This is a genomic window from Candidatus Methanoperedens nitratireducens, from assembly GCF_000685155.1.
In the GTDB taxonomy this organism is placed as follows: domain Archaea; phylum Halobacteriota; class Methanosarcinia; order Methanosarcinales; family Methanoperedenaceae; genus Methanoperedens; species Methanoperedens nitratireducens.
The window spans coordinates 500,432-542,301 of the sequence record NZ_JMIY01000001.1 but is presented as its reverse complement, the minus strand read 5'-3'; the positions used below and the strand labels follow the sequence as shown (position 1 = coordinate 542,301).

Genomic DNA, 41,870 nt, shown 5'->3' with positions numbered 1-41,870 from the left:
AGTCCATTTTCTAAATACTGATTCGGGAGGGAGTTGTATTAAAATGTGCGGAAAATGGGTTATAACTCAGGTTATGATACCTGGACTCTGTGCTTGATGAAGTATATAAATGATTAAGGCTTAATCGGTAGTTAGAAGCACTATAGATATTAAAATAACATTAAAGAGTTAAATATGGAAGAAAGGATTATCGAGCCAACTGCACTGAGTGATGAGAAAGAAGATGTTTCAATCCGACCGACAAGACTTGATGAATTTATAGGACAGGAAGCACTTAAGGAATCCCTGATAATATTTATCGAGGCTTCAAGAAAAAGGGATGAGCCCCTTGATCATATCCTCTTCTCAGGACCTCCAGGTCTTGGGAAAACCACACTTGCGCATATTATCGCACATGAGATGGGCACTGATATCAAATCAACCTCAGGACCTATAATTGAACGTCCGGGCGATCTGGCTGCAATGCTTACCGCGCTTAAGAGAGGGGATGTACTCTTTATAGATGAGATTCACCGCTTAAGTCACGTTATTGAGGAGATACTGTACCCGGCAATGGAGGATTTTGAGATCGATGTCATGCTTGGGGAAGGACCAAGCGCCAGATCGCTCAAGCTAGATCTTGAGCCTTTCACCCTCATCGGCGCAACGACGAAAGTGGGCCTGCTGGGTTCACCTTTCCGGGACAGGTTCGGTTTTATATCACGGCTTAACCTGTACACAGTAGAGGAGCTTGTGCAGGTTGTAGAGAGAAGTGCCTCTATCCTGGCTATTCCTGTAACCCGGGATGGAGCACTTGAGATCGCAAAACGAAGCCGCGGGACGCCCAGGATCGCTAATCGTCTACTCCGGCGCGCAAGGGATTTTGCAATTGTCAGGGCAGAGGGAGAGATAACGCAGGAGGCTGCTGATAATGCTCTGACCATGCTGGGTATTGACAGGCTTGGCCTGGATGATTTTGATCGGCGTGTTCTTTCTGTGATTGTAAATGATTTTGGAGGCGGGCCTGTAGGTATCAAGACCATTGCGATCTCGGTGGGCGAAGAGATCAGGACTATTGAAGAGGTCTGTGAACCATACCTTATCCAGATAGGATTTATCAAACGAACATCGCATGGAAGGGAAGCGACAGCAGCGGCAAAGAAACATATAGCAGGGCGTAACAAGCAGCTTTAGCCATCCAGTAACTCCAACTTTTTATTGGATGGTTCGTGTGGTCCATAACATCAGGTTCTGGATATTTTTAGCATCGATATCTTTTATATACTCGAAAAACACTTTAGCATCTAGAAGATTATGTCCTGTTGTTCTTTCAGATGAGTTCTTTTGAACCCTGATGTGCATCTCAAAATCTTCGATATGGTACTGGTTTTTGCTTGCTTTTTCCAGAAAGCAGATGCCGAGGTAGCCAAGCGGCCTACGGCGCCGGTCTTGAAAACCGGTGGCGCTTTGCGCCACGGGAGTTCAAATCTCCCCCTCGGCGTTACGATTTCTAATTTTAGAATAAATTCTCAGATACTCTGCATAGCAACCAATCTATACATGCGTAATTTTCTGGCTACAAATAAGTATAAATACTGTGAGTTACAGAAATAGACTTGTCGAAAAATAGTCACGTTTAACCAAAAATAGCAAGGTTGAAGGCTGGAAGTTTGGGGAATAAACAGAGTAAAAAGATGTGGGACGAATGAGTGAGAGTATATGTCCAATTTGGGGGTTGGGTATTGCCCAAAGACAAACGGGAGTGGGACCTTATGGAGGAGGACAAATGCTCCTCCTCTTCCAATATTAGCCGCCTGTAGTTTCTCCAGGATCTAATTTTCTGTTTAAACTATGCTCCTGCTCCCAATTTTGCTTCTCTTATTTTCTTAAATTTATCTCTCTTAAAAGCTCCTCTTTTGATGTCCTTCCCACGAATACGACCTCTCCATCGATAGCAACCACTGGAACAGACATTATATTTAACTCAGAGGCCCGGCGCTGCCCTTCAGGATAGGATATGTTGATCTCCTTAAACTTCATGCTTTTAGGGAGAATCTCCATTAAAATGGCTCTTAGCTGATGGCAGTCACGGCATGTGTCTGAATAATAAAGTTCTATAGTTGTCATTATTCTTCACCTGTAGTATCTATTAGCATTAATGAGTTACTTATGAGGCAAGAGTTGCAGAATTCATTTCCCCATCACTTCCCGCATCATCTTTATCGAGCACAGCTCCCCGCACATGCTGCATGTCTCAACATTCCTGCTCCTGGCATGAATCGCTCTTGCTCTCTCGCTATCAATCGCAAGCCCGAACTGCTTATTCCAGTCCAGGTTTTTGCGCGCCAGTGCCATCTCCCGGTCAGCGGCACGCGCCCTCTCTCGAACACCTTCCTTTGTCAGGTCAGCAGCATGGGCTGCTATCCGTGTAACTACTGCCCCCTCTCTGATATCCTCAATATCAGGAAGAGCAAGATGCTCAGAGGGTGTCGTCATGCACAGGAAGTCAGCGCCGTACATACCTGCCACTGCACCGCCAATCGCTGCTGTGATATGGTCATAGCCAGGTGCGATATCAGTAACAAGCGGTCCAAGGAGGTACACTGGCGCATCATCTGTGAGATGCTTCATTGCCGTTACAGACAATCCAATCTCATCTATTGGAACATGCCCCGGTCCCTCAACTAATGTCTGGACTCCTGCTGTCCTTGCTCTTTTCACAAGTTCACCAAGAATGATAAACTCCTCGAATTTTGCCCTGTCTGAAGCATCATTGATACACCCCGGGCGCATGCCGTCACCAAGGCTCAGGGTGAGTTCATACTCCCTTGCAATCTCAAGCAGGTAATCATACTCTGAATAAAAGGGATTCTCCTTATCATTGTGCCTCATCCATGATATTGTAAATGCACCTCCCCGGCTCACGACATCAAGTATCCTGTTGCTGTTCTTGAGGCGCTCAAAAGAACTCCGGGTCACACCTGCATGGATAGTGACAAAATCAATACCGTCCTCTGCATGTTTCCTTACAGCATTGAACATATCATCAGATGTCATGTTCTCTATACCGCGATTTGCTGCCTGATAGATGGGAACAGAGCCTACAGATACACTCACAGCATCTATAATCCGTCTGCGTATCAGGTCAAGGTCGCCCCCTGTGGAGAGATCCATGATGGTATCTGCACCGTATTTCTGTGCTGTTTTAGCCTTTTCAACCTCAGCACCTACATCAATGTAATCCCTCGAGGTACCTATGTTGGCGTTAATCTTGGTACGCATTAATTTGCCTATACCTGTGGGTTCAGAACTGCTGTTAGCGCTCCTTGGAATTACAATATATCCTCTTTCAAGGAGCTTTCTGACCCGCTCAACATCGACCCCCTCTTTTGCTGCTACGCACCTCATCTCCTCTGTAACTAATCCATCATGCGCCATTTCCATTAATGTAGTCATTTCTTCCTCGAACCGAACATCTTGGTATAAAGGCTCACCTCATGTTTTGCTTTCGGTTTCTTTTGCATCGGTTTCTCATTTTCAGTTTGATCATCTTGAAATTCTATTATATGTTCCCTGGCCTGTTCTATATGTTCCTTGGTCTGTTCTATATGTTTTCTGATTTGATCTGTATGTTCCCCCTCTTGTTCTGTGACCTGGACAGGCAGGATTTTTCTCAAAATAGAACGCGAGGATATGGATATTGCCGTTTGTTCCTTGCTCTGCCCTGATAGAAGCTTTTCTATCTTCTCTATGGCAGGTGTTTTAATATCAGTGATAGGCGCTTTGACAACCGGTACACTTGCCCCTCCATGCTTGCTCTTTCTTATCCTGACATCCACAAGCACGGGTCGTTCGATATAATTGCTCACAATCATCGCCACACCAGGAGATAGGCTCTTGATATCCTCCTCTACTCCAGAGCTGATACCCTCAAGTCCTTTGCTGATGGCCTTCAGGTCATTGGGATTTGTCACCTTCATTATTATCTGGGTATTGCACTGTGAGAGAATATTCTTATCCACACGGGCCGGGCGCTGTGAGACAACCATAAGTCCAAGACCGAATTTCCTGCCTTCTGAGGCGATCGTGCGCAGGATATCAGTACTCACTGTCCCTCCAAACCCCTTTTCAGGACAGAAGTTATGCGCCTCCTCAATCACCAGCATGCACGGGGGCACTGTATTGAGTTTTCGTGCCTCAAAAATGTCATTGCATAACTTTGCGACTATCATTGCCTGAAGATCAGGATTTACGCCCTTCATATCAATTATAGATGCCCTGCCCTCCTGGATAAGATCATTAACCGTCGTGGCATTATCAGATAATATCCCCGTATCACGTAATGCCTCAAGCCTGTTGATAACATTCCATTTTGCCTTGCTCTTATTCTGGCCGACCTCAGAGATAATATCATCAATAGTATAGGTCTGTTTCTCAGTCTTGAGCTTTGAGATAGCCTCGAACAGAATGCCTGTCTGGTTCTGTGAGTGCTCATCAGAAAAGAATTGCATAAAATCCTTTATTCCGAGATTTACTCCGTTTAACCGGAAAAGCTCATCTGCCCCCGGGTTGAGCACCATATTGGCAGGTGTATATACTGTTATCTGGGCAGCATAATCCTTTGGCGCTATTCCATATCGCTCAAAAGATGCAGGTTTTTCTTCGTTGGGAAATTTCAATGTCCCGTACTCGCCGTGCGGGTCGATGATCAGAAGCGGGACGCTCTTATCGAGGAGTTCTTCCAGGATCACCCCGCTTGTATAGGATTTCCCCGCACCTGTCTTGGCAAGTATGCTGCAGTGCTTCTGGACAAGATTATTCGCATCGAGATTGACCCTGATGTTCTGTCCTTCAAGCAGGCCGATATAAATATCCCCGCGCATCAGGCCAAGGGTCTGTTTTGTTAGCAACTCATCTGCTTTAAAGACCTTATCTCCGGGACTGAAAGGGGATTTAGGCACGCGCAGGATTCCTTCCTTATCCCTTGAGCCTATCACAGTAGCCTGTGCAATAATCTGCTCGTTCATGTCTCCGACTTTGGATGAGCCTTCAGCAACATCGACAGCTTTTTCTATAGAGAAATCTTCACTTGAGCGGGTAATAGAGGATACCTGGGCAAGGGTCCAGCCGTCTGATTCGTGCCAGATCTTAAGATAATCTGATTTTTTGATAGCTGTACTATCAGAGACAGCAAACATGAAACTTAAAGATTCGGTTTTTCCGAATATAACGCCAACTGAGTCCTTCACCATTGTATCTATTAGAATTATTCCATTGATTATTATACTTTCTCCCTGGAGAAGGTATTTAGCAATTAAAGATAATTAGAATTAAGGAGGTAAAATTCATGGGGCTAATTGATAGAATGAGCACGGTAGTAAAAGCCAAGGTAAACAAGATTCTAAATAGATTTGAAGATCCAAGGGAGACTCTTGATTATTCTTATGAAAAGCAGATTGAACTGCTGCAGAATGTAAAGCGCGGCGTGGCTGATGTTACGACGGCCAAGAAGCGTCTTGAGCTGCAGAAGGTAAAGCTTGAACAGAATGTAGAGAGGCTGGATGGGCAGGCGCGAGAGGCTGTTAAAGCTGGAAGGGAAGATCTGGCCAGGATTGCGCTTGAGCGGAGAAGCACAACACAGGCAGAGATCGAGAGCTTAAACCAGCAGGTAGCTGATGTTGCTAAACAGCAGGAAAAACTGGTGGCAACAGAGAGGCGCCTCTCCACCAAGGTAGAATCATTCCGTTCCACTAAGGAGACGATCAAAGCCCAGTACAGTGCGGCTGAGGCCCAGGTAAAGATCACAGAATCGGTAAGCGGCATCAGTGAGGAGATGAGCGATGTAGGGCTGGCTGTTCAGCGAGCACATGATAAGACAGAGGATATGAAAGCACGCGCTTCGGCTCTGGATGAGCTTGTTGAGGCAGGCACGCTTGAGGATGTGACAGGGGGAACAAAGGATGATATCGAGCGGGAACTTGCAAAGATAAAATCAAAGAGCGAGGTAGATGCGCAGCTTGAGGCGATGAAGAAGGAGATGGGAAAATGATCGTCAGGCTTATGGGAGAAGGACAGTACGAGCTTGATAGCAAGTATCTGGATGAGATGAATAGAATCGATAATAATATCGTGGAAATCGTAACAAAAGGGGATGAGAAAACCTTCAAAACCGAGTTCATGAAGCTTACAGAGTGTGTGCGCAGGAACGGGAAAAAGGTGGCAGATGAGATTATTGAGCCAAGCGATATAATCATACCGCCTGATGACCTGACGCTTGAGGAGGCGCGTGAGATCTTCACCGGGCACGGGCTGATTCCGGATTAGAAATGATGGGAAAAAGTTATTTATTCCCAAACCATTAAATACAGCACTGTATTATTAAGCCTACTGCGCTCCGATAGTGTAGCAGGCCAATCATTCTGGCCTTTCAAGTTTTAAGCGTGCGAAGGCGCTAAAATAAAGATAGCCAGGGACTCGGGTTCAAATCCCGATCGGAGCATTTTAAATTTTTTATACTTCTCTCTCATCGCGTCGTTTTTACTGTTTGCAGCCAGGGGTACGATTGACACAGCTATGGGGTTACTTCTAACCATTATCCTGACTTTTTCCAAGATCAAATGTCTGAAGAACTTCGTTGGTGAAAAGTAAAATATCATCAGATACATTGATATAAAAATATTAATCTAGTAGTAGCAATTTGTTTAGGACATAGTATGAAAATAAAGTGCTATACATGACATAGTATGAGGGTATTGGAGAAAATTTGAATAATGGAAGGTATTAATGAAAGATATTGAACAGCAATTTTTAAATGAACTCGACGCCCAGCTCTGGAAAGCCGCCGATAAACTGCGCTCTCACCTGGATGCTGCCAACTACAAACACGTGGTGTTAGGGCTTATTTTCCTTAAATACGTGTCTGATGCCTTCGAAGAGCGCCAGCAAGAACTCATCGAGCTGTTTCAAAAAGACGATGACGATAACATCTATCATATGCCCCGCGACGATTACGACAGCGACGAAGACTACAAGCAAGCCATAGAAGCCGAGCTGGAAATTAACGACTACTACACAGAAAAGAATGTCTTTTGGGTGCCAAAAATCGCCCGCTGGAACACCCTTAAAGAAAAAATCATCCTTCCAACCAATAGCGTGATTGGGGAAAATGAGCAAGGCGAAGATGTAAAAATGCGCTCTGCATCATGGTTAATTGATAATGCTTTCGATGAAATCGAAAAAGCCAACCCAAAACTCAAAGGCATTTTAAACCGCATCAGCCAATACCAGTTGGATACCGACAAACTCATCGGTCTGGTCAATGAATTTAGCACCACCAAATTTCATGATCCAGAGTATAAAGGCGAAAAACTCAACCTAAAATCCAAAGACATTCTCGGCCATGTGTATGAATACTTTTTAGGTGAATTTGCTCTCGCCGAAGGTAAGCAGGGCGGACAGTATTACACGCCCAAATCCATTGTTACCTTGATAGTGGAAATGCTGGAGCCATACAAAGGCCGCGTGTACGATCCTGCCATGGGTAGCGGTGGTTTTTTTGTTTCCAGTGACAAATTCATTGAAGAACACGCCAAGATTAAACACTACGATGCAGCCGAGCAGAAAAAACAAATCTCTGTGTACGGGCAAGAATCAAACCCAACCACATGGAAGCTTGCTGCCATGAACATGGCCATCCGCGGTATTGATTTTAATTTTGGCAAAAAGAATGCTGATAGTTTCTTAGACGATCAGCATCCCGACCTGCGCGCCGATTTTGTGATGGCAAACCCGCCTTTTAATATGAAAGATTGGTGGCATGAAAAGCTGGCTGACGATGTGCGCTGGACGATTAACACCAACGGCGAAAAACGCATACTTACCCCACCGGCGGGTAACGCCAACTTTGCGTGGATGTTGCACATGCTGTACCATCTTGCACCCACCGGCAGCATGGCGCTGTTATTGGCCAACGGCTCCATGAGCAGTAACACCAATAACGAAGGTGAGATTCGCAGAACACTGGTCGAGCAAGATCTGGTAGAATGTATGGTGGCGCTACCGGGGCAACTGTTCACCAATACCCAGATACCCGCATGTATCTGGTTTTTAACCAAAGATAAGAGTGCGCGAAATGGCAAAAGAGATAGACGTGGTGAAGTGCTGTTTATCGACGCGCGCAATTTAGGTTATATGAAAGACCGTGTACTGAGGGATTTCAAAGAAGAAGATACCAGGCAAATTACCAATACTTTCCATAAATGGCAACGAGAGTGGTCAGAGGAGAATAACCAGGCTGGCTTCTGTTTTTCAGCTAATTTCGCCACAATACAAAAACACGACTTTGTGCTAACCCCAGGCCGCTATGTGGGCGCAGAAGCGGAGGAAGACGACGGCGTGCCTTTCGCGGAAAAAATGGCCGCACTCACCAGCCAGTTGAAAGCGCAGTTTGAAGAGAGTGATAAGCTGGAAGCGCAGATCAAGCAGAATTTGGCGGGATTGGGATTTAATGTTTGATTCAAATAGGGTCGTTTAAGAAGGAGTAATTCGGATTATGGATCGTAAGGAACTGTTTGACAGGTTGGAAGAACTTGAGTGGGAAGATTTTGAGGTGAAAGAGGCGAAGACTTCCATTCCCAAAAGCAGTTTTGAAACTGTTAGTGCATTTTCGAATACGAATGGTGGCTGGCTTGTTTTTGGAGTGAGTCAGGTTGACAAGACCTTCAAGATCAGTGGTGTTGATAATGCCGAGAAGATCGAGCAGGATTTCACAATGCCAAGAAACCCTATTGTTACAAAAATATTCAGGGTCATTAAACTGGCTGAGAACGCAGGTTCAGGTTTTGACAAAATGTTCAATGGCTGGAAGGCTTATTATAAAGACGAACCAGTGGTTTCAGGTGGCATTGATTTCTATAAGATTACATTCCCGTTAGTTAAGATCACTAAAGCTTCGGAGAAAACTTCGGAGAAAACTTCGGAGAAAATAATTCTGCTTATAAGAGAAAATCCAGCTATCAGCGCAAAAGAGATTGCAGAAAAGATCGGCGTATCATCACGGGCAATTGAGATGCAAATTGCGAATTTAAAGCAGAACAAAATCATTAAACGAATCGGGCCTGACAAAGGTGGAATGTGGGAAGTGATGGAAAAATGAAGGAGCAGATAGATTATTTTGCTGATCATGTATTTAAGTATGGGATGAACAGGCTGGAAGCGCAGATTAAGCGGAATTTGGCGGGGTTGGGTTATGGAATCTGAAACCAACTCACTAGAGGATATGTGTGAACTGATTGTAGATTGTCCCCACTTTACGCCAAAGTGGACAGACAAAGGCTTAATTGTGCTTCGCAATCAGAATATTAAAGATGGAATTTTGGATCTTAGCAATCCAAGCTATACCAGTGAAGAGGATTTCCAAAAACGAATAAAGCGAGCTGCACCACAATTCGGAGATATTGTAATTACTCGCGAAGCACCTATGGGAGAGGTTTGTCTTATTCCAAAAGGTCTTAAATGTTGTTTAGGACAAAGACAAGTTTTGCTACGACCGAAGAAGGGAGTGAATGGCAAATATTTATTTTGGGCGCTTCAGTCACCTTTTGTTCGACAACAAATCTTGTGGAATGAAGGTACAGGATCAACAGTCAGTAATATAAGAATCCCAGTACTTAAAAATCTGAAAATCCCTCGCCATAAAGGTAATGAAGATCAAATTGCAGATATATTATCTTCAATTGCCGACAAAATCGAACTCAACCGCCAGATCAACCAAACCCTCGAAGCCATGGCGCAGGCTTTATTCAAAAGCTGGTTTGTGGATTTTGAGCCTGTCAAAGCAAAAATTACCACCATTGAAGCAGGAGAGGATGCCGAAGGCGTAACCCGCGCCGCCATGCGCGCCATCTCAGGCAAGACTGATGAAGAATTATACCAACTCCAGGCCGAAAAGCCAGAACATTACACTCAACTCAAAACCACCGCCGAACTGTTCCCTGCCGCCATGCAGGATTCGGAATTGGGGGAAGTGCCGGAGGGGTGGAGGGTTGGGACCGTCGCAGATTTGTGTGTTTCTATAACCAATGGTGGAACGCCAAAGCGCATGGAAAATCGATATTGGAAAGATGGAACTATTCCATGGTATAAGACCGGTGAACTTTTTGATGAGCCATTGCTTGATTCCGAAGAGCACATAACCGAAGAGGGGCTCAAAGAATCGTCTTGCCATTTATGGGAACCTGATACTATATTGATAGCGTTGTATGCTTCACCAACAGTTGGTCGATTAGGGTTATTGAAGACTCGCGGTACTGCAAATCAAGCTTGCAGTGGATTGGTGGCAAAATCTGAGGTAGGATATCCGTTTCTGTTTTTCATACTTCTCTCTAAGCGCGACGATTTTAATATGGTTGCAGTAGGTTCTGCTCAACAGAATATTAGTCAACAGATTGTAAAGGATAAAAAAATTGTTATTCCACCTTCGGGTATTGCTTCGGATTTTAAGAAGACATTGGAACCTTTCTTTGATCATATTACGTCAAATATTGCGGAATTCCGCAACCTTGTCGCTATCCGCGACACCCTCCTCCCCAAACTCCTCTCAGGTAAGCTCGAAATAAACACTGTTAATAAAGCGGAGAGTTAAAAATGGATTTTCTAAAAGGAAAATTTAATGAAGAACTTCTCGCTGAGATTGAAGATAATGGTAATGTGAAGATAGCAGGCTCTTCATTTACACCAGATTCTATATTGAAGGAAATGGATTCTGACGGTTATAATGAAGCATTTTCTGACTGGCTAGATCAGAGAAAAAAAAGGCTTCTAATAAAAGCAGACGAAATTCTTAGATTATATGATAATCAGGGCCGTTTTAATCGACTGAGAGATTCCTATAAAAGAGGGGCTGTCATTCCGTTTATTGGTGCTGGTATGTCAATACCAAGTGGTTATCCGGGTTGGACTAAGTTTCTTTGTCAACTTCGTAATGAAACACGAGTATCTGAAGATGATTTAAACAATTTACTTTCTCAGGGGAAATACGAAGAAGCAGTACAAGCGCTAGCTGACGATATGCCTGCAGGTAGTTTCGATGAGGCCATAGAGAATGCCTTTGGGCACGATGAAGATTTGGCAGGCACGATACAAATGTTGCCATATATATTTAATACCAGCATTATTACTACTAACTTTGACGATGTTATAAAACGCTGCTATGAAGCTGCAAATTTATCCTTTTTGGAGATTTTATTGGGAGCAAATGCTCGCGAACTCCCAAGGTACTTGGGGGAAGGAAGTAAAGTGCTGATCAAATTACACGGCAAAGCCAATTCCAGGCATTCTCGGGTACTGACCTATACAGAATATCAGAGACACTATAGAGAGGGAAACTGTCTTCTAAATGTAATTGAAGCAATTAGTACTAAAACGCTACTTTTTATTGGTTGCAGTTTGGTCGTTGATCGCACAATTCAGGTACTGACCCAGCTAGTGGAGACAAAAGGGCACGATGTTGCGATTCGTCATTATGCTCTTCTCAGTATTGGCGAAGATGAAGATCGGTTAGCTCGGCGAGATCATCTAGCAATGGCCAATATTTTCCCAATTTGGTATCCTGCCGATGAGGATCATGACGAATGCATTGAAGCTTTGTTGTGGAAATTGATTGGGGGAGGGTAATAAAATGAACGAAGATCAACTCGAACAACTCTGTCTCAACTGGTTCCAGGATAACAGATGGGAAGTAGTTTATGGCCCTGATATTGCCCCGGATTCAAACAACTCTGAACGCAGCGATTACCAGGAGGTTGTGTTAAAACGGTATCTGCAAGAAGGGTTGAAACGTATTAATCCGCACCTGCCCGAAAGTGCTATTGAGCAAGCCATGGCTCTTGTTTTAAAGCCTGAAGGTCTGGATTTAAAAACCAATAACCGCGCCTTTCATCGCTTGTTATTGGATGGTGTGCCGGTTGAATATCGAAAAGATGACAGGACAATACACGACCGCGCCTTTTTAATAGACTTTGAAAATCTCACCAACAATCGTTTTTTAGTGGTCAACCAGTTCACCGTACAGGGAACAAAACAGCCGCGCCGAGCGGATGTGGTCTGTTTTATTAATGGCCTGCCCATCGCGGTATTGGAGCTTAAAAGCCCGAACGATGAGAATGCCGATATCTGGGATGCCTTTAATCAGCTCCAAACCTACAAAGATGAAATCAGCGACCTGTTTGTGTTTAACGAAGCATTGGTGGTGAGTGATGGTTATACTGCCCGTATTGGCTCATTAACTGCGAACCAGGAACGATTTGCACCCTGGCGCACCATCAAGCATGAAGATGATAAACCGCTGCTGGAATGGCAACTGGAAACCCTGGTGCGGGGATTTTTCAACCGCGAATTGCTGCTGGATTACATCCGCTTTTTTGTGCTGTTTGAAACCGATGGTGAATTAATCACTAAGAAAATAGCCGGTTATCACCAGTTCCATGCAGTGCGCGAAGCGGTAAACGCAACCCTGATAGCCTCAAAGATACCGGATGAATACAAGTCATTCGAAGCCCGTGCAACCTATGGCAAAGAAGTAGTTCCCGGCAGCAAAAAAGCCGGAGTATTCTGGCATACCCAGGGTTCAGGCAAGAGTATCTCCATGTGTTGTTATGCCGGTAAGTTGTTACAGCAACCGGCAATGAATAATCCAACTCTGGTAGTAGTGACCGATCGCAACGACCTGGACGGTCAACTGTTCCAGACATTCTCCAATGCCCAGGAGTTGTTCAAGCAAACACCGGTTCAGGCTAACAGCCGTGATGAGTTGCGCCAGATGCTCTCTGAGCGGGAATCGGGCGGCATCATTTTTACAACAGTACAAAAGTTTTCACCCTTCGGGGATGAAGATGGGCACCCAATCCTAAACGAGCGCCATAATATTGTAGTAATCTCCGATGAGGCACACAGAAGCCAGTATGGTCAAAAAGGCCGCTACATAGATGTGAAAGATGAAAACGGCAATGTGATTGATAAAAAACTGGTATTCGGATATTCCAAATACATGCGTGATGCCCTGCCCCATGCTTCATTTATTGGATTCACGGGTACACCTATTGCCCTTGAAGACAAAGACACCCGCGCAGTCTTTGGTGATTATGTTTCCATTTACGACATTCAGGACGCTGTGGACGATGGCGCGACTGTGCCCATTTATTACGAATCGCGTCTGTCAAAACTCGACCTGAATCATGCCGAAATTGAAGCACTATCTAATCAAGTTGAAGATGTGGTGGAAGATGAAGAAGATATATCCAACCGTGAAAGAACCAAAGGTGAATGGAGCCGCTTAGAAAAGCTGGTAGGGGCCAAACCGCGCATCCGGCAGGTGACTGCTGATCTGGTGGAACACTTTGAAGAGCGCACCAGATCGATTGAAGGCAAAGGCATGATTGTGGCTATGAGCCGCGAGATTTGTGTGCACTTATACAATGCAATTGTGGAGTTGCGCCCGGATTGGCATGATCCCGATCCTGACAAAGGTGCGATTAAAATTGTGATGACCGGCTCGGCATCTGATCGTGAGTTGTTACAGCCACACGTCTATAACAAGCAAACTAAGAAACAAATAGAAAAACGCTTTAAAGATATCAGTGACCCGCTCAAATTGGTGATTGTGCGTGATATGTGGCTCACTGGCTTCGATGTGCCATGTTGTCATACCATGTATATCGACAAACCCATGAAAGGCCACAACCTGATGCAGGCCATAGCACGGGTAAACCGGGTATTTAAGGATAAACCTGGTGGCTTAGTAGTAGATTACATCGGCATTGCCAGCGAATTAAAACAAGCACTGAAAAACTACACCGATGCCAAAGGTAAAGGTGAACCCACCCTGCGCGCCGAAGAGGCGTTTTCGGTGTTACTGGAAAAAATAGATCTTGTACGCGGGCTATTCCATGGTTTTGATTACAGCAACTTTGAGAACAACGCCTACAAACTGCTGGTACCGGCAGCAAACCATATCCTGGGGCTTGATGATGGTAAAAAACGCTTTCTAGATGCCATACTGGCGATCAACAAAGCCAATTCATTATGCAGCACCCTGGATGAAGCCAAAGAGCTACATGCTGAAATAGCATTTTTTTCGGCCATTAAAGCAGCCATTAGTAAATTCACATCTGTCGATAAAAAGCGCACCCAGGAAGAGAAAAATTCGATTCTCAAGCAGATTCTTGATAATGCCGTGATTGCAGAAGGTGTTACCGATGTGTTCGAGCTTGCCGGGTTAGATAAACCTGATATTGGCCTTCTGTCGGAGGAGTTTTTGGAAGATGTTCGGCAGATGCCTTACCGTAACCTGGCAGTAGAGCTATTGGAAAAACTACTAAAAGATGCAATAAAATCGAAATCCCGCAATAACGTTGTGCAGGAGATGAAATACAGCGACCGCTTAAAGGAAACACTACGCAAGTACAACAACCGTGCCATTGAAACCGCCCAGGTGATTGAAGAACTGATTCAAATGGCTAAGGAGTTTCAAGGGGTACTGAAACGCGATGCTGAGCTTGGTCTGAATCCGGATGAGGTGGCTTTTTATGACGCCCTGGCAAATAACGAAAGCGCCGTGCGGGAATTAGGTGATGAAACTCTCAAAAAGATCGCTGTAGAAATTACAGAGAAACTGCGTAGATCCACTACAGTGGATTGGCAAGTGCGCGATAGTGTAAGAGCTAAATTACGCATTCTTGTCCGCCGTACATTGCAGCGTTACAAGTACCCGCCGGATAAGGCAGAGGATGCCGTTGAATTAGTACTGAAACAAGCTGAAGTGCTTTCAAATGCGTGGACACATTAGTGGATATTGAGAATTGTAGTAATTGATTTTTTAGTGTATTCAATTGGGTGTGAACGTTATAGTTATATTATCTAACTTCCAGCTCTCCTGAACACAATCTCATTATTCTCTACATCCACCTCTATTGAGTCCCCTTCACCGAACTCTTTGTTGAGTATCTTCATTGACAGGGGATCAAGGATCTTATGCTGTATTGTCCGCTTCAGGGGCCGTGCGCCGTATGAAGGGTCATAGCCCGTTCTTGCTATGAAATCCTTTGCTTTCTCCGTGAGGCTGATGCTTATCTTTCTCTCATCAAGGCGCTTGCTCAATATTCCTGACTGGATATCCACTATCTTCATGATCTCTGGTAGTTTTAGGGAATGGAATATGATGATCTCATCAAGCCTGTTTAAGAACTCAGGCTTGAACTGGCTGTGCACGACTTCCATCACCCTCTCCCTCATCTCATTCTCCCTGTCCAGGAGCTCGAATATCCACTGGCTTCCGATGTTGGATGTCATTATAATTACAGTATTCTTGAAATCCACAGTTCTGCCGTGTCCGTCTGTGAGCCTGCCGTCATCCAGTATCTGAAGAAGCAGGTTGAAGACATCGGGGTGTGCCTTCTCTATCTCATCAAACAGTATGACCGAATAGGGACGCCGTCTCACTGCTTCTGTAAGCTGGCCTCCTTCCTCATATCCCACGTAACCCGGAGGTGCGCCGATGAGCCTTGCAACTGTGTGTTTTTCCATATACTCGCTCATATCAAGCCTTATCATGGCAGCCTCGTCATCGAACATGAACTCGGCAAGCGCCCGCCCAAGCTCGGTCTTACCCACGCCTGTCGGGCCAAGGAACATGAACGAGCCTGTGGGACGCCTGGGGTCTGATAGCCCGGCGCGGCCCCTTCTTATCGCATTTGAGACAGCAATCACGGCTTCATCCTGCCCCACAACACGCAGGCGCAGGCGGTCTTCCATATGCACGAGCTTCTGCATCTCGCTCTCAAGCATTTTACTCACAGGGATATGCGTCCAATTTGATACTACCTCTGCTATATCCTCATCATCAACCTCTTCCTTGAGCATCTTCTGATCTTCCTGAAGCTCTGCCAGTTTCCTGTTCTCGGCTTCAAGCTGTTTTTGCAGGTTGATCAATACGCCGTACCTGAGCTCAGATGCCCGCTCAAGATTGCCCTCAAGTTCTGCTTTCTCAGATGCCATCCTTGTTTTCTCGATATCCTCTTTTATCTTCCGTATATTCTTGATCGAATCTTTCTCAAGCTGCCAGTGGGCTTTCATTGAGCTGCTTCTCTCCCTCAGATCTGAGAGTTCTTTTTCTATCTTAAGAAGGCGCTCCTTTGAGTATGGATCTTTTTCTTTTTTAACGGCCTGCCGCTCGATCTCAAGCTGCCTTATCTTCCTCTCTATATCATCAAGCTCTGATGGCATGCTGTCGATCTCGATCCTGAGTTTTGATGCCGCTTCGTCTATCAGGTCGATCGCTTTATCTGGCAGGAACCTGTCTGTTATGTAGCGGTGGGAGAGCATCGCTGCTGCGATGAGCGCTGAATCTTTAATCCGCACGCCGTGATGGATCTCGTATCTTTCTTTTAAGCCCCTGAGTATTGATATGGTCTCTTCAACGGTTGGCTCTCCTATAAGCACAGGCTGGAACCTCCTCTCAAGTGCCGGGTCTTTTTCTATGTGTTTCCTGTACTCGTTCAGTGTTGTAGCCCCGATGCACCTGAGTTCTCCCCTGGCAAGGGCGGGTTTGAGCAGGTTCGATGCATCCATAGCGCCCTCAGCAGCGCCGGCGCCCACTACGGTATGAAGCTCATCGATGAACAGGATTATCTTCCCTTCTGAGTCCCCTATCTCTTTTATCACAGCCTTTAATCGTTCCTCGAACTCACCCCTGAATTTGGTCCCTGCCACGAGCGCCCCCATATCAAGCGCAACCACTTTCTTATCCTTTATGGTCTCGGGCACATCCCCGGCAAATATCCGAAGCGCCAGTCCCTCTGCTATTGCGGTCTTACCAACACCCGGCTCGCCTATCAGGACAGGGTTGTTCTTTGTCCTTCTTGAGAGCACCTGGAGAACCCTGCGTATCTCGTTATCCCTTCCTATAACAGGGTCAAGCTTTCCGCGCTCTGCAAGTTCTGTAAGGTCGCGGCTGTATTTTTTCAGTGCCTGGTACTTGTCCTCTGGTGTCTGGTCAGTCACCCTTGAAGAGCCGCGGATCTCCCGCAGTGCTTTCATGATATCGTCCTTTGATGCACCATTCTCCCTCATGATCCTGGCAGAAATGCCATTTTTCTCATCTGATATGGCAAGCAGGAGATGTTCTGTGCTCAGGTATTCATCCCTGAGGTTCGCCATCTCCTTGAAAGCAGCCTCAACCACGCTGTTCAGCCTCGGTGTGATGTAAGTCTGCCCCGCCCCTGCGCCTTCCACGCGCGGGAGCCTGTCGATCTCTTCTTCAAGCCTTGATACTATCCCTGCAACGTTTGCGCCGAGTTTATGCAGTATCTGAAGGGTCAAACCTTCCTTCTGGTTGATCAGCGCAAGAAGAAGGTGTTCTACCTCAAGCTGCTGCTGGTTTCTATCAAGGACAATACTCTGCGCATCTGCTAATGCTTCCTGGGCTTTGATGGTGAATCTATCGAATCGCATGGGGGGTCTCTCGTTAATTGGTGTTCTGAAGATTAAAAATTTCGGATACCTGCAGGAACATTATCAAGTAAGCAAGGCTATTTGCCAGAATAAAACAATATGTTATGTATCAATTAAGAGTCTATCCGAAAAGTTAATCAGAAATATACTATTGATTTATTTTTCGGATAGGATCTAATATCATAAGAGTGGTTAGACAGAAGAAAGGTGGGGGAAGAGAAATGGGGAGAAACTGGATCAGGTTCCTGATCGTTCTCATAATATTATTTTTAGCATGGTATAATTATCAGCCGATAGAGGTAGTATTTAATCCTGTTATCGATTACTATGACACAGATTATACCTCTTATAATTCTTACAGACTAAAGGAACCTGCAAATGAAATTGTAAAAGGAACAACAACTAATCAGTCTGAGATTAATATCAGCTTATTAGAGAACAGGATACACGAATTAATCAATGAAAAAAGACAACAGAATGGGTTATCCACTTTAGAGTATGATCCTGATATTGCAAATATAGCACGAAACAATAGTCAGGATATGGCAGATAATGACTATTTTGATCACATTAATCCTGATGGAGAAAATCCCACTGACAGAGGGATAAAATCAGGATATCGGTGCTTTAAATATTATGGTTCTTATTATACATACGGCCTTGCTGAAAATCTTTATAAAGGTTATTTATACAGTTCAATAATATATTATAAAGATTTTACGTCTTATAACTGGAATACCCCTGAAGAAATAGCACAGTCAGCTGTAAATGGCTGGATGGACAGTCCCGGGCACAGGAAAAATATTCTAAAGCCAACTTATGATAGAGAAGGCATAGGTGTGGCAATAGCCTCTGATATGAGAGTATTAGTAACACAGAACTTTTGCTGATTACATAAATCAATATCTGGCTATCGTGATAAAACCGGTATGTCCGACTCTTGCAGTTGCAGGACGTGTCCCCCGCTCAGTAAAAGAGATCTCGCGCTCCAGAGTCTCAATTGTCCTCACTTCAGTAAAATCGGTTTTTCCAAGGGCATCCCGTATCTCTTTTGTCTGCTCAAAAAAGGGCGAATATACAGCGAGAAAACCCCCTGAATAGATAACCCGCGGGATATGGGGTATTACCGCTGGTGCATCGCCTGTATCCAGGGTTATCACATCGAATCTCTCATCCAGTTTCTGGATCTCCGCAACTATATCCCCGTGGCGTAGTTCAACATTAGACAGACCCGCAAGATCCATATTCTGCTGTGCAATCCCGATAAATTCATCCCTTATCTCATACGAGATCACCTTTTTTGCGATCCCTCCGAGATAGATAGCCAGTATCCCTGAGCCTGTTCCTGCATCCAGTACATAATCAGAAGAACACAACCCTGTGTTTGATATAATTACCCCGATATCCTTTGGCATCATAGGGGCTCCGCTGCGTTTTGCATGAGCAAAAAGATCAGGGGCTCTGGGTTTCTGTATTACGAACTCAATACCGAGATGAGATGTTATCCTATCGCCAAACGATTTTGTCCTTAATTCTTCAAGTTTTATTACTCCAAGGTCGGTATGCAGCTCTCCTTCAGGCATGGCAAAATACTCTTTAACTTTTCCTTTATAATATGTCTTTAAGATTACCGGTGTATCCATTATTTCTCCGTCTTGCTAATATAGGAGCTGATAGATTAAGACTATAGACATGAATCACATAAATATCAATGGTAAAAAATATTCCTTGAATACCCTGAAACTTTTAACAGGCCAGAAGGAACTGGATATTGAAAAAATCCCTGATAATATCCTTGTTATAGCGCAGGCCATAGACGACCCTGATGAGTTGCCCTATCTCATAGAGACCATAAAATCGTTAGAGATCGATAATAAAGAGAAGTTCAGGTTTGCACTGTTCCGTGTTCAAATCGATGCTCAACTGCACATGGATGAGGACCTGATGAGGTACCAGAAGTGCCTTTTTGTATCACAGGTGATTGAAATGCTGCTCTATGAGGAGCTGTATTTTGAAACGGTTAAAAAGGAGGAGGATGAAGAGGAGGAATAAACTGAGGAGCAAAATAACCATAAGGAACCTATCAAACCTTCCCGTTAACTTTGATTACCAGTACGGCCTTGCCTCGATGCTCTATTTCAAACTTGCAGATGCAGATGTAAGGCTGGCAAATGAGATCCATGCCCATCAGGGATTCAAGTTCTACACATTCTCCAATCTTGTGCTGATGAATAGAAAAGCCTGCAAGTCGGGCCTTTGTTTTGAGAGGGCATATTTTATCCTGTCCTCGCCTGATGACAGGTTTATCAGGAGCTTTACAGAAGGTCTTCTCCAGCAGCCCGAGTTCTATCTGGATGGGCCCCGCGGCAGGATTGATCTTGTTATCGAGCGCATCGAGATCCTGAAAGAACCCTCTTTTGGTGATGAGTGCTTGTTCAGAACCCTCTCACCCATATATATCAAGACCATAAGAAAGGAGAATGAATGCCTGCGGGAGATAGATCTTTACCCCACAGAGCCGAAGTTCTATGAGAACCTGCATCGGAACCTGACCGAGCGCTTCAGTGAATTCTATGGCAAAGAACCTGTGGATCATTTCGATGTAGTTCAGACCGCGGATATCAATCCCAGGCGCATCAAGATCGCGGACAGCTACAGGCGGTGCAGCCTCATGAGCCTGAGAATCCAGGCAAGCCCTGAACTGCTAAAGTTCGCCTATGATGCAGGTCTGGGGGAGAAGAACGCGATGGGGTTCGGATGCGTGGACGTGGTGCAGGGGAGCAAACCCATACAATAATTAGACGGGATAACAGGTTAAGAAATCCTGATTGTAACCTCTGTGTTCTGGTATGAAAAAGTTCAACTATATCGCATCTTAGATTCCGATGTGGTTCAGCTAATATAAAACAACGAACTGGTACGAACTCGATACGAACTCGGACTTATGAGTTCGTTTAAGTTCGTTTTGAGTTCGTTGTTAATCGTCTTTTCCATTATACCCTATTTTGAGAGATGGTATAAAACTAATGATCCTTTGAAAAGTTAGAATTATTGGATGGGCTCCAAGGTAGCAACAGAGATAAATAGTTTAACTGATGTTAGAATCTACCATATTATGATCAGCATAATGATCTGATAGAACTGAAGGAGGATGAACGGTATATGATGGTGGCCTGCTCTAACTATGGTGTACAGAGGGATTGCACCAGAGCGATGCTGTATCTTGCTTCTCGTGATTTTTTGCCTGGCACGGGCAGGGCGCCGCCGTTCCTGGATGATATGGAGGAGACGATAAGGGAGGGGAGGAAGTGAAAATGGATGAGATAAAAGTAAGTATTGAGCAAATTGGGTATTTCAGGTCTAAAATATTTAATGAACTAATTAATGATTATAACGAGCTGGTACTCAGCGAATTAATGAAAAATTACATTCTTGTAAGTGCCAAAGGAACTTCCAGATTCAAAGATTTGCCCGATGTTCCATATTACATTCATATACTCAACGGCTTATACCCTGCAAGTTTGTTACTAGAAGAGTACCTTTTGAAAGAATATGGTAATTTAGAAGAAAATGAAGAACTAAAGAAATTTATTAAATCTTTTTTTATAGGTTATACATTGCATGATATTAACAAATTATGTGATGTTATCGATTTAAGAGATGCTGTTGATAACAATTTAAAGATTGTATGCAATAAACTTAATTTTAATAGGTTTTTTCCAGAATGGGAGAACTATATAGAAGAAATAAAATTTATTATTTTAAAAACAGAAGAGAGGACAAAAAATTATGCCATTACACTCAATGTCAAAAATAGAAATCTTTTAACTGAACTTGTTGAATATTCCCAGTTCGCTGATAAAATAGCCAGTCAAAAGGTTGATGATACCCATACCTTTTTTAATAAAATAAATAATATCCCATTTAAAATTGATAAAAAATTAAGTGATTTTTGGAAGATATCTTATGTATGTGTTGATAAAAACATTCACACAATTTTATCTCAAAAATTGATTACAGTTGTAAAACAATTTTTGAATGATGAAAAGAAATACAGGTTATTGTTTCATTTAAAAGATGGGGTGGTCTATTTTGGTGATCCTTTAGGGTCTCAAGATATCGATACCATTAATAAAAGATTTGGAAATCCTCTGGAATCTGAAATTGATTTTATAGCGACAACTAAAATTGACTCGCAAAAAGTAGATTTTGGGTTTTTGGACTTTTTACCATTGAATGAAAACATCATCAAAGAAATCGTAATAAAAAACATTTCTAAACTTATATATTTTAAGAGGGAATTAATTAAAGAAAAAAAAGGATTTTTTAATGCTATTATCGATTATTATGAGCTACCTTTAGAGATCGTTCAGCGAAAAGATGGAGTAAATTTTGTTACTTTTCATAAAGAATGGAACGATTTAAATAATGCTGATAAGAATATTATTCTCAATATCGGGTTATCTAAAATCATATTTTTGAAAGGAAAAGACGAATGGAAAAAAGAGATGGAGACTTTTCAAAAAAATGAATCCAATATTATTAAAAATTTTTCATCAAATAATATAAATACAATTTTTACAAATGATGATCGAACAAATAAAACACTCCTCTCAATCTTATATGTTTGCGAGAATGAAGATCCCGAAAAGTTGTATGCATTACTTGTTTCTAAAGTTTTGAGTAAATTCAATAATAACAAAAGTATATCGAGTTCTTCACAAGTAGATTATAGCGATTTTATAACCACATATTTAAATGGAAGTTTCATTAAGAAATTAGATAGTTTCGATCATATCTTAAACGAGCCTACAATTAAAAAAAATATGTGCACCGTCTGCGGTGATAAAGGTGAAGTTATAGTTAAAGAATCAAAAGTTTTTGGCTTCACTGCTAGAGGGTTTAGTAACAAATGTTTAAACAAATTGAACAACAATTTAAGTTACCTTTGCCCACTTTGCGCCACAGAATCGCTTTTGAGGATCGCAAAATTCCCTAAATTTACAAAAAGTAACTTATGTATTTACATTGATGTTGGGGACTATTTTATTAATATGGATAAAAAAGCGTTAGCTGAGACACTACAAAAGTTATTTGCAAAAAAAATTTCAATCAATCAACAATCAAAACAGTTAGAATTAACCATTCAAAAAATCTCATTTAATTTTGACTATAATACAATTATCTATTATAATATGGGTCGAGACGTTGAATCCAATTATTGGACACTAAATAACCTTTTGAATCTGATTAATTATACTGGATTTAAAATATATACTACTAATATAATCACCCCTCACACACATCACAATGAAATGTTCGTAATCGAAGAATGTATGCCCTTCATAAAACAATGTGGATGGGATAAAGTACGAATTGATAAGATTCCTGATATACTGAACGAACATTATTTATTGAGATCTTTAGCTGGTAATCAAATTGTTTCTTTACTTCTTGATTATGCATCTGATAAAAAATGCGTCTTTTCTTATTTTTATAGATTAGATGATTCAAATAAAAATAAAATAAAGGCTAGTATGTATGAATTCTTATTAAAACATAAGGAGGTTTTTGAAATGAACATAATGGAACAAATTGTTGATTTCGCTTTAAAAATTCAATGGGGCAAAATCGGTAGTACTTCACAGGAAACCTGGATGTTCCGGGATAGCATCGAGATATTAAAGAGCAATATCAAAGAGGGAACCGATAAGACTACAACAGTACAACAAATTGCAGGTATGTTATATAAAACATTGAAATCTGAACCATCTAATACTGAACAAGAAAAATTAACGGCTTTTGCTGAAAGCATTTGGAATTTATACGAGGTACAATGGAAAAAACAGATTCCACATCAAAATCGATTGAATAATTGGATCTATCAATTTGGATTTTTATATAGTCAAAAATCGCTTGAAGAAATGAGAAAAGCTACAGTATCCAGAATAATTAAAGATTTTAATCCCAATAGTGAAAAGGAATTTGTTGAAAAATTGAAAGAATATAAAAAAGCAAAGGAGAAAGATATTTCCAAGAGTGCTCTTGAAGCTCATATCAAGTTGTTCAATGAACTGAGAAGATAAAAGGTGGTTATATGCCAGAAATTAAATCAATTGAAGAATTTAGAAAAAAATTATATGAATTTATTCCAAAGAAATATTTTGTGGATAATTTGGATGAAAACAGAATTGGTGTTATCAAAATTGCATTGCTAAGAAAAACAATAAATCCCTTTATAGATAGGAGCACTGATTCAGAAGAGACAATAACATTCAAAATGGATGATAAAAGAGAAGTAATCGAAGTTCCTGCGAGAAAATTTAAAAGCAAAGAAAAATTATTAGGGTTAAAAATCAGCAGGGAGTTTGGAGTTGTTGATGTATCTGTAAGATATAATATGATAGATGATAAATCTCATTTGAGTAATCCCAATTCTATTGTCTTTGGAGATAGTGTGACAAAAGCCGGCGCTGCAGAATCTGTGGGATTACCAAGTAGGGCAATTTATGATTGGGGATATTCAATCCGTGATTTTGAAGAGATTACTCAAAAATTACAACACAATGCATTAAGCGAAGAAGGAACTATGTACGAAGGTAAAACAGGAGAATTAAGACAAAGTTTGTTTAGAACAAGGTACGTTTTACCAAATACTTTTATTCCCTTCTTTATTTCTGTAGATAATCTAACGCCAGAGTTGTTTGTCCATCTGCTGTTTACGATAATGTATGAGAAACGTTATGGTGCACAAACTACTACCGATGGAGCAAACTTCAACAATGATATCATCGCGATAGGTTTTGGAGACTTTGAGCAACCAATAAATAGTTTCATCATTTCTAAGGAATGGGATTTCGATATAGGCGTAACGGAACAAGCTGTCAAGAATGCCATTAGCCTTAAGATGAGCGCGTTATATCCAGAATCTCTCATTAATGATAGCGATGAAGATAAAAAGATTACAGGTTTGATAACCTTTATTAATCAGACTTGGACTAATAAAGAGCTACTTAAGGAATTATATAAAAAAGCATCAGAAGATATCAAAATTTATTTGCAGCAAATGAAAATTTTAAGTAAATAAGGTTGTCGTATGAAGCTGATACCACTAAAAATTACTTTTCTTTCACCTTTTTTCTATTTTTCTAAAATAACTAGTGGTGGTTCTATTACAGATGAATTCGTTGGTGACATAGCATTAAATTATGCTCTGAATTCTGTGCTTAAATTAAAGAATTTTAATACAGAGTATAAGGAAAAACCTCAATATAGCGAGTTAAGGAACTTACCTTTTTCTTTCACAATCGGTAAACCCATACAAGTCACAAGAACTCCAATTTATATAAGAAATACATTATTTATGGATGGTGGACCACATGCTGATACAATCGAACAATCTGGGCGAAATTTATTTAAGAACTATTTTCTTGTTCAAGGTTTAAAGCCGTGTAGTGAGTTTAAAACATATTTAATTTCTAAAGATGATTTTAATATCAAATTTCCTTTATGTATTCGAATCGGAACAGGAAAAGAATGTTTAGCTAAATTGGAAAAAATCAATTCTAAACCAAACGATGATATATGGTTAAATTATTACACTTTAAAGAAAATTTTTAACTTAGAAATTCCTCTCTATCCTGGATTCAATGTAGAATATAAGATGAATAATTATTTAATATTGAGGAATGTAAATGAAGGCATATTAAATAAAATTTTCAGTGGTGTTTTTTAAATGGATAGAGGTAAGATATTAACAATTTCACCTCAATTTATCGAATATTCCAATATAGAATTTAATGGTCTTTTTTTGCATAAGATTCAAAAGGAATTTTTGAATTATCCAAATTTTTCTAACATAAATATTGTTATTGCACCAACTGGAACTGGAAAAACTCATAGTTTTGCTCTTCCCATCATTAATAATCATAGAGAGAATAAATTATCGCCCATAAAAGAATCAAGGAGAGGAATTATAGTTTCTCCTACAAATGCACTGATCAATGACATGGTATACAACTTAAAGCAAAATTTCAAAGAAGTTTCTATTGACGTATTAAATAGCTCAAAATTGAAGGAAAAAGGACCCGAAAGATGGAAAGAAATATTATCAATACTTTATGAAAATGAATTAATTATCACCAATCCTGATTTATTAAATTTTATTATTACTGGAAAATATTTGTATAAAATAAAAGGGGAAAGACAATGGACCGAATTTTTTGAACATATTGATTATTTTATTTTTGATGAATATCATTTGTATGATGAGGAGCAAATAGCCAATATATTATCATTTATTTTATTGAAAGATGCTCTTTTCCCGTATAAAGAAATTAAATTTATTTTTACGTCAGCAACTCCTGAGAGGGGATTGGAAGAATTTTTTAGAGATGGTAATATTGATTATAAACTTTTCGAAGAAGTAATTTTTAATAGGGAAGAAAATAGTAGAGCAATTCATGGAAAAATAGAACTGAACTTCATTAAATCGGAAATTTCAAACTACATTTTATCCAATAAAAAAGCAATTTATGATTTTAAAGCTAAGAATAAAAAAATTCTAATAATTTTTGATAAATTGCGAGATGCACATCTTTTTTTAGAAAGAGCAAACAGCGAATTTGTTGGTTTAAGAATAGAAGAAGAAACTGGTTGGCTTACTAAATCTAATTTAAAATCCAATTTGGTGGAATGTGATATCATTGTTGGCACAAATAAAGTAGAGGTTGGTGTAAATTATGATGTTGATGTATGTTTCATGGATCAGGGTAAGTATTTTAGAAATTTTCTTCAAAGACTCGGTCGGGTAGCGAGAGGAAATCGCGAGGGTCATATATTTATATTTGTGGACAAAATACGAAAAATAGAGACAGTTTTTGATAAAACAGACTATACTTATTATGAGTTTATTGAAAAGTACAAGGAGATTCAAGTTGATAAAAAAATCTATGTAGAAAAAATTCCCAAATTCATAGGATGTTTTTTATTTGCTGTCAGGCAAGGTATTACCGATGCCACTCTTAGAAAAATGTTTTTTGAAAATGTTAAAATGAACGTTGAGACTAAGCAGTATTTTAATTTGATGTATAGAATCGACAAAAAAATAAATAATTTTTCAGATATCGATAAAAACAGAGGATTTTTTGTAATAATAAAAAAATGGCAAAATTGGTGGAATATCTTTTTAGATACTTTTTGCTACTTTAGAATGAAAGATTTGAAATGTAAAGTAATCGATAGAGACAGAAATGATTTAATAACTGAATATAATATTGAATGGGTATTACAAAATAAAAATATAATAGGAAAGAATGATGAATATTATGTCGTCAAAGGTATGGCTGAAGAATCTAAGGAATTTCTATATTTAGTTGATTCATTTCCGATAGGAGAGGATGCGTTTAGCAAAAATGAATGTTACTTCAATGTAAAAGAAACTTTTTTGAATAAACTAAAAAATTTAGACGAAAGTGTTCGATATTATGATGAAAATATACGAGAATATAGTATCGATTTAATTAAGACCGTAAGAGCTTTATGCCCAGTTATTACTGAAAAACGAGTAAATATAAAAGAAATTCAAGTGAACGAAAACATAATATAAGTTTTTCACCCCGGCAAAAACTTGTCCTCTTCTCACCATGTCCTTACTTCTGCTCCCTCAGAGGCACGCGCTCCCCTGCCCCGTCTCCACGCCTTCAATCCCCGCTCTGAACACCACAAGCGCAAAGCGCAACTGGATCTTTGCGTACTTTGCGCGCTTTGCGGTGGGGCTTTTGTATTCAAATTTTGACGGCAACGTGCAAAAAAGTCGTGGATCTTTATAAAGGCAATACCAAACCTGACATCCACGATAAAAAGTTTCTTTTTACCAAAGGTTTTTGTGGAATGAGTTCGATTAAGATTTGAGGAAAAAACGATAGTGATTCCTATAAAATTGCTTTGAGAAACACCAGTGAATTAAGTCAAAAATGGGCTCAAAAAAGCTTGGTTAAAATCAGACCTTAGAGGGATTGAAACGGTTAAAAAACATCATGGGCACCAGTACCAGCATGTTCGTTAAAATCAGACCTTAGAGGGATTGAAACTCTGCCGAGACCCTGGGGGCGGCTAAATTAGAGGGGTGTTAAAATCAGACCTTAGAGGGATTGAAACGCCTGTAATCGCGGTATGCCTGAACAGGTGAGGGTGTGTTAAAATCAGACCTTAGAGGGATTGAAACTTCTTTCACAGTAGGAGGTTCAAAACCCCATTTGCGTTAAAATCAGACCTTAGAGGGATTGAAACTGTGCAACACCACCAACAGCAGAAATTACGCCCTGAGGTTAAAATCAGACCTTAGAGGGATTGAAACACGGCTTTGACCTGCTCCTTGCGGAGTATGGGTTTTGTTAAAATCAGACCTTAGAGGGATTGAAACACGGGAATTGTGGCAGCAACGAGTTTCGCCGATGCAGGTTAAAATCAGACCTTAGAGGGATTGAAACAATCAATGTGGCTACACTTGAAAGGGATAGGTGTATAGTTAAAATCAGACCTTAGAGGGATTGAAACCCTAAATATAGAATGCCTGACCCACCACCTAAATATAGTTAAAATCAGACCTTAGAGGGATTGAAACATACCAGGATGTAACATATCTAAAAAAGTTATGGGGGTTAAAATCAGACCTTAGAGGGATTGAAACTAAGGCGTGCTAATACCGTAGTCATCAGCATATACCCGTTAAAATCAGACCTTAGAGGGATTGAAACTGCAAGTATAAATACAACCCATAGTTCAGCAGGGATAGTTAAAATCAGACCTTAGAGGGATTGAAACCTGCGATTAGTAAAACTTATGGTGCGCCTGGCTGCGTGTTAAAATCAGACCTTAGAGGGATTGAAACGTAGAGGATATAATACCCTACATTGATTATATTTGATGTGTTAAAATCAGACCTTAGAGGGATTGAAACCCAGAAGCGACACCACCGCCTTTAACTACACCTACGACTGTTAAAATCAGACCTTAGAGGGATTGAAACAGGACTTCCAGCATGTCGCAGGTACCGAAATGGTAGTTAAAATCAGACCTTAGAGGGATTGAAACTAAAGGGTGTTGGGCGGCATACATGAGGGCATACAGGGTTAAAATCAGACCTTAGAGGGATTGAAACATCTAAGAAGGCAGCAGCCACAATACCAACCAGGGCGGGTTAAAATCAGACCTTAGAGGGATTGAAACGGAGAAGGAACAACAACAATTAGTTCCATAATACTGTTAAAATCAGACCTTAGAGGGATTGAAACAGGAGAGGTCGAAGAGGTTACGTCCAAACTTGGCTACGTTAAAATCAGACCTTAGAGGGATTGAAACGCACCCTCACGCTAAATTGCAGCCTGGCTTAAATTTGTTAAAATCAGACCTTAGAGGGATTGAAACGTAGAATCTGGAGAGATTAAATACTGGCGGGCAGGAGGTTAAAATCAGACCTTAGAGGGATTGAAACCGAAACAATAGGGCGGATTACTTCGCCCCTATAAGCTATAGTTAAAATCAGACCTTAGAGGGATTGAAACGTCTCATCAATCAGACTAGGATCTACCATCTGAATTTGTTAAAATCAGACCTTAGAGGGATTGAAACGCGGATTCATCTTGGTTATCTCTATAACTTTATTCTGGTTAAAATCAGACCTTAGAGGGATTGAAACTAATCTATAGACTGACAGGGGATAAGGATGTACTGAGAGGTTAAAATCAGACCTTAGAGGGATTGAAACGATGCAAGGAGTCTGGTGCTGCGCGGCTTCAATCTTGTTAAAATCAGACCTTAGAGGGATTGAAACACGGTTGATGTGCCAGTTCGAGCCAACAATCGCATCAGCGTTAAAATCAGACCTTAGAGGGATTGAAACACTACACGCGCCAGGTAGCCGTCACAGTGTTTTCGCCGTTAAAATCAGACCTTAGAGGGATTGAAACAAGAACACCAAAAGAATATGTAAAAAGTAGACCTGTCTAGTTAAAATCAGACCTTAGAGGGATTGAAACACAAGAGGTTGGTAAAAAGGTAAAAAAAAAGAGGAAGTTAAAATCAGACCTTAGAGGGATTGAAACGGGATCCAGGATAGGGCTTTTTCTTGTGGTGCGGAAGGTTAAAATCAGACCTTAGAGGGATTGAAACTTTTTAGTGCTGTTGCTATCTTTTTCACACATTTTGAGTTAAAATCAGACCTTAGAGGGATTGAAATGAAGGCGGCAGCATCTTTTGTTTAACCTCCTTCTCTTACATTCTTAGTAATAACCGTCCTTTCCCCTGCATCACATTCCGCTGATCTATCCTCAATCCCCGCCATGAACACCAGAAGCGCAAACCGCAGCCGAATCTTTGCGGACTCTGCGCGCTTTATGGTGAATTCATACAAATTCTTGAAGTAGCAGGAAGCCCAGCTTCTATCAAGGCTTCCAGTTTTTCAAAAAATCAACCCGATCGAAATCTCTGTCGTTTGAAGCGATATGTTTTATTCCATAAATCTCACAGGACGCCGCATGAATAGCATCAGAAAATAAGAGGTTATACTTCTTCGATAGTGTTTTTGCATGTTGCAACACTTCTAAGGTGAGAGGCAAGATAACAATACTGGAATCAAATACATCATCAAGTGCGCCATAAGCAACATAGCACTCAGAGATCACATCCGGACGCTCTTTAATGAACCTGATGATATCGACATCTCCATATTTTAGCTTAACTTCCCAGATAAGTATCGTATGGAATAGCTCATTAACCACAGTTGAAGACGTAAAACCGATAATTTCGCCCTGATTGATTTTTGATAGAAGCGCCTCGCATGTACGTTTATGGCGATGCTTCTTTGCCAGTGCATAAACAAAAATATTGGTATCTACAAAAATCTCTGTATCAGTAAAATCCGCTATGCTCATTCTACCCAAGGGGAGATCTCATCACTAAGCAACTCATCAATTTCTTCTTCAGGAACATCCATTTCAACATGGAAGAAAACCTTCTCTTTTTTCCTCGGAACCGTTATCAGCCTATCACCAACAAGTTTTATATCCTTATGCTTGATGAGTGCCTCAATATCATGCTCGCTTATCGCCATTTTCTCACAAGTGGGTATTATCTATTGCATCGTATATATGCCTTTAGTTTTCAGTACTTAAATCCCTCTTATATGGCGCCGCCCGTGTAGCTGATATGCCTCCTTTTTTGTGAGACCATTGATTGTTCTTAATGCATGCGAGAGTAGTATCTAAATATGTGAAAAAACCATAAGAGACATTAGAGGTGCAAAATGCCCCGGACAAAGACACTGCATGCAATTTTTGACGGAAACGTGCTCAGACCTGAAGAGTCTGTGGACTTAGAGCCAAATGTTCGCTATCTTATAACCATCGAGCGTAAAGAAGAAACAGGTCAGAGCCTCTGGGATATACTCAGCAAGTTCTCAGGAAAAGTCGAGGGACCAGAGGACTGGTCAAAAGAGCATGACCATTACTTATACGGAATTCCCAAGCGAGAAAAAGGACGCACTGAATGAAAGCGAGCAGGTTTTTCCTCGATACAGCTTATGTGCTGGCATTGCTTAACCCAAATGATATATCTATCACAAAGAAGCCAAAAAACTGCTCACCTAATGCATTCCGCACGTGAAGTCTGGATAACAGAAGCAGTATTAATCGAAATAGGTAATGCATTATCACGTTCAAATCGTATTGCTGCTGCCGCCTTCATTAACAGTTGTTATATTACCCCAAATGTCAGAGTTGTTTCGGTAGATACATCATTGTTAAAACGTGCGTTAGACTTTTATACTAATCGTGGAGACAAGGAATGGGGATTAACAGATTGTATCTCTTTTCTTGTAATGACTGATCAGGGTTTGAAAGAGGCTTTAACAGCTGACGACCATTTTCAGCAGGCAGGCTTCCGGGCACTGTTACTGGATTGAACATAATCCCCTTGATATGGCGCTGTCCTGCTCCACCTGAGAGCATGCGCTCCCCCCCCGCCTCCACGCCCTTAACCCCAGCCATGAATACCGCGAGCGCAAAGCATAGCCGGATCTTTGCGTACTTTACGCGCTTTGAGGTGGGTATGCTTAGTACATATGCCGGGGGATACTCTTCACAGTCTCCTAATCTTCTAGCATTCTCCTGTACAGATCAACATTCATCCAGAATCCATTCTTTTGAAGACCATCCAGTACATCCCTTAAATTTTTTATCCTGCCTTTACGATCCATCACTTTCAAAAACCCCAGAGTTCCCATGACATTAAGCCCCTGCATCATGGCAGCCCTCCTTCCTGCAAGGTCATCCAGCAAAACCAGGTCGGCATTTTGTTCGATCGCAAGAACAATCGATTCCTCTTCGCCTCTGTCAAGAACTGGCAAAAAAGAGGGCGCTTTATTATTTTTAATCGACACAACCCTAATCCAATCAGCATGCTTTACTTCATTTGAGCCCTTAAGCTCTTTTGAAGTAACCTCATCATATACAGCTTCTGGTATCAATATTTCCCCAAACTCATTTCTCAATAAATCCAGCATGCCAATAGCAGATAAGAATATCAAAGGTGAAGAATTACTCACTACTTTCATTTAATATACCCAATCTTTTCGCTGTTTCAATATCCTCATTGAGTTCTGAAACGCCGTAGTTTAAAGGTATATTAGAGTCCTTCATAATCCCAAGCATCTCGGTTCGACTCATTCCAAGCAAAGCTGCCATCCTTCCAAGGGATATCCTGCCTTCTCTGTAAAGTTCAAGCAGGAAATTCTTCTTCACAAAATATTCCATACGAGCTTTATCAATACCAAGCGAATATAAGACATCAACGGGCAGTTGTATTTCGGTCTTGATCATTTTTGTGTGTTCTGCTACGGTCATAATAACTAATTTTAGTTCAGTTATTTATAAGCATTTGCATAATTAGACCAGCTTCACGTGCCGCCGTCCGCCGCCCCTGCTGCCCGCGCTCCCCCCGCCCCGCCTCCACGCCTCAATCCCCGCCCTGAACACCACAAGCGCAAAGCGCAACTGGATCTTTGCGTACTGTTATGAAAAACACCATGACATAGAACACGGATGCACACGGATCAGACGGATGTACACGGATAGTTTCAATCCGTGCCAGTCCGTGTTCCGCTCAACTGGTGTCTTTTTCATTGTTATCTATGAACCTGTTCATAGCCGACTTTGTGCACTTTGCGGTGGGTATGATTCGTACTTATTCATGTATGGCGCCGCCCCGGTAGCTGATGTGCCTCCTTTTTTGTGAAACCATTGATCGTTCTTAATGCATGCGAGAGTAGTATCTAAAAAGAAGCCAAAAAACTGCTCACCTCAATGCATTCCGCACATGAAGTCTGAATAACAGAGGCCGTATTAATCGAAATGAGAAAATAGAATCCAGGCTTAAGTGATTTAGCTGTTCCTTTTTTCTCATGCTGTGCAACATTATTAATATATGCGTTGATAATATGAATTTGTCGGGATAGAATGATCCAACCTAACATAACACTGGAAGAGGCAGAAAAAGCTCCATCTGAGGAAATCATCACCGGCAGCATGCGCATTACCGGAGTTAAGGTAGCATATTACTTCATCTGCCACACAAAACTCTGGCTCTTCTCGCACAACATAACCCTTGAAAGCGAGAACGAGAACGTGAACATAGGCAGGCTCCTGCACGAGGACCGCTACAGGCGCGACAAGAAGGAAATGACCATAGACCAGACAATAAGTATCGATTTCATCAGGAAAGGAGATTCTATAGTCCTCCATGAGATAAAAAAGACAAAGAAGATGAAAGAAGCTCATCGATGGCAGATGCTATACTATATTTTTTACCTGAAATCAAAAGGCATAACGGCAGCAGGTGAGATCAATTACCCGCTTATCAGTAAAAAAGACCAGGTCATACTTTCAGAAAAAGATGAATCAGATATGAATAATATCATACAGGAGATCAAGAGGATCATAAGTGGCAGGATGCCATCTCCTAAAAAAGCCAGGATCTGCCCTAAATGCGCCTACTTTGAGTTCTGCTTTGGAGATGAAATATGAAGGATAATTTTTATATCGCACAGGACGGCAGCCTGACAAGACATGAAAACACTGTCTACTTCGAGAACGAGAGCACAAAACGCGCACTGCCGATAAACAAGATATATTCGATCTATGCCTACGGGCGGCTGAGTTTTTCATCAGGCGTGGTGGATTATCTTGCTAAGAACGGGATACCAATACATTTCTTCAATTACTACGGCTTTTATGAGGGCACTTTCTACCCGCGAGAAACACTGATAAGCGGTGACCTGATCGTAAAACAGGCTGCAAATTATCTTGATAGTAAAAAGAGGCTCTGTCTTGCAAAATCCTTTGTGGAAGGAGCATGCGGCAATATCCTGAGAAATCTGAGGTACTACGCCAGGGAGAAATCCGAACTTGAGGCGCACATCACGAACATTGAATCTGAATTCTCAAGGCTACCTGCAGCAGCGACAATTCCTGAAGTCATGAACGTGGAGGGCAGGATAAGAGATCTCTATTATAATGCCCTGGATGAGATATTCCCGGAAGATTACAGGATAATCAAGAGGTCAAGGATGCCGCCGGCAAACAGGATGAACACGCTCATCAGTTTTGGCAACTCGTTAATGTACACCACAGTACTCTCAGAAATCTATAATACCCAGCTCAATCCCACGATATCCTTTCTCCACGAACCTTTTGAGAGGCGGTTCTCTCTGGCTCTTGATGCAAGTGAGATATTCAAGCCCATAATAATAGACAGGATAATCCTGAAGCTTGTGAATAAAAACATGCTCAGTGATGACTGCTTCAGGGGCGAAATAGGGGATATGCTGCTGAGTGAAAAAGGGAAAAAGATATTTTTAAAGGAATATGATGAGAAGCTGTCAACTACGATAATGCACAGGGGATTGGATCGGAAAGTATCCTTCAAGAGACTCATAAGGCTTGAACTATATAAGCTGGTAAAACATTGTCTTGGTGAAAAGGAATACAAACCCCTGATAATGTGGTGGTAATTCTGTACGTGGTAATTGTCTATGACGTAGGGGTAGAAAGAGTTAATAAAGTAAGAATTTACCTGAAGCAATACCTTAACTGGGTACAGAACAGTGTTTTTGAAGGTGAACTTACAGAATCCGAATATATGAGAATAATGAATCGTCTCAAAGAGATAATTGATGAATCACTGGACCATGTAATATGCTACAAGAGCAGGGATAAGAGATATCTTGATATTGATGAGGCTGGCACAAGGAAAGCTGAGATCTCAACTATAATCTGATTTCGGTTCTGAAAAGTCGTGGATCTTTATAAAGGCAATACCAAACCTGACATCCACGATAAAATATTTTATTTTACCAAAGGTTTTTGTTAGATGAGTTCAATTGAGATTTGAGGAAAAAACGATAGTAATTCCCACAAAATTACCTTGAAAAATACCAATATATCAAGTCAAATATGGGACTTAAAAAGCTTGGTTAAAATCAGACCTTAGAGGGATTGAAATACGGAAGCAGGCGCAGTTACTGCATGGGAGGGTGTAGTTAAAATCAGACCTTAGAGGGATTGAAATAAGATCCGGAGCTCGTTGATCAACTCGGGTATATCAGTTAAAATCAGACCTTAGAGGGATTGAAATTTAGAGGCACCAGCCGAGCCTGTATTTCTATTGAGAGTTAAAATCAGACCTTAGAGGGATTGAAATGAGGATTGGAAAGCTTTTAACAGAGTAGCTGCTAAAGTTAAAATCAGACCTTAGAGGGATTGAAATCCTTCTCAAGCTGTGCTTTTTCTCTGTCGAGCATGCTGTTAAAATCAGACCTTAGAGGGATTGAAATATTTGCATGTTCAAACCTCGATTTTCGTAATGCGAACAGGTTAAAATCAGACCTTAGAGGGATTGAAATACATGAGAAACGGAACCGCCATTATATTTGAAATTGCCTGTTAAAATCAGACCTTAGAGGGATTGAAATCAAGCTTAGCCGATGCAGGTATTTTGTCATCGAGGGTTAAAATCAGACCTTAGAGGGATTGAAATTTCAGATATATACGCCCCTCTACCCAACTGCCCAAAGTTAAAATCAGACCTTAGAGGGATTGAAATTAGTATCTTACGAAAGATATGAAGGATGAACGCTTTGGCGTTAAAATCAGACCTTAGAGGGATTGAAATTCTCTTTCGCCCTCTGCTCCTTCTGTAGTCGCTTCTGCGTTAAAATCAGACCTTAGAGGGATTGAAATAGACATAAGAAAAAAGTTTTGGGTTTTCTGGTCAAATGTTAAAATCAGACCTTAGAGGGATTGAAATCTGAATACCCGCATACCTGGAGCGAAGGGCATAAAACCGTTAAAATCAGACCTTAGAGGGATTGAAATAAAACAACTTAAGCGGCACATCGTGGGAATATGAAACATCGTTAAAATCAGACCTTAGAGGGATTGAAATGCAGAAATATCTTTTGCTGTCTGCTGTGTACTAGGGTTAAAATCAGACCTTAGAGGGATTGAAATATCGCAAAAGCCAGGATAGGGATTACATGTACCATTGTTAAAATCAGACCTTAGAGGGATTGAAATCAACAACGGATGCAATTAAGAAAGGGTTGTCTCGGTGTTAAAATCAGACCTTAGAGGGATTGAAATGTTGCCCATAAGCGACGTATGTCTACCCTGGTTACTGGAGGTTAAAATCAGACCTTAGAGGGATTGAAATCCGTTAACTCACCAAATTGAATTTGATATATAGTTTGTTAAAATCAGACCTTAGAGGGATTGAAATCCGTCGCCCCGTCGTCGCAGCGCACCATGCAGACGGCTGTTAAAATCAGACCTTAGAGGGATTGAAATGCCACATCAGCGACAATGCCACAAACAACCTCTTTTATCGTTAAAATCAGACCTTAGAGGGATTGAAATGTAGTTGGAAATATTACCGCAGACGGTTTACCGCCAAAGTTAAAATCAGACCTTAGAGGGATTGAAATGGGTGTATGCCCTGATGCGCCGCATCTTATCGAGATGTTAAAATCAGACCTTAGAGGGATTGAAATCTCGTACGACTTGTAATAGGAGACAGGCTTGGCGGCGAGTTAAAATCAGACCTTAGAGGGATTGAAATTCGTGGGGGTGTATCGCGGCAGTTCGTACACTCTCGCGTTAAAATCAGACCTTAGAGGGATTGAAATGCACGATTGATTACTCATTAGGTTTCTTCCCCACAAAGTTAAAATCAGACCTTAGAGGGATTGAAATTGAAAAACCCACTCATAAAACGAGGGAATGATGTCCGTTAAAATCAGACCTTAGAGGGATTGAAATCTGCTCCGGGTTGTACAGGGCATTGCTCCTGATCTCGTTAAAATCAGACCTTAGAGGGATTGAAATGCAGGAACTCAAACGCTTTTGCCTCTAGCTGATATCCGTTAAAATCAGACCTTAGAGGGATTGAAATATAAACCAGAGCAGAACTGCAAACACAAAAAATATAGTTAAAATCAGACCTTAGAGGGATTGAAATACAGCAGCGACACCGAGAGTCGCTATGAGGATTACCGTTAAAATCAGACCTTAGAGGGATTGAAATGTCGATACCATGAGCCGTGTGATATACGGAAAAAGCGTTAAAATCAGACCTTAGAGGGATTGAAATCTCAGTTGCTATGTCACGGATCTCAGGCGGTATCATCTTCTCGTTAAAATCAGACCTTAGAGGGATTGAAATTTGAGCAATGAGGACAAGACCAACTTTTACAAGCTGCGTTAAAATCAGACCTTAGAGGGATTGAAATTGGACTGGGATATTTCAGACAGTTCCCACCCATGTTTTACACTGGTTAAAATCAGACCTTAGAGGGATTGAAATTTAGCTATCATAGCAGGGGCGGTATATCTCATAGCCGTTAAAATCAGACCTTAGAGGGATTGAAATAATGAAGGGGGCAAGTGGTTTGTCTGGAAAAAGCTCGTTAAAATCAGACCTTAGAGGGATTGAAATTTTTCTGCTCTGCATCTGCTCAAATAACAGCTTAAAAGTTAAAATCAGACCTTAGAGGGATTGAAATCCCCTGAAATTCTCGATTCTGACGTACAGGAGCTAGTTAAAATCAGACCTTAGAGGGATTGAAATTACGGAAAAGCCACAGTCCCACACTTGCGACAATCGCCGTTAAAATCAGACCTTAGAGGGATTGAAATTCCAAACTGATATACCAGATGGTCTTAAAGAAGGTGAGTTAAAATCAGACCTTAGAGGGATTGAAAGTTCATCACCGGGATTTGATAATGAGCTAGTCTCGTTCGTGCAGCAGCATAACAGGAATATGCATAACTGGGACACATAAAAAGAAGAAAATGTCCTGCATACTACTCAGAGCTGCAAAAGAGGTGTAGGCAATCCCGGTTCATAATTTCCATGTTACATTTCTTGAATGGTATGGGTGATGAGATAGGAATTGTACTACAATAGCCAATCCGTAACGGTAATTGGAGGTAGAATCATACCAACTAGCTTGAGATAATGGCCTATATCGCATATGTAGTGTCGCTTTAGTGCAATAGTTCTCAAATGCTCAGCTGTATGGCATTTTGTATTAAACGGCTCTATTTCTACCTGTGACCTGCTTTGGGATTGAGCCGCAAGGACTGAAAAAATAGATATTTTTGTGGTGTATTAGGTCTATCAGTCCTTATATCACCATAGGTAAAAAGAGCATGTAAATGTAATGGTACTAACCTAATAGGATAATTTAAAACTGTTGTAACTCTTAACATTTATATACGAATTCTGCAATACTCTCTGTCACGTCCACCCCGCAAGCCTCGAAAATTCCTCTACCTGATGGCGTTCCATTGATTTCAAGAATATAATCTCTATCTCCCTCGATAATATCCACCCCTGCAAAAACCGTCCCAATAACATTAGCAGCTTTCAAACTCAACCTCTCCTGTTCATGAGTTAATACGCAGGGTCCTGCGCTCCCGCCCTGACTCAGGTTATTTATCCATCCTCCTGCAGATGCAGTTCTGTATATTGAGCCCACCACCCTTTTATCCACAACAAATACCCTGATATCCCGGCCGGGATTGGGTATGAATTCCTGCATATACACAGAACCGTTTTTTTCCAATAGCTCTTTGAGCCTGCGGGTTCCGGTATCCCCGTCCTTTACGCACTCCACACCCATCCCTTTATACCCAAAGACCGGCTTCACCACAGCGCGCCCGAAAGAGGATAGCGCACCGAGTGCATCATCCAGGTCGCTGGTAACTACAGTTTCAGGCGCTGGAATCCCGTGCTTTTGAAATAAATAACTTGAAACATGCTTGTTCGCAGCCCGCGCTATGGACTCAGGTGAGTTAATAACGTTGATTCCAAGCTCTTTGAGCTGGCAGAGAATATCAAATCTAAATGCGGCATCATTCCGGGTCGCAGGTCCCATATCACGGATAATAACAGCATCCAGTGATGTCAGATTAATTTTATCGGAATATATTTTATCTGATGAGATGTTCGAAGTCGAATTATTGAGACTGAATACAACAGGATGCATGCCGTAATTCCTCACAGAATTACACAGGGCAGCGCCTGTCCAGTCCTCAGGGTCTGTTACTGCTATGCCTATTTTTTTCATGATCCTGAATTGGGATCGTTAATATAAGATAACTTCCGAACAACTCCTGATTCAAGATACTTAGATCTTGATACTATACAGTACAAAAAATTCACCACCTTCTCTGCAGCATCGATTATCACGCCGTCACTTGATGCAACGATATATCTAGAATTTTTTAGATCATAATCTACATTATCTGAGGTCCTGGCATCTCCTCTCAGGCCTGCGTATCTTATCTTTTCCCTCAAAGTCCTTGCCAGCAAACCGCTTTTGCTTATTTTCGAGTCTAAAAGAATACAGACATAATCGGGACTACTTTCTTTTAAGAAATGTAATATTTGTTCAATTGCTGCCTCAGTACTTTCAGAGACCTTATAATTGCTGAAAACACCTTTAATGTCCCTTATCACCCCATCATCACACAGATACGCTTTTTTCTCAATGATGCTTTCCATCCCGATAAGGATATTATAGCCATCTATTATTATACTGTTCCCTTTTATTTTATCACATGGTAAAAATTTCGCTTTTCGTTTTTCAGAAACCTCATACGAGAGAACAGCCCTTGATAGAAGATACCTTGATTCCTCATTTAGCCTGTAATGGTTACAGACAAACTCTACCGCTCCTTTTTGCGGATACCCCCTATCAAGGAGATATCTGATATCCAGAGCCGCATCCCTCAGGTTCACACGTTCACCCGGAACCTCAAAAGCGCCGCAATCCCGCCCAGGGATTCAAGTTTCTTTCCTGGCTCAAATTCTGTACTGAATACCACGATCCTTCCCTGGGAGCGTTCAACATCCCTTAAGAAATCATCAATTGAGTTGCTCTCACGCTCTGTGCGCAGAAGCTCATCCGTGATCAGCAATGTCTCAATCGCACCAAAGCCCTGCGCATTCCTGACATCAGCCATACCATAGGCAGCTTTTCCATCTATTGAGATCTCCTTCATTAATTCCTCTATAAGTTTTGCCTCCCTGCCGATCCTCGATTCCTGCATTATCCTGTCAACAGCCCCGCGGCGCAGGACCTCCTGAAAACCTGAGACCCCGATGGATGAAGTATCCTCAATCACTATCTTTTTTGTAAGTTCAGGTTCCCTGACCCTGAGGAACTCAAGGAAATCCTCTTTCGTGAACCCGGGACCTGCCAGTATTACAGCCTCGACTTTTTCAGCCGCCCATTTCAACTGGGATGCAAGCTCGCCGAAGAACTCATTTCGCTTACTGCCCTCGCCTTTTCCAAGTGATCGTTCAAGATGCGAAGATTCCTCTACTCCGAACTGCCTTACCACCCCTATGTATGCCTCTCCCTCCTCCACTGTAGCGATTATTACCCTGGGGCGTCTGGAGGCGATCTCTGCTTCTTTTATCCTCTCTAACTGATCGTTTTTCCACTTCTTAACGATTGAAATACTCGTTCCCTCTTCGATGTTGAGCGTATGATACGCCCCTATATCCATCCCATCGATAATAACCCCGTGTACGCGCAGGCGGTTTGAGAACCTGTGGAACTCAACCTTCTCAACACCTATTCCAAGACGGACGGTTTTTTTCTCAGCTTTTTCAGGTCTTAATTTATCAGTAGCACCTTCCACCCTCCTTCTGGTATAAGCATACACCAGGTCTCCAGGCTCAAGTATATATTTTAAATGCCAGAGGTCGTCTAAAGATTCAGCAACAAGTGATATCTCACCCTCATTGAGCCTGAGTTCCTTTTTCAATATCTTCATGATTCACCATAATTTATACATTATATAAAAAATAATTACACTCAAAACAATGCCAATTATCAATATACCAGGCTCCAGAGCAGGGCGTATTCCTGGAAATGAACTGTTATTAATTATATTTATAGTATCTCTAGCTATTATAGTTTTACCAGGCGCAGGCATATCAGGATCAATGAACTGATAGAGATAAAGTGATACAAGGTTTTGTTCGGATGAACCTGAATATACCTTATCCAGCACAACAGAGAGTATTGTCCTGTTAGTCTTGTTATATACAAAAGACCCGTAATTGTGTACGATTTCACTTTTTACGATAGTATTATTTTCTATTAACTGAAGCCAGATCGAGCCGTCGTTGCTTACACCTTTCAAACTCAGCACATACCCCTGCTCCAGATTATAGGATTGTCCTGTAGTCAGATAAATATTCGTTCCATTCAATAAGGTATCACTGGCTGCAGCGCCGGCTGGTATTAAAAATAATAAAAGTAAAGATGAACGTGAAACATCTCGCCTCAGGAACATATTAATTGTATTGAGAGTTTGTACTCAAGCTTATATATTTCCTTTGCATTTAAAAAGCCTATGGTGATCTCAGTCCGGTTATGCTCGGGCAGAACTGCATTTGAAGTTAGTACCAATACCAGAATAGACCTGATTGAAGCTAGCAGGATAATCCAGACAAGGGTAGCAACAAAGTATCTGCTGTTGCTAAATTACAATGGTGTTGAGGTCTCAATGTACCCGAGCGGCAGGATGATCATCAAAGCTGGAAGTAAGGAAGAATCACTTGATATAGCCCGGGATCTATTAGCCCAACTTGGATTACTGGTTCACCACCGTGATGCATAAAGCTGCTTGAATTTGACCAGGAGAACTGATATTGAGGCTCTATTTTTTATTCTCTTCCCTGGGAATAATTACTTTTTTGGTATCTACTCAGGTTTTTTTAGAGCTGTTTAGCTCCTAATATTTTGCCTCATTACT

At 41.3% G+C, this 41,870-nt stretch carries 35 protein-coding genes, 2 tRNA genes and 2 CRISPR repeat arrays; of the genes, 24 read left to right on the top strand and 13 right to left on the bottom strand.

Going from position 1 to position 41,870, the window contains the following annotated elements; translation table 11 throughout:
• The first annotated feature begins 174 nt into the window (after positions 1-174).
• Both ruvB and ANME2D_RS02830 read left to right on the top strand, forming a co-directional pair.
• A complete protein-coding gene (gene ruvB, locus ANME2D_RS02840; RefSeq protein WP_048089025.1) occupies positions 175-1,173 on the top strand; it encodes a Holliday junction branch migration DNA helicase RuvB in 999 nt (332 codons plus the stop codon).
• Positions 1,174-1,395: 222 nt separating this feature from the next.
• Positions 1,396-1,480: transfer RNA gene (locus ANME2D_RS02830), tRNA-Ser, on the top strand.
• Positions 1,481-1,857: 377 nt separating this feature from the next.
• Here the strand turns inward: ANME2D_RS02830 and ANME2D_RS02825 are convergent.
• The 3 genes from ANME2D_RS02825 to ANME2D_RS02815 all read right to left on the bottom strand — a co-directional run bounded on the left by ANME2D_RS02825 (position 1,858) and on the right by ANME2D_RS02815 (position 5,231).
• Positions 1,858-2,106 carry a thioredoxin family protein gene (locus tag ANME2D_RS02825; protein ID WP_048089023.1) on the bottom strand — a complete coding sequence of 83 codons (249 nt, stop codon included), beginning with the start codon at positions 2,104-2,106 and terminating at the stop codon, positions 1,858-1,860.
• A 63-nt stretch (positions 2,107-2,169) separates the two neighbouring features.
• Positions 2,170-3,435: a phosphomethylpyrimidine synthase ThiC gene (thiC, locus tag ANME2D_RS02820; protein WP_048089022.1), complete on the bottom strand. Its 1,266-nt coding sequence runs from the start codon at positions 3,433-3,435 to the stop codon at positions 2,170-2,172.
• The gene (locus ANME2D_RS02815; protein WP_048089021.1) at positions 3,432-5,231 is read right to left on the bottom strand and encodes an ATP-binding protein; all 1,800 of its coding nucleotides are present in this window, start codon (positions 5,229-5,231) and stop codon (positions 3,432-3,434) included. The genes thiC and ANME2D_RS02815 overlap by 4 nt, the downstream gene beginning before the upstream one ends.
• A gap of 95 nt (positions 5,232-5,326) precedes the next feature.
• On the opposite strand from ANME2D_RS02815, the gene ANME2D_RS02810 reads away from it, so the two are divergent.
• From ANME2D_RS02810 to ANME2D_RS02775, 8 genes are all read left to right on the top strand, one after another.
• Complete coding sequence (locus tag ANME2D_RS02810) at positions 5,327-6,028, top strand: PspA/IM30 family protein (protein WP_048089020.1); 702 nt, start codon at positions 5,327-5,329, stop codon at positions 6,026-6,028.
• Positions 6,025-6,303 (top strand): PspA-associated protein PspAA, encoded by a 279-nt coding sequence (pspAA, locus tag ANME2D_RS02805; RefSeq protein WP_048089019.1) that lies wholly within the window; start codon positions 6,025-6,027, stop codon positions 6,301-6,303. The genes ANME2D_RS02810 and pspAA overlap by 4 nt, the downstream gene beginning before the upstream one ends.
• Before the next feature lie 67 nt (positions 6,304-6,370).
• Positions 6,371-6,478, top strand: a tRNA-Glu gene (locus ANME2D_RS02800).
• A gap of 284 nt (positions 6,479-6,762) precedes the next feature.
• On the top strand, positions 6,763-8,493 hold the full coding sequence (locus ANME2D_RS02795) for a class I SAM-dependent DNA methyltransferase (RefSeq protein ID WP_048089018.1): 1,731 nt from the start codon (positions 6,763-6,765) through the stop codon (positions 8,491-8,493).
• A gap of 64 nt (positions 8,494-8,557) precedes the next feature.
• A complete protein-coding gene (locus ANME2D_RS02790; protein ID WP_157833921.1) occupies positions 8,558-9,133 on the top strand; it encodes an RNA-binding domain-containing protein in 576 nt (191 codons plus the stop codon).
• Between the two features lie 93 nt (positions 9,134-9,226).
• The gene (locus ANME2D_RS02785) at positions 9,227-10,621 is read left to right on the top strand and encodes a restriction endonuclease subunit S (RefSeq protein WP_048089016.1); all 1,395 of its coding nucleotides are present in this window, start codon (positions 9,227-9,229) and stop codon (positions 10,619-10,621) included.
• Positions 10,622-10,623: 2 nt separating this feature from the next.
• Positions 10,624-11,652 carry an SIR2 family protein gene (locus ANME2D_RS02780; protein WP_048089015.1) on the top strand — a complete coding sequence of 343 codons (1,029 nt, stop codon included), beginning with the start codon at positions 10,624-10,626 and terminating at the stop codon, positions 11,650-11,652.
• Positions 11,653-11,656: 4 nt separating this feature from the next.
• Positions 11,657-14,821, top strand: a complete 3,165-nt coding sequence (locus tag ANME2D_RS02775; protein ID WP_048089014.1) for a type I restriction endonuclease subunit R — start codon at positions 11,657-11,659, stop codon at positions 14,819-14,821.
• A gap of 71 nt (positions 14,822-14,892) precedes the next feature.
• Here ANME2D_RS02775 and clpB read toward each other — a convergent pair whose 3' ends face one another.
• Positions 14,893-17,484, bottom strand: coding sequence for an ATP-dependent chaperone ClpB (gene clpB / locus ANME2D_RS02770; RefSeq protein WP_048089013.1), 2,592 nt, complete (start codon positions 17,482-17,484; stop codon positions 14,893-14,895).
• 221 nt (positions 17,485-17,705) lie between these two features.
• Between clpB and ANME2D_RS02765 the strand changes: the two genes are divergently transcribed.
• Positions 17,706-18,374, top strand: coding sequence for a CAP domain-containing protein (locus tag ANME2D_RS02765; RefSeq protein ID WP_052368526.1), 669 nt, complete (start codon positions 17,706-17,708; stop codon positions 18,372-18,374).
• 9 nt (positions 18,375-18,383) lie between these two features.
• On the opposite strand, the gene ANME2D_RS02760 is transcribed toward ANME2D_RS02765, so the two are convergent.
• Complete coding sequence (locus ANME2D_RS02760; RefSeq protein ID WP_048089012.1) at positions 18,384-19,127, bottom strand: tRNA (adenine-N1)-methyltransferase; 744 nt, start codon at positions 19,125-19,127, stop codon at positions 18,384-18,386.
• A 49-nt stretch (positions 19,128-19,176) separates the two neighbouring features.
• Between ANME2D_RS02760 and ANME2D_RS02755 the strand changes: the two genes are divergently transcribed.
• The 7 genes from ANME2D_RS02755 to cas3 all read left to right on the top strand — a co-directional run bounded on the left by ANME2D_RS02755 (position 19,177) and on the right by cas3 (position 27,091).
• On the top strand, positions 19,177-19,536 hold the full coding sequence (locus ANME2D_RS02755) for a hypothetical protein (RefSeq protein WP_048089011.1): 360 nt from the start codon (positions 19,177-19,179) through the stop codon (positions 19,534-19,536).
• The gene (gene cas6 / locus ANME2D_RS02750) at positions 19,520-20,281 is read left to right on the top strand and encodes a CRISPR-associated endoribonuclease Cas6 (protein ID WP_241763294.1); all 762 of its coding nucleotides are present in this window, start codon (positions 19,520-19,522) and stop codon (positions 20,279-20,281) included. The genes ANME2D_RS02755 and cas6 overlap by 17 nt, the downstream gene beginning before the upstream one ends.
• 365 nt (positions 20,282-20,646) lie before the next feature.
• Positions 20,647-20,796: a hypothetical protein gene (locus tag ANME2D_RS17805; protein WP_157833920.1), complete on the top strand. Its 150-nt coding sequence runs from the start codon at positions 20,647-20,649 to the stop codon at positions 20,794-20,796.
• A 2-nt stretch (positions 20,797-20,798) separates the two neighbouring features.
• The gene (locus ANME2D_RS02745; RefSeq protein ID WP_048089008.1) at positions 20,799-23,570 is read left to right on the top strand and encodes a hypothetical protein; all 2,772 of its coding nucleotides are present in this window, start codon (positions 20,799-20,801) and stop codon (positions 23,568-23,570) included.
• A gap of 11 nt (positions 23,571-23,581) precedes the next feature.
• Positions 23,582-24,571, top strand: coding sequence for a type I-D CRISPR-associated protein Cas7/Csc2 (gene cas7d / locus ANME2D_RS02740; protein ID WP_052368525.1), 990 nt, complete (start codon positions 23,582-23,584; stop codon positions 24,569-24,571).
• Positions 24,572-24,580: 9 nt separating this feature from the next.
• Entirely contained in the window at positions 24,581-25,219 is a 639-nt protein-coding gene (cas5d, locus tag ANME2D_RS02735; protein WP_048089004.1) for a type I-D CRISPR-associated protein Cas5/Csc1, read from the top strand.
• The gene (gene cas3 / locus ANME2D_RS02730; protein ID WP_048089002.1) at positions 25,220-27,091 is read left to right on the top strand and encodes a type I-D CRISPR-associated helicase Cas3'; all 1,872 of its coding nucleotides are present in this window, start codon (positions 25,220-25,222) and stop codon (positions 27,089-27,091) included.
• A gap of 386 nt (positions 27,092-27,477) precedes the next feature.
• Positions 27,478-29,722: a CRISPR direct-repeat array (repeat unit 30 nt; unit sequence GTTAAAATCAGACCTTAGAGGGATTGAAAC).
• Between the two features lie 205 nt (positions 29,723-29,927).
• Here cas3 and ANME2D_RS16675 read toward each other — a convergent pair.
• Positions 29,928-30,416 (bottom strand): type II toxin-antitoxin system VapC family toxin, encoded by a 489-nt coding sequence (locus tag ANME2D_RS16675; protein ID WP_052368524.1) that lies wholly within the window; start codon positions 30,414-30,416, stop codon positions 29,928-29,930.
• The gene (locus ANME2D_RS02720) at positions 30,413-30,595 is read right to left on the bottom strand and encodes a hypothetical protein (protein ID WP_048089000.1); all 183 of its coding nucleotides are present in this window, start codon (positions 30,593-30,595) and stop codon (positions 30,413-30,415) included. Before ANME2D_RS02720 ends, ANME2D_RS16675 begins: the two co-directional genes overlap by 4 nt.
• 192 nt (positions 30,596-30,787) lie before the next feature.
• On the opposite strand from ANME2D_RS02720, the gene ANME2D_RS02715 reads away from it, so the two are divergent.
• Positions 30,788-31,033, top strand: coding sequence for an antitoxin AF2212-like protein (locus ANME2D_RS02715; RefSeq protein ID WP_048088998.1), 246 nt, complete (start codon positions 30,788-30,790; stop codon positions 31,031-31,033).
• 54 nt (positions 31,034-31,087) lie between these two features.
• The gene (locus tag ANME2D_RS17245; RefSeq protein WP_206741763.1) at positions 31,088-31,444 is read left to right on the top strand and encodes a type II toxin-antitoxin system VapC family toxin; all 357 of its coding nucleotides are present in this window, start codon (positions 31,088-31,090) and stop codon (positions 31,442-31,444) included.
• Positions 31,445-31,630: 186 nt separating this feature from the next.
• Here ANME2D_RS17245 and ANME2D_RS02705 read toward each other — a convergent pair whose 3' ends face one another.
• Both ANME2D_RS02705 and ANME2D_RS02700 read right to left on the bottom strand, forming a co-directional pair.
• A complete protein-coding gene (locus ANME2D_RS02705) occupies positions 31,631-32,095 on the bottom strand; it encodes a DUF3368 domain-containing protein (RefSeq protein ID WP_048088994.1) in 465 nt (154 codons plus the stop codon).
• Positions 32,079-32,384 (bottom strand): UPF0175 family protein, encoded by a 306-nt coding sequence (locus ANME2D_RS02700; protein WP_081810094.1) that lies wholly within the window; start codon positions 32,382-32,384, stop codon positions 32,079-32,081. The genes ANME2D_RS02705 and ANME2D_RS02700 overlap by 17 nt, the downstream gene beginning before the upstream one ends.
• 612 nt (positions 32,385-32,996) lie before the next feature.
• On the opposite strand from ANME2D_RS02700, the gene cas4 reads away from it, so the two are divergent.
• From cas4 to cas2, 3 genes are read left to right on the top strand one after another with little or no spacing between them, the layout of a single operon-like run.
• Positions 32,997-33,563, top strand: a complete 567-nt coding sequence (gene cas4, locus ANME2D_RS02695) for a CRISPR-associated protein Cas4 (RefSeq protein WP_081810093.1) — start codon at positions 32,997-32,999, stop codon at positions 33,561-33,563.
• Positions 33,560-34,549 (top strand): type I-B CRISPR-associated endonuclease Cas1b, encoded by a 990-nt coding sequence (gene cas1b / locus ANME2D_RS02690; RefSeq protein ID WP_048088990.1) that lies wholly within the window; start codon positions 33,560-33,562, stop codon positions 34,547-34,549. Before cas4 ends, cas1b begins: the two co-directional genes overlap by 4 nt.
• A 2-nt stretch (positions 34,550-34,551) precedes the next feature.
• On the top strand, positions 34,552-34,815 hold the full coding sequence (cas2, locus tag ANME2D_RS02685) for a CRISPR-associated endonuclease Cas2 (protein WP_048089256.1): 264 nt from the start codon (positions 34,552-34,554) through the stop codon (positions 34,813-34,815).
• A 195-nt stretch (positions 34,816-35,010) separates the two neighbouring features.
• Positions 35,011-37,797: a CRISPR direct-repeat array (repeat unit 30 nt; unit sequence GTTAAAATCAGACCTTAGAGGGATTGAAAT).
• Between the two features lie 502 nt (positions 37,798-38,299).
• On the opposite strand, the gene ANME2D_RS02680 is transcribed toward cas2, so the two are convergent.
• From ANME2D_RS02680 to ANME2D_RS02665, 4 genes are read right to left on the bottom strand one after another with little or no spacing between them, the layout of a single operon-like run.
• Entirely contained in the window at positions 38,300-39,166 is an 867-nt protein-coding gene (locus ANME2D_RS02680; RefSeq protein WP_048088988.1) for an ATP-grasp domain-containing protein, read from the bottom strand.
• Positions 39,163-39,840, bottom strand: coding sequence for a DUF434 domain-containing protein (locus tag ANME2D_RS02675; protein WP_048088986.1), 678 nt, complete (start codon positions 39,838-39,840; stop codon positions 39,163-39,165). Before ANME2D_RS02675 ends, ANME2D_RS02680 begins: the two co-directional genes overlap by 4 nt.
• Positions 39,837-40,883 (bottom strand): mRNA surveillance protein pelota, encoded by a 1,047-nt coding sequence (locus ANME2D_RS02670; RefSeq protein ID WP_048088984.1) that lies wholly within the window; start codon positions 40,881-40,883, stop codon positions 39,837-39,839. Before ANME2D_RS02670 ends, ANME2D_RS02675 begins: the two co-directional genes overlap by 4 nt.
• A 3-nt stretch (positions 40,884-40,886) precedes the next feature.
• Positions 40,887-41,408, bottom strand: coding sequence for an S-layer protein domain-containing protein (locus ANME2D_RS02665; RefSeq protein ID WP_048088982.1), 522 nt, complete (start codon positions 41,406-41,408; stop codon positions 40,887-40,889).
• Positions 41,409-41,468: 60 nt separating this feature from the next.
• Here ANME2D_RS02665 and ANME2D_RS02660 point away from each other — a divergent pair, with 60 nt between their 5' ends.
• Positions 41,469-41,735 carry a hypothetical protein gene (locus ANME2D_RS02660; RefSeq protein ID WP_157833918.1) on the top strand — a complete coding sequence of 89 codons (267 nt, stop codon included), beginning with the start codon at positions 41,469-41,471 and terminating at the stop codon, positions 41,733-41,735.
• Positions 41,736-41,870 lie beyond the last annotated feature (135 nt).

Coding starts and splice junctions, on each gene's coding strand:
- ANME2D_RS02715 (WP_048088998.1), top strand. CDS start 30,788: ATGCCCCGGACAAAGACACTGCATGCAATTTTTGACGGAAACGTGCTC.
- ANME2D_RS02665 (WP_048088982.1), bottom strand. CDS start 41,408: ATGTTCCTGAGGCGAGATGTTTCACGTTCATCTTTACTTTTATTATTT.
- ANME2D_RS02700 (WP_081810094.1), bottom strand. CDS start 32,384: ATGACCGTAGCAGAACACACAAAAATGATCAAGACCGAAATACAACTG.
- pspAA (WP_048089019.1), top strand. CDS start 6,025: ATGATCGTCAGGCTTATGGGAGAAGGACAGTACGAGCTTGATAGCAAG.
- ANME2D_RS02745 (WP_048089008.1), top strand. CDS start 20,799: ATGGATGAGATAAAAGTAAGTATTGAGCAAATTGGGTATTTCAGGTCT.
- cas1b (WP_048088990.1), top strand. CDS start 33,560: ATGAAGGATAATTTTTATATCGCACAGGACGGCAGCCTGACAAGACAT.
- ANME2D_RS02795 (WP_048089018.1), top strand. CDS start 6,763: ATGAAAGATATTGAACAGCAATTTTTAAATGAACTCGACGCCCAGCTC.
- ANME2D_RS02720 (WP_048089000.1), bottom strand. CDS start 30,595: ATGGCGATAAGCGAGCATGATATTGAGGCACTCATCAAGCATAAGGAT.
- ANME2D_RS02755 (WP_048089011.1), top strand. CDS start 19,177: ATGAATCACATAAATATCAATGGTAAAAAATATTCCTTGAATACCCTG.
- ANME2D_RS02660 (WP_157833918.1), top strand. CDS start 41,469: ATGGTGATCTCAGTCCGGTTATGCTCGGGCAGAACTGCATTTGAAGTT.
- ANME2D_RS02760 (WP_048089012.1), bottom strand. CDS start 19,127: ATGGATACACCGGTAATCTTAAAGACATATTATAAAGGAAAAGTTAAA.
- ANME2D_RS02785 (WP_048089016.1), top strand. CDS start 9,227: ATGGAATCTGAAACCAACTCACTAGAGGATATGTGTGAACTGATTGTA.
- thiC (WP_048089022.1), bottom strand. CDS start 3,435: ATGACTACATTAATGGAAATGGCGCATGATGGATTAGTTACAGAGGAG.
- cas4 (WP_081810093.1), top strand. CDS start 32,997: ATGATCCAACCTAACATAACACTGGAAGAGGCAGAAAAAGCTCCATCT.
- ANME2D_RS02815 (WP_048089021.1), bottom strand. CDS start 5,231: ATGGTGAAGGACTCAGTTGGCGTTATATTCGGAAAAACCGAATCTTTA.
- cas3 (WP_048089002.1), top strand. CDS start 25,220: ATGGATAGAGGTAAGATATTAACAATTTCACCTCAATTTATCGAATAT.
- ANME2D_RS02670 (WP_048088984.1), bottom strand. CDS start 40,883: ATGAAGATATTGAAAAAGGAACTCAGGCTCAATGAGGGTGAGATATCA.
- ruvB (WP_048089025.1), top strand. CDS start 175: ATGGAAGAAAGGATTATCGAGCCAACTGCACTGAGTGATGAGAAAGAA.
- ANME2D_RS02680 (WP_048088988.1), bottom strand. CDS start 39,166: ATGAAAAAAATAGGCATAGCAGTAACAGACCCTGAGGACTGGACAGGC.
- cas7d (WP_052368525.1), top strand. CDS start 23,582: ATGCCAGAAATTAAATCAATTGAAGAATTTAGAAAAAAATTATATGAA.
- ANME2D_RS02775 (WP_048089014.1), top strand. CDS start 11,657: ATGAACGAAGATCAACTCGAACAACTCTGTCTCAACTGGTTCCAGGAT.
- ANME2D_RS17245 (WP_206741763.1), top strand. CDS start 31,088: ATGATATATCTATCACAAAGAAGCCAAAAAACTGCTCACCTAATGCAT.
- cas6 (WP_241763294.1), top strand. CDS start 19,520: ATGAAGAGGAGGAATAAACTGAGGAGCAAAATAACCATAAGGAACCTA.
- ANME2D_RS17805 (WP_157833920.1), top strand. CDS start 20,647: ATGATGGTGGCCTGCTCTAACTATGGTGTACAGAGGGATTGCACCAGA.
- ANME2D_RS02825 (WP_048089023.1), bottom strand. CDS start 2,106: ATGACAACTATAGAACTTTATTATTCAGACACATGCCGTGACTGCCAT.
- cas5d (WP_048089004.1), top strand. CDS start 24,581: ATGAAGCTGATACCACTAAAAATTACTTTTCTTTCACCTTTTTTCTAT.
- ANME2D_RS02810 (WP_048089020.1), top strand. CDS start 5,327: ATGGGGCTAATTGATAGAATGAGCACGGTAGTAAAAGCCAAGGTAAAC.
- clpB (WP_048089013.1), bottom strand. CDS start 17,484: ATGCGATTCGATAGATTCACCATCAAAGCCCAGGAAGCATTAGCAGAT.
- ANME2D_RS02705 (WP_048088994.1), bottom strand. CDS start 32,095: ATGAAAGTAGTGAGTAATTCTTCACCTTTGATATTCTTATCTGCTATT.
- ANME2D_RS16675 (WP_052368524.1), bottom strand. CDS start 30,416: ATGAGCATAGCGGATTTTACTGATACAGAGATTTTTGTAGATACCAAT.
- ANME2D_RS02780 (WP_048089015.1), top strand. CDS start 10,624: ATGGATTTTCTAAAAGGAAAATTTAATGAAGAACTTCTCGCTGAGATT.
- ANME2D_RS02765 (WP_052368526.1), top strand. CDS start 17,706: ATGGGGAGAAACTGGATCAGGTTCCTGATCGTTCTCATAATATTATTT.